Origin of the sequence: Synechococcus sp. PCC 7335, from assembly GCF_000155595.1 — a bacterium.
Taxonomy (GTDB): Bacteria; Cyanobacteriota; Cyanobacteriia; order Phormidesmidales; family Phormidesmidaceae; genus Phormidesmis.
Genome location: NZ_DS989904.1, coordinates 2,043,400 through 2,097,285, shown reverse-complemented (window position 1 = coordinate 2,097,285; position 53,886 = coordinate 2,043,400). Strand labels below are relative to the sequence as shown.

Below are 53,886 nucleotides of genomic sequence, written 5' to 3'. Positions count from 1 at the left end.
GCGGCTGCTGGCACGGAGTTAGCCGATGCTGATTCCTCAGGTACCGTCAGAATCTTCTTCCCTGAGAAAAGAGGTTTACAACCCACAGGCCTTCCTCCCTCACGCGGCGTTGCTCCGTCAGGCTTGCGCCCATTGCGGAAAATTCCCCACTGCTGCCTCCCGTAGGAGTCTGGGCCGTGTCTCAGTCCCAGTGTGGCTGATCGTCCTCTCAGACCAGCTACTGATCGTCGCCTTGGTAAGCCTTTACCCCACCAACTAGCTAATCAGACGCGAGCTCATCTACAGGCTATTAATATTTCACCTCTCGGCACATCGGGTGTTAGCAGGAATTTCTCCCTGTTGTCCCCATCCTATAGGCAGATCCTCACGCGTTACTCACCCGTCCGCCACTAACCTCCGAAAAGGTCCGTTCGACTTGCATGTGTTAAGCACGCCGCCAGCGTTCATCCTGAGCCAGGATCAAACTCTCCATTTTAGGTGAATTCTCTAAAAGAACTCAGTTTGTCTCAAACTCAAGCTATTTACTAGCTATCCTTACATTGCATTTCGAAAATAACTATGCTATCCTCGAAAACAATTTACTTCTTTAACGAGGGTCTCGTTAATTCATAATTCTCTAAACTATTCTCTTTTCTAGGTGCTACTTATCGCCTCCAGGGCGCCGCTCTCGCGTCGCTTCCTCCCTTCAGCGCCTAATGAATATAACGCTCTAATACAACGAGTGTCAACTAGTTTCTGTAGAAAAAGTCGAAAACGCCTGTATCCCTCTCTACGTATGGGATTTAAAACTACATAATCCTACAGGCGACGTAAGTCGGTCTTAAAGAGGAAGAAGCCAAAGGAAAAACCTTTGGCTTCTTCCTCTTTTGAGGTTACTTATCTAGGAGTCAGCTATATGCCTACATGTTTACTTGTTTTTTTGGCGTCTATACATTAGCGGCGAGTAGGTAGAGACTGTATAGGGTGTTGAAAGCACTTCTGGGAGAAGCTAAGTGAATTTTCAGTCCGTTATTGCTACTTTGAACGAGTTTTGGTCTGAGCAAGGATGTTTGGTCATGCAGCCTTACGACACTGAGAAAGGGGCTGGGACCAAAAGCCCACATACATTTCTAAGAGCAATTGGCCCAGAGCCTTGGTCGGTTGCTTACGTCGAGCCCTGTAGACGCCCTGCAGATGGTCGGTATGGAGAAAATCCTAACCGCTATCAGCATTACTTCCAGTATCAGGTGCTGATTAAGCCTTCTCCTAGCAATATTCAAGAACTGTATTTAGAGTCTTTGAGGGCGTTAGGGATTATGCCTGAGGACCACGATATTAGGTTTGTAGAAGACAACTGGGAAGATGCGGCTGTCGGAGCGTGGGGTGTGGGTTGGGAAGTTTGGCTAGATGGAATGGAAGTGACACAATTCACTTATTTTCAGCAGTGTGGGGGATTAGATTGTCGGCCGGTTTCTATTGAGATTACATATGGATTAGAGAGGCTGACGATGTATCTACAAGAAGTAGATGCGATGGCGAAGATTCAATGGAATGATGGGCTGACGTACGGAGATGTGTATATGCAGGCAGAGATTGAAAACTCTACGTACAACTTTGAGGCTTCCAGTTCAAAATTACTATTTAAGCTGTTTGAACTGTATCAGCAAGAAGCTGAACAACTAATGGAAAAAGGGTTGGTGCTACCGAGCTATGACTATGTTCTAAAGTGTTCGCACACCTTCAATTTGCTAGATGCGCGAGGCGTAATCTCGGTAACAGAAAGGACACGGTACATCCGCCAGGTAAGAGGACTTGCTAGACGAGTAGCTCAGCTGTATTACGAGCAGCGCGAAAAGCTGGGGTTTCCCCTGTTGAAGCAGACCTCTGATAGGACAGCAAGATAGATAAACCGAAAGCACTCTAGGCTTCGATTAGCCTGTGTCAAGAGGTATCAAGTATCTTTCGTATTGCTGAGGATCAAGATTGTGGATATAGCTTTGAAAGCCTATTTAGAGCCAATTGGGGCCTGGTTTGCCCAGTTCGGCTTGCCAGAGCCGATCGTGCATTGGGGTCATCCAGTTATGATGGCGATTGTGGTATTTGTGATGGGCGGAGCGGCGGCGTATGCCGGATGGCAGGGGCGTTTGGCAACTGACACGGGAGTTGCGGTTGAGCAAAAGCAGGCTCATGCGAAGATTGCACCCCTGATGTATCTGCTTATCGTGATAGGGGCAACAGGCGGGCTCTTATCGCTGGTAATGCAAGGTAAGCCAATTTTGGAAAGCTCACATTTTGTGACAGGAATGGGAGCGATCGCACTTCTAACGACCAATGCTTTGATCGCAGCAACTAAGTTTGGCAAAGGCAAGCGGGCTCTTCGATCAGCCCACGCCTACATTGGCAGTGCAGCCCTAGTAACATTGGTCATCCACGCATTTTTTGGTGCCCAGCTAGGACTATCTATCTAGGTCTATTTGAACCAAAAAGAAAAGCGCGCTTTATAAGAGGCTTTGGGGAACGTACTCCAGGGTCTCTTTTTTACAGATAGCGGATACATAGTTAGTAGATGGGCTCTCTATAGAAAGAAAAGCACGCTTGGAGCTAGGAACATGACGCCTTGGGGCGGTTTGGCCATTGCGGCGGCATACATTCTGGGCCTACTGGCAACCGGAATTACAGAGGTACGCATCTTAGGTTGGGTGTCTGTGGCTGGATGTAGCATTTTCTGTCTTGGTGTTCTTTGTAGTCTGATAGTTCCTCGTATCTGGCGAATGGGGCCGACTAGAAGGCAGTGGTGGATAGCAGGACTAGTTGGACTGATAGCAGCGAGCTATTGCATAGCGCGATCCCCTCAGCCAGCCGCTAACGATATTAGCCACTTTGCTTCCGATCATGAGCGACGAGTCCTCGGGAAAGTCTTACAAACACCGCAAACAAGCCGCAATCAAAAGGCTAAGTTTTTCTTAGAAGTGCAGTCTGTCAGAGGAGTAGGAACGAAGAATACGATTGAAGCGCCCCGGTCTGCTAGTGGCAAGCTATATGTGAGCGCAGCACTAGCACCAAGCAAAAGACTCTATCCTGGCAAGCTGATAGAGCTAAGAGGAAAAATTTCTGCGGTTGAAGAACTAAAGTCAGCGCAGGCTAGTGGCTTTGGGGACTATCTAGTTCGGCAGGGTTGTTTTGCTAGCTTCAGAACTTTTTGGATAGAGTTTCTACCCAATCAAGAGCCGCCACAGTCGGCCTTATGGAAGTTGAGAGCGCGGATTGTTTCGGCGCAGAATCGGTGGTTAGATGAGCCGGCTGGAAACTTGCTAAGTGCAATGACCCTAGGACGAAAGGCAGTAGATTTACCCTTTGAGGTTAGAGATAGTTTTATTTCAGCAGGATTGGCACATACGCTAGCAGCTTCTGGCTTCCACGTTTCTTTGATCCTGACTTTAGTACTATGCTGTGTGAAATCTCAAAGGGCGCAGACGCAGGCGATCGCGGGTGCAATAGCACTAATTGTATACATTGGTTTAACTGGACTACAGCCTAGCGTGGTTCGAGCGGCAGTAATGGGGGGTGGAATGCTGCTAGGACTAGCAACATCGCGCAAGGTCAATCCGCTAAGTGGACTGTTGTTGGCAGCGGTACTCATCTTGCTCTTCAACCCTCAGTGGATATGGGATATTGGATTTCAACTCAGTGTAGTAGCAACATTAGGGCTGATATTGACGGTACCTCGGCTTATACAGCTACTAGACTGGCTGCCGGTATCAGTAGCAATGGTTCTAGCTGTTCCGATCGCAGCCTATCTATGGACGATTCCGCTTCAGCTACTGTATTTTCAAGTACTGCCAACGTATAGCGTCTTATTAAACGGAATCACAACACCGTTGGTAACGTTGATTAGTATGGGTGGGTTTATCAGCGCGATCGCAGCAATTCCCGTTCCGCTCATCGGTAGCTTCATCGCTTCTACCCTCTACTATCCAATCCATATTTTGATTTGGGTAGTTGATCAATTTAATCAGCTTCCTGGCAGTTCACTTGAGTTCACTGGCATAGAAGGATGGCATGTAGTAGTTAGCTACCTCGTGTATATGGCCATTTGTATCTGGCTAAGGCGGCGGGAGCAATTCGCACCTGGCGATGACTACGCAGCTTTGTTCTAGGTCTGTTCTTAGAGCTAAGCACAGACTTCTCAAGAAATCAGTGTAAGATGTAGAACCATCTGGAGAGGTGGCAGAGTGGTTGAATGCGGCAGTCTCGAAAACTGTTTTAGGGTCAAACCTAACGGGGGTTCGAATCCCCCCCTCTCCGTTGACTACTCGTAGATAACTGTTCGTAGATGACTAGCAAGCGTCTTTATGGTCGAAGACGACAGCAATTGTCTTGAAGATAATTTGTATATCTAGCCAGTTAGACCAGTTGGCCTGATAGTCTAAATCCATCTCGACGATCTGTTCAAAATCCTTAATGCTAGAGCGGCCGCTAGTTTGCCACCGTCCAGTCATACCTGGCTTAACAGCGAGACGCCGCCAGTGATAGCGATTGTATTGTATAACCTCGTTAAGTACGGGTGGTCGCGTTCCGACCAGGCTCATATCGCCGGTTAGAACGTTGAAAAACTGGGGCAGCTCATCTAGGCTAGTGCGTCTAAGAAATCGTCCGATGCGGGTGATGCGTGGGTCTGCTTCATTTTTGAAGATCAGTCCTTTGGCTTCATTTTCGACAGTGTGCTTTTTGGCCTCAGCATCTGGGATCATGGAGCGAAATTTCCAGATGCGAAAAGGACGACCTCTATAGCCGTACCGAGTTTGGCTGAAGAAGATAGGACCAGGATGATCGATCTGGATGGCGATCGCAATCGGAATTAATAAAGCAGCAACGAGACCTAATCCAACCACGGCGCCAACAATATCAACTAACCTCTTGACTTTACTAGTGACAGCAGGTGAAGGCAGACCCCAATTAATATCTTGGACAGTGAGCTCGACCTGGCGCTGCTCAAATGAAAGTTCTCGCTGCCTGAAGCCAGTCAATATACTACCCAAAAGTCCGCTTGCCTGCCGATAGTCTCTACGCAAACTAATAACTGACTGGCCTTTTATCTTCGTGTGAACCATGCCAAAAACTCGGGATAACTACCGTCTAAGCTATGGCCATCATATAAACTGTGTTGAAAGAGTTGGTAATTTATACAAGCGACTTCTCACAATCTTAGAGATTGCTCCCTCTCGTATGAAGCTAGCAACATGAGCAATCAGTTATTGCGATGACTAGGTTTGCAGATATAGCAATGCGCGGACGCATTCGGGCAATTGCTATGTCCATTTCATACAACACAAAGCGCTGTAAGCTTTCGTGATGTAGTAAGCAAAGTACGCAAAGCTATAGATGTTCCTGGGGATTTATGAGGTTTGTCGTCAACTATACAGCTTGCTTGATAAGCTCTGTTTTGATTCAGTTGTCAGCTCTCTACTCGAGACTCTAGTTCAGTTCAGATTCATATCAGATTCAATATTAGAAAACGTCTAATAAGTAGTCATAGAGCTGATGAGCTAACGATAATTTGCTGCAATGAGCAACCTGTCTCTGCCGACCATCTGCTAAAAGAATCGTGGCCTGGTTGTTGGAACTGCCAAACCCACTATCTGATTTATCAATAGGATTTGCTACGATAGCGTCTAAGTTTTTCCTTTTGAGCTTGTCACGCGCTGGCGTGACGATGTCGCCTGTTTGAGCGGCAAAGCCGACAATTCGTTGGCTTTGCGATTTTTGGCTGGCGAGCTGGGCAACGATATCTGGAACGGTAGATAAAGGTAGATGGGTCGGTAGATCTTGCTTCAGCAGCTTGTGAGCAACAGTTTTCGTCGGACGAACATCGGCGATCGCGGCAGACATGATCGTCCAGTCGGCCGACGGCAGCGCTGAAAGCATTGCGCGCTCCATTTCCTCAGCGGTAGTGACAGCAATGGTGCGAATAGGAATCGGAATAGTGTTTGTGAGTTCTTCTGTAAGCGGCCCGTGGACTAAAGTAACCCCTGCCCCTCTATGGTGAGCAGCTTGGGCCAAAGCAATTCCCATGCGACCCGTCGCTGGATTACTTATGAACCTAACGGGATCTAAGTACTCTTGGGTAGTGCCACCGCTGATTAGCAAATGTTTCCCTAGTAAATCTCTTCGCCCTTTGGTGTGGCGCAAGGAGTAGATCGTGGTGACGATTTCGGTCGGCTCTGCCATCCGTCCGGTACCAATGCGATCGCACGCGAGTCGCCCTGAATTAGGCCCCACCGAGTGATATCGCGATGCTTGCTTGTTGGTCTCTAGCTGCTGCCAGTTGCGTTGAACGGCCACTTGCCGCCACATATCTGTATTCATAGCAGGTGCGAGCAGAACCGGACAGGTTGAGGCTAGCACTGTATTTGTCAACAGATTATCGGCCAGTCCATGAGCTAGCTTAGCTAGCGTATTCGCGCTTAAGGGAGCGATGATAAAAACATCAGCCCATTCACCTAACTCGATATGTAAGGGCCTCGCCTGCTTAGCAGACCAGAAATCGTCATCTGTATAGACCGGATGCCGAGACAGCGCCGCAAACGTAAGCGCGCTGACAAAGCTTTGAGCCTGCCGCGTCATCAGCACTCTAACCTCGACCCCAGCTTTTGCTAGCGTTGAGGTCACTTCGCACAGCTTGTACGCAGCAACGCCACCAGTTATACCTATCAAGATCTTCGAAGGCTCACTAGCTGGCTCACTAGTTACAGAGCTGCTCTCTATCGGGCTGACTTTTGCGGGCAGACTGATTGAAGCAGGGTCCTGCAACGACATAGGTAGCAATAGGTAGCAGTGCCTACGACTCGTCGAAAGCTTCGAGGTCGAGTAAGTGCATGTAGGGTTCTACCAGCTCTGAGCGTTGGAAAGCAACAGCTCGCAGGCGGTGCCAGTCTTGTAGCCCTTCAAACGGAGTGACATATTCGTCTTGCTCTAGTCTTTGAGCGAGCTGCGCCACATCTTCTGGTGTCATCTGGGCAATATCTTGAGACCAGATATGATTGTTGGCCTGGGGGGCTGAGTTGACAGCTGCCTCGTTGTGCGCGCTAGTGTGAAGTGATTCAGTGGATTGCATGGTGGCCCATTCCCTACAAGCTGGTATGAACAGAGTTGGCATGAAGCGACTAGCGAGCAGACAGATGTATCCACGGCTAGCTACAGAATGTGCTTCAAGTGTAGTCTTTCTCGCTGCGCCTTTACAGAGTCTATTAACTAAATAGAGTTAAACGTTAAAGAGATAAACAAAACTGACTGGCTACTTTAAGCGCATCCATAGAAACTTCGTGGCCCATATCAAATTCGTGATAGGTCACAGCGAGCCCCTGACTTTCTAGCTGAGATTTGGCCTCCAGTGCTCTAGCTAGCGGTACGACAGGATCTTGTCTGCCATGAACTAGCAAAATTGGACGCGGAGTAATGCACGGAGGAATAGGGGCATGACTGTAGCTACTGAGGATAAGCATGGCAGCTAAAGGTAGCTGAGGCGCGATATCTAAGGTCATTGCACCGCCTTGTGAAAAGCCGCCCATGATGGTTTTTTCGAGAGGGATACCAGTCTTTTCAGGCAATGAACGCATCCAGTACAAAAGCCGCTGGCGACTCTCGCGTAAATCAGCCTGTGCCTCAAAATTATGTGCCCTGCGAAAGTCATAGTTTGCTGGAAAGCTATACCAAGCAAGTCCTCCTGGTACCATCGGATGGGTAAACGGAGCATCTGGCAATAAGGCCCGAGTCGGCGAGCTTACCATATTGATTGCGTTGATCACTCCGGCCACGTCCTGAGCGTTTGCCCCCCAGCCGTGAAGCAAAACAATCAGCTGTTCGCCTGCGCCTTCTGGCGTAATTGCGATCGCATTCAAACTCAACTGCTCTACCATCGTTCCAATCTCTTAGGCACAAACTAGACACAAGCCCAATCAATCATAAAGTCCTCACAGTCGGCTTGTGCATAAATGTCTTGCTCCTGACTGGGCCCTCCCACTCGCTCCCCAAAGCCTGTACGCTTTAAACCTGTCCCGTAGCTCAAAAAAATCGCCCATGTCCCGCCTTGCCCTGCTAAGTGTTTCAGATAAAACTGGTCTGATTAAGTTAGCCAAGTCGCTCACCGAAGATCTTGATTTTGAAATTATTAGTAGCGGTGGCACTGCAAAGGCGATTAGCGACGCGGGTATTCCAGTCATTAAAGTAGCTGACTACACAGGCTCTCCCGAAATTCTAGGTGGGCGCGTCAAGACCCTACATCCAAAAGTTCATGGTGGTATATTAGCCAGACCAGATCAGCCAATGGACCGAGACGATCTGACGAACAATGACATTCGCGCCTTCGATTTAGTCGTCGTCAATCTTTATCCTTTCGAGCAAACAGTCGCTCAGCCTGATGTCACCTTGACAGCAGCAATTGAGAAAATCGATATCGGTGGCCCGACGATGATTCGAGCGGCAGCTAAGAATCATCAGTACGTCACTGTGCTGTGCAACCCAAACCAATATGATGACTATCTGACAGTAGCTAAAGCAAATCAGGGCAAGCCATCCCAAGAGTTTCGTGCTTCCTGCGCCCAGCAAGCATTCTGGCATACCGCGAACTATGACTGTGCGATCGCCCGATACCTTACTGAGCAGAAAACCCTAGCCAATCAACCAGACGCAGCGGCTGCTCTACCCGCTAGCTACGCCATCAACGGTCACTTGAAGCAGACCCTCCGCTATGGCGAGAACCCCCATCAGAGCGCCGGCTGGTATCAGACCGGGGCGATCGCTAGTGGCTGGGCAGCGGCCAAACAGCTACAGGGTAAAGCGCTCAGCTACAACAACCTAGTTGATCTAGAAGCGGCTCGCCGGATTATTGCCGAGTTTCCAGGAAATGAACGCCCTGCTGCTGCTGTTTTAAAGCACACGAATCCTTGTGGGGTATCTGTTGCCGACTCGCTATCAACGGCATATCAGCAAGCGTTTAACGCCGACAATGTGTCTGCCTTTGGCGGCATTGTTGCGCTCAATCAATCAATCGATGCCCAGACGGCACAGGCTCTAACAGAGACGTTCCTAGAATGCGTGGTCGCACCAGGGTGTAGTGAACAGGCTGAAGCAATCCTAGCGAAGAAGAAAAACTTACGAATATTAGTGCTGCCAAATTTAGCATCCGGACCAGCACAGACTGTAAAAGCGATCGCAGGCGGGTTTCTTATCCAAGCCGCTAACGATCTACCTGAAGATCCGGTTCGATGGAACATTGTCACTAAAAAGAAACCTAGCGAAGCTGAGCTTGCCCAACTACTTTTCTCTTGGCGAGTTGTCAAGCACGTGAAGTCCAATGCTATCTTGATTGCCCGTGACAATACTACCCTCGGCGTTGGCGCCGGGCAAATGAACCGAGTGGGCGCGGTTAAGATCGCTTTAGAGCAAGCAGGCAATCGAGCTGAAGGCGCGATTCTAGCGAGCGATGGCTTCTTTCCTTTTGATGATTCTGTCAGAACAGCGGCCGCTGCAGGGATTCGGGCAATCGTACAGCCTGGTGGCAGCATTCGCGATCAAGCGTCAATCACCGCTGCCAATGAGCTAGGGCTGATTATGGTCTTCACAGGAACGCGGCATTTTCTTCATTGATGGCTTTGAACCAGGAACACTAGCGAGAACTTGGGACAAGAGGACGTGAATACGATTCTCTATCTGAACGACGCCGTATACCCATTGGCACATATTAAAGATACTAAGCGCACTAAACGAGAGTTCGAGACGGTAGCTGTCAATAATATGCTCACCTACGTGCGCCCGAACTCTAAAAGTATCAAATACCACTAGTACTGGGCGCCTTCATACGTTAGCTAACCACTTTGCCTCGTCGAACGGTTTTACAAGCCCGTTTGACGGATAGAGCAAATTGGCAACCACCTAAAACTCGCTGGGGTATCTCAAATGGATAATACGCTAGGTTTTATCGCAACGCTGACCTATGTGGCTACGCTCTTACCAAGTAACTTGAAGGTCGCTTTTCCAGCCTTCAGGTATACCGCCTTCAGTAGAATTCTTCAAAAGAATCGCCGTGAGATTGGCATTTGGACATTCGTGCTATCGGTTCTACATGCATGTTTTGTCCTCTACCATCATGATCCGGACATCTCAAAAGTGGAGTTCTACCGCAAAAGTATCAGCGGTCTCTCACTCATGTTTATTTTCGCGCTACTAGCTGTCACCTCTAACAACTGGAGTATACGCAAGCTTCGAAAGAACTGGAAGCGACTGCATTCTCTAACATACGTTGCTCTCTTTATGCTTCCCTGGCATATCATCCACAAGATGGGTTACCAGTGGTCCGCAGTCACTAGTATCAGCATGACGCTGGTAATTAATATCATCTGCATATGGGTGTTTAGAAAGTATCAGGAGGAGCAAAGGCAAAAGAGTATTTAGTTGACATTCGTCGCTAGCTATAGTGTGAAAGAGCTGGCCCAAAGGCATGCCATGACCGCTCTTTAGTCACAGCCACTCTCTAGTTACAACCGCTCTTTGCTGTGGCTAATATGCACTATGGCGAACCTGCATATCACCAGAATTTAGCTGGCAAACTGGCTATAGAGTACCTCCGTTTTCCACTCACGCTCACCTGTGCCCTTGCAGAGACTTTGGGGTTGATAGCAGTATTCTCATTCTAGTGGTGATGATCTCTGCGACGGTGAGCTTAGACTGTCTGCGATCACCTCGCTACAAGAACCCTACTGAGCCTCAGGTTCATCCGACGGAGCAGTATTCTCAGCTTCTTCGCTAGCAGCTCTGATAGCATCGACCACTTGAGGAGATAGCATCCGTATCCGGCTAAGATCTTCGTTGTCGCTGGTATGGATTTCTTGCAAAATCACCTGAAGTGGAATTACCGCAACTTCGATGCCTAGCTCCTCTTGAGGCAAACGAGCTAAAGACTCATCCAAATCGGAGCGAGAAAAGTATAAAGGAAAGACCACTTCGCCATCAGGTTGCCAAAGCGGTGCGAAAGCGCCATTAGGCAGCTGGGCATAGAACAAAGGCACACCACCTTGATAGTCTGGGTCGATGTCACGAGCATTCTCTACTTCTGCTTCTTCAGGCACCAAGGTAATCCGTAAAGGTTCCCCCTCGATTTCCTCAGCGACCTGGTGGATACGCTCTAGGTTCGTCGGAATTACTTTGATGGTATCGGTGTCTTCTAGTCGATTTGCAGCGATATAGTCGCTGGCACTTTGCAAAGTTACAAAGACTAAAATGCCATCTGGTCCAGCAATAGGCCCTTCCTCATCTTCTAGAATGAAGGACAAGACTGCTTCGCGCTGCTGAACAATTTGCTCTTCTGATAAGGCTAAGACCGGAGCACTTAGCAATCCTATGGCCATTGGTCCTAGACCCAGAGTGCCGATAGCCAATACCTGCGCGAAAATGCGACGAATAGACAGCTTCATAAATTTCTATATATACCTATACCACCATGTTTTCACCCTTATCATGTCGAGCCGTCCGAAATTGCTCAAGCGACGGTAGACAATAAGAATAATTGGCACAGCTAGCTATCTAGTTTGAATCACTGCTTGAGTCGTGGCTATCGGGATGACAGGATTCGAACCTGCGACATCCTGCTCCCAAAGCAGGCGCGCTACCAAGCTGCGCTACATCCCGGCCTTCATACTAGCATGGGTTATTAGCCTTTTCGGCGCCTGGTGAAATGATAGAAGTAATTAGGCTATACGGAACAGAAAAGAACAAACCTTTGTATGGTGACCTCTATTAACCATCCTCTCGATCAACTGCCCGGACTGACGAAGGGACAGGTTCGGCAACTAAATGAGATAGGTATTTTGACAACGTTTGAGCTGTTGCGCAAAGGCAATAGCGTCGTTCAAAGACAGCAGCTATCCAAACAGCTTAGTACAAGTATTAAACACATCAACAAGTGGACAGCTTTGGCTAACCTAGCGAGAATCCCAAGCGTAGGCTGTCAGTACTGTGGCCTGTTGTTACACGCCGGGGTCAGTACTCCGCAACAACTGGCAACAATGACGGTTCAGCGTCTGCATCCACAGCTATTACGACTACAGGTACAACTTTTTCGGCGGGCTGATTTAGCTCCTGATGTGGGTATGGTTGCTAGCTGGATTCAGCAAGCTCAGCAGATGATAGATTGATGCTGATAGGTTTGAGTTAGCAGTAGCGCTGAACCCAACAACTGAACCCAACAAGTAGAGCTAAACCCATCCGGGGACTTCTACATTAGTAGGTTTTCACATAGCTAGCTTAACCGTGAAATCCATTCGTGGCATAGCATAGAATGTACCTTCAGATCTACAAAGTGATCATAGAGCCACTCTGCCTCTCTTAGAGTGCCTTCATAAGTCAACCCTAGCCTTTTAGCAACAGCTTCACTCCGATCGTTGTTCACGGCGCAGCAGATATCAATTCGATTAAGATTCAGCGTCGTGAAACCATAATCCATCATGGATTGACAGGCTAAGGTCATTATGCCTTTACCCTGATGAGCGGCATCTAGCCAATAGCCAATGCTGCCCGAACGGTTATTCCAACTGATATCGTGAAGCCCTATCAGCCCAACGATTATATGGTCGTAGCAAATGGCAGACACTAGCTCCTGACCTATATGCGCCTTTTCGATCTTCTGTTCGATAAAAGCACGAGTATCTTTCGAACTCAGGTTTGAATCTAACCAAGGTAACCATTGCTTCAGATAGCTGCGGTTGGCATCAGTTAGGGCAAAAAGCGCCTCTGTATCCGCTAGCGCTAGCGGGCGCAAGCTAAGCTGCTTGCTAAGGCAACAGGTCAAACCAAGAGGGGCGATGTCTTCATTTCTACTAGCCTGATTGAACTCAATTTGCCCTGAGAACACAATTCTTTTCTGGCCAAACGAATAAACTAATCTGGATACCAGAACATGCCTTTGATTCCTTCAGGATCGGGCATAAAGCCTAGCTGCTTGTAGAAATTAACCACGTCTGGATCGGCAAAAAGCGTTACATTGCTGATATCTTCACTACGTAGCTTTTTGATCAGCTGCTTCATCAAGGCTCTACCTAGCCCCTTACCTTGAAACTCAGGATGGACAACAACATCCCATATGGTGGCATTAAACGCATGATCTGAGGTTGCTCTTGAAAACCCAATTAGTCTTTTGCGGTTGCCTTTTTGCTCCCACATCGTAATCACAAGAAAGCTATTTTGAATTGCTTTACGGACCTTGCGAATAGGTCTGCGAGACCAGCCTACAGCGTCACATAGCTCTTCTAACTCATAGAGATCGATGGTGCGATCCGTGCTAAAGAAGATTCGGCTGTCGTCAATGCTCTTAGCTTCTGCGATATAACCGTCACCAGCAGTTTGCTTGGAGGCTGTAGCAACATCAGAGGTGGTGAACAGGCTTTTCCAGAACCCCATGCATAAAATTTAAGTAGAGTTAAGATCGAGTCAAGCAGCGCTTTATAAAAGTATATCGTTTGACTGCTCACTTATTGATCCCACTTTATCGATGATAAGTGTTAGCAGAGACATTTTTTTCGTTTCAACTGTTGAGCGTTTCACAACTATTGAGTGTTTCAACTGGAGGCGTTGCGAGACGCGCCTGGATTCGCGGTGCTAAGAATGCCTACTCAGGTAGACAACTGAAGCAACAGAATCACTTCTACACCAATGAAGCGTTAGCATATGGACATGCTCACAGAAAGTATCAGAGGCGTTCCCCATGCCTACGACTTCACCCAGGCGCGATCGCAAACAAATTCTTCGATCGTCCAGACTAGCGACAGATCTTATCCCCTCGTTTTTATCCACGGCTGGCTGCTTAGCAGGACCTATTGGCAGCCTTTAGTTCAAACTCTCTCGCTGAGCTATCGCTGCTTGACTTACGACATGCGTGGATTTGGGGAGTCAGTCCTGCCGAGTGATCTATCTCATGAACAATTAGATACTAGCTTCCAGGTAATCGAGCTACCAGCAGGGCGTTCTTTATTTGGGTTACACAGGAGCCAAAAAAGTGAGACATATCAGGCGTCTACCTACAGTCTGGCTGCCTATGCCAAAGATCTAGAATCTCTACTTGACCAGCTAGACATTGACCAGGTATGGCTACTAGGACATTCGTTAGGCGGCAGCATTGCGCTTTGGGCTGCCTATCTGCTACCGGAGCGAATCAAAGGCGTTATCTGCATTAATGCAGGAGGCGGCGTGTATATAGAGAACGAGTTCAAGAAATTTCGAGCAGCAGGTCAACAGATGCTCAAGTTTCGACCTAACTGGCTAGCTCAGCTGCCCTTGTTACCAAGACTATTTGCTCGCTTAATGGTTAAGCAACCTCTATCAGTTAGCTGGGGACAGCAGCGTATTCGTGATTTTGTTCGAGCCAATGCGCAAGCTGCCAGCGGCGCTTTATTAGAATCTACAACCGCAGCAGAAGTCTATCTATTGCCCCAAGTTATTAGCGCCCTTGCTCAGCCAGTCCACTTCATCACAGCTACCGAAGATACCGTAATGCCTCGGCGCTATGTTGATTATTTGGCTAGCTTTCATTCAGGCTTTGCTAGGGGTCAAATTGTCTCTGAGATAGCCAACTGCGGCCATATGGCTATGATCGAGCAGCCGGAGAAGGTAGCGCAAATCATTCACTCAGTCCTTCAGTCCAAAGCTTTTTGTTCGAACGCATAGAGTTTGTCGATATCTGTAAGGGATAGTTTTGACTGAGCGCCAAGGGTAAGGGGCGATCGCATGCCTCTATTAAACTGTGCCACTGCTGCACAAGCAATCATAGCTGCATTGTCCGTGCAGTATTTCATCGGTGGAAACAGCACTCTAATTCCGTACTCTGCCGCAGCTCTACTCAATGTTTCTCTAAGCTCGCTATTAGCCGCAACCCCACCGCCGACCACAATCGTGTCTAATCCATAATCGGTAGCACAGGCAATGGCTCGCTTTACCAGCGCTTTGACGACTGTAAATTGGAAGCTGGCTGCCACATCCGCTGTCGGTACCTCGCCTTTCCTGGCTGACGCCTCAGTCTGCAATTTCTCAATGAGCCGCCGCACTGCCGTCTTTAAGCCGCTAAAGCTAGCGTCATAGCGATGGAACCCACCGTTCGGCTGCGAAATTTTTCCTTCTGGCAACACAAAGGCTTTGGAATTCCCTTGCTTTGCGAGTCGATCGATCACCGGGCCACCAGGATACCCTAGCCCAAGCAGCCGAGCCACCTTGTCAAATGCCTCACCAGCCGCGTCATCCCGGGTCTTTCCTAGAATAGTATAGCTACCCGTATCCTGTACCTGGATCAAACTCGTATGTCCACCCGAAACCAATAGACATAAGAAAGGTGGCTGCAGGTCTTGATCACCTAGATAAGAAGCATGAATATGACCTTCTAGGTGATGAACCCCTAGAAAAGGTTTGTTGTGGACCATCGCCAGGGTTTTAGCGGCGGTGATTCCTACCATCAACGCACCAACTAGGCCGGGAGCACAGGTAGTGGCGATCGCATCCACCTGAGTCCAATCTAAGCCTGACTGAGACAGTGCCTGAGCGATCGCATTGCCAATCATCCCCACATGCTCCCGAGAGGCAACCTCAGGAACAACCCCACCGTAGCGCTGATGTGTCTCAATTTGTGAAGACACGATGCTGCTTAGTACTGTTCTACCTTGCACAATGGCTACTGCTGTCTCATCGCAACTTGTCTCGATAGCTAAGATAGTCGTCTGTGATTGACCCTGTGGCTGACTAGGGCCTTCTGCTGAGTACTCTATAACTTGTTCTTCAGTCCTTGCTATAGCGCGTGCTACGGCAGATTGTTTTTCAGAGGAAGAAGAGGATTGAGCCACCATAGTTCAGTCGTTGTTTAGTCGTTCAATCGTAAGTTATCTGTCTTTGGATAGACGGCTTTAAGGCGTTGTTCAGAGGTTCTTGACAGAATATGTCGAGGAATGTATCGGGATGTAAAGCGTTACGGTGCTTTCTTTACGGAGCTCTCATCCGAGGAGTATGATTGCCTACAAGCTGGGTTAGGCTTGTGGATTTTTGATGAAGTGCTGTTTGTGCAGTTTTATCAAACTATGGGCTTACTCAAAGCTTCTAGTAATGAGAGAGGAAACCTATATATGCGACGGTTGTTTGCTCTGGCTTTAGTTCTCTGTCTTTCCCTTGGTTTTGCTGCTCCAGCGACCGCCGGAATTGCAGGTGACGATGTAGCAGGTCTAGTTCCTTGCAACGAGTCAGCCGCCTTCCAAAAACGCGCTGCTGCTGCTCCCACAGATGAGGCAAAAGCCCGTTTTGAGTTCTATGGTAACACCAGCCTTCTGTGTGGCCCTGAAGGACTTCCCCACTTAGTTGTTGACGGCGATTTGGCTCACGCGGGTGAGTTTTTGATTCCGAGCCTACTGTTCTTACTGATTGCTGGTTGGATTGGCTGGGCCGGTCGGTCTTATGTCATTGCAGTCCGTAGCGAGAAGTCTCCTGAAGAAAAAGAGATCGTTATCGATGTGCCCTTGGCTATCAAGTGCTCTCTAAGTGGTGCCACTTGGCCACTTTTAGCATTTAAAGAGATCACATCTGGCGAGATGTTTGCCAAGAAAGAAGAGATTACAGTCTCTCCTCGCTAGATAATCCCAGCTAGATAACTCTAGCTAGATAACCTTTGCCAAGGTTTGTCTACAGTCTTTGTTTGGCAAACTTTGGTATGAATATAGCGCGTTGTCCAAAGGACTTTAAGCCAGAAATCGACAAGAAAACAGAGAACTGAACTCCAAGGAGGAGTATCTATGAGCAGTAATCTTTTGAAATATCTTTCGACCGCTCCTGTCATTGCCACCGTTTGGATGGTGATTACAGCGGGCATTTTGATTGAATTCAACCGGTTCTTTCCTGACCTACTTCTGCATCCTTAGGCTTTGGACAGCTTTTGATAGTTTGTTTTAGTGATTACGCAGTTGTGTTGAGTAAGTTTGGAGAACTAAGAAATTAGATATGCCAGCATCATCAAATTTTATCAAGCCCTATGAGGGCGATCCACAAATCGGTAATTTAGAAACCCCTTTAAACTCGTCTGGGTTGTCTAAAGCTTTTCTCGAAAACCTACCGGCCTATCGTACTGGGCTTTCCGCTCAGCGACGGGGTTTAGAAGTAGGTATGGCCCACGGCTATTTACTGTATGGTCCGTTTGCGCTACTAGGTCCGCTTAGAGACACGGATGTACTTGGGATCACGGGTTTGCTTAGCGCTATCGGTCTAGTGCTGATTTTGACCGTCTGTTTGTCTATCTACGGTGGTGCCGATGTCAGCTCCGAGATTTCTCGGAATACGCTGCCTTATCAACCACCCGAAGCTTTGAGCACTGATGAAGGCTGGAGCGAGTTCGCTGGCAGCTTCCTAATCGGTGGCATTGGGGGTGCTATTTTTGCATACTTTTTGAGCGCGAATCTGCCACTATTATTAGGCTCGATAGCAGGCGCTTAGTAAGTAATCTATTAGACAATTCTTGTATGCACTCAGTGTGTATGATTTCCCCTAATACATTTGGCTACCCCTCGCATCAAACGATCCGAGGGGTACTCAGTCTAAATATGTATAGAATGAAATCTTTTAAGGATTCACAGGAATTGAAATAATGGATATTGGCGTTCCGAAAGAAATTAAGGATCAAGAGTTTCGGGTGGGGCTAAGTCCAGCGAGTGTAAAAGAGCTATGCGATCGCGGTCATAGCGTCACAGTCGAAACCCAAGCAGGCGTTGGTGCTGGCTTCAGCGATGAGGACTATGTAGAAGCGGGAGGGAGGATCGCTGCCGATGCTCTAAAACCTTGGCAGCAAGAGATGGTCGTTAAGGTAAAAGAGCCTCTACCTGCAGAATATGAGCTGATTCAGGATAGACAGCTACTCTTTACCTATCTGCATTTGGCTGCCGGCAGGAATCTAACCGAACGGCTAATCGAAAGTGGCGTTAGTGCGATCGCGTATGAAAGCGTCGAAAAGGATGGCACACTTCCACTACTGATGCCTATGAGTGTAATTGCAGGCAGATTATCTGTACAGTTTGGAGCTCGGTTCCTAGAGAAACAACAAGGTGGACGCGGCGTTTTACTCGGTGGAATACCCGGTGTCAGTTCAGGTAAAGTAGCGATCCTCGGTGGCGGCGTAGTCGGTACGGAAGCTGCAAAAATGGCGGTCGGATTAGGCGCTCAAGTGACCATCATCGACATTAGCGTAGAGCGTCTTTCCTATCTAGAAACTTTGTTCGGCTCCAGAGTCAATCTGTTGTATAGCAATACGCCCAATATTTCCGCCACTGTCACTGATGCTGATTTGGTAGTGGGTTCAGTACTGGTCCCTAATCGGAAAGCCCCTACACTAGTGACCAAAGCGATGGTAAGCAAGATGCGGGCCGGATCTGTGATTGTAGATGTCGCCGTAGATCAAGGTGGCTGTATTGAGACTTTGAAGGTAACCTCCCATAGCGATCCGGTGTATACAGAGTTAGGGGTTGTGCACTATGGCGTACCTAACATGCCAGGAGCAGTGCCCTGGACCGCAACACAAGCGCTAAATAACAGCACGCTACCGTACGTTATCCAGCTAGCAGAGTTGGGGATGGGTGCGCTCAAGCATCCATCGGCGGTTGGAAAAGGATTGCAGAGCGCGCTGAACGTGGAAGAACATCGGTTAGTGCATCCAGCCGTGCGAAAGGTCTTTCCAGATCTCGCAGCCTGAGGACTCCGCGGCTACTTAGATTCTATTAAATGTGATCGCAAGAAAACCGCCGCGCTAAACAGTAGTAGCAGAAGGCGGCGGTAGTGTGAGGAAAGCTGATATATAGCAATGACCGGATGCATACTCTGCGAGAAGGCAAAGCCTACGGTCACTGCTGACCACTTAGCTATTTAGGCATCAAGGGTTTCAGCCCTAGAAAATGTGTAGAGCTAAGTAGCGAAAGCTATAGAAAAGCGACAAAGTGTATATTCTGTCGCGGAGCGCGACCTATCACCAATAACCTTGCTCTATCAAAAAGGCTTTAAGCGCAGTTGGAAAATCAGGGTGATGACCAATCACCTCACCACGTTGACTGCGAATGCTCATGCCCAAGTCCAGGGGTGGATCTTGGTTGTAGTGGGCGAGCATGTATGACCAGCCCGACTCATACTCACCCACTAAAGATTTATTCGCCACATAGGCAGCAAGTAAGCCGTGAGCGTTCATGTCCTGTTGGTTTCGCTGCTCGAGATCTGCAATTTTTGAGTAGATATAGTGCGGATAATTTCGAGTCGAGTTGACAAAGTTACCCTCAACTAGAGAAAAAACCATTGGCGGTGCCACTGAGCCGGCATAGCTAGAAAACTTTGCGAGAAAGTCACTATCAATCGTGACAAATTCAAACGAACCATCACCATCGATATCCTCAAATTCTCCACTGAGCGTCTCGTCTAGGCTGAGTTTGTTAAAGCCATCACCACGCCAGCTGTAAACAGTGGTCGATACGCAACAGTGTGCACCCCCAGTAAATCCTTGAATAGCGACTTCCATACCGCCGTCTTGGTCAAAATCTCCAATTGAGACATTGCCACTGCCAAGCGCGATCGCATAGTCCTTTACACTCAGCTCACCCTGATAAAAAATCTCATATCTTAACAGCGGACGATTCTTTGCGGTAATGTCTTCGCGAGCAGTATAAGAAACTTTGACCTCTATGGGACCGCTAGCAAGGGTAGCATTATCTAAGCTAGGTGTGTCGTATCGAATCTCCAGCTCAGTCAGTGACCCTATGCTATGAGCCGTTTCAGCTTTAGCTGCGCTAGAGACAGATAGAAAAGCGCCTTGCTGGGACTGAGGCTCATTCTGCTCAACGTCAGCGTCGCCTGGGGTGATTTCGGCGTCGCTTTCAGCGCCAGTCGGATCAACAGGTGGTGCCAAAATCAATGGGTTGCTAGTCTGTGGATCGCCACAGCTTATCGTTACTAAACCAAACGCACAGAGTGCCCAAAGCCAGTTTTTCACTATTTTTCCCTACCGTGCAAACGTCTTTGTGTGAACACTTAGATCTACTTCCACCACGTACTCTCTTATTCCGTGTGCTGGTGTACTTCGTTAGGTAACAAACGCGCTATAGAAAAGCCGCAACCCTGCTAGAGCAGGTCACGGCCATGGTGTGGGGATTAAGTTTGGTGTGAGGAAAGAAAGCTATTGCTCAATAGCCCGCTCAATAGCTGTTTCTGTTGATCAACAAAAAGGCTAACTCTGGGCAGGCAGCGGCTGCGGGCGCAACGATAGTGTCCTATTATCACCGTTGCGATCAATATTTAAGCGCAACTCTCTGTCTAGACCGTTATCTTCGACCGCTTGCTGAACCTCTTGGCCAGTCGAAATAGATTCGCCGTTCACTTGACTAACGACATCGCCAGATCTTACGCCTGCTCTAGCCGCGGGTGAACCAGGAACTACTTCGGCGACTAACACGCCGCTATCAGCAGCAACGCTAAAGCCATTATTAGGATCTTGATTAATCGAGTCACGCACCTCAGGAGTCAGGTTCACCATCCTAATCCCGATAAAGGGATGATCTACCTTGCCATCCGCAACTAGCTGGGTAGAGATGCGCTGTACTGCATCGATTGGAATCGCGAACCCAATGCCATTTGCCCCCTGAATGATAGCTGTGTTCATCCCAATTACTTCGCCACGAGCGTTGAGCAATGGCCCACCGGAGTTCCCAGGATTGATGGCTGCGTCTGTTTGGATAAAGTCTACGCGCTTATCAGGGATGCCTACTTGACCGCTGGTGCGTCCGGTGGCGCTGACGATGCCGACAGTTACTGTATTGTCTAGGCCAAGTGGATTACCAATGGCGATCGCAACTTCTCCAGGCAGCAGTTCTGCCTCACTGACAGCCAGCGTAGGCAAATCATTTGCATCAAGATCAATCACTGCCACATCTGTCACTGGATCGCTGCCTAGTACCGTGCCTTCAAACGTACGACCGTCCTTCAGCGTTACCTGCACAGTATCTGCACCTTCTACCACATGAGCGTTAGTCAAGATCTGACCATCTTCACTGACAATGAAACCAGAGCCAACGCCGTTTCGCGTTCTTTCTCGAGGCATCTGCGAGGGAAACTGGTCACCAAAGAAACGACGAAAACTCTCAGGGACATTAGGCGCATTCTGAGTAACTGTCCGAGAAGCATTGATTCGGACAACCGCTGGTCCTACAGCCTGAACAACCTCAGCAACTGAGGTGGCTTCGGCCGGTACTGTTAAGCTAACTGGCATAGGCTCGGGATGGTCAGATGACTCGACGATAGCGGCCTTATTTGCAGTTTGGTTCAGTGGACCCATCGCGGCATAGGTGCCTGCCGTAGCTGTGCCTGCACCTAATAGAACCAGTGCCAAAGAAGTTGCAATGCTACGTTTAGAAGAATGCTTGCTTGGAACGTGTTCAGAATGATTGGCTGTCATAGCTTACGGCTTGATTTTCTAGGGAACATTCTCAAGATATCTAGCGATTTTGACAACGGAGTGACAATGATGTGGCAATTGTATGAAGCTCGTAAATCTTGCCGACGACTGAGGGCAAAGAGCCAGAAGTGACACAAATTCACTTAGACATCACCGCTAAGATACCGAGCGAGAGTCAGGAGGCCTTTGAGAAAGCCGCAAGCGCAAAGGGAAATTGCCCTATCTCCTAGGCTGATGAATGCAGATATCTCACTGAAGACTCACATCGAGAGCTAATTTTCCCCGACTTTTCCTGTCACTGGCACAATAGAGGGGTTCCCTTACTCTAAATGCCTTCGTGTTAGCGCCTGAAACCCTATTTCCTTTTCGGTTAGACGACTTCCAAATAGATGCGATCGCAGCTTTAAACCAAGGTCAGTCTATTATCGTCTGCGCACCTACCGGTTCTGGCAAAACCCTTATAGGTGAATATGCTATTCACCGTGCCCTAGAGATGGGGCGTCGCGTCTTCTACACAACGCCTCTAAAGGCACTTTCTAATCAGAAACTACGAGATTTTCAGCAAGCGTTTGGTGAAGAAAGTGTGGGTCTGCTCACAGGCGATAGCTCTGTTAACCGAGAGGCGCCTGTAGTCGTCATGACTACGGAGATTTTTCGTAATATGCTCTACGGCACCACTATTGGTGAAGTAGGCACATCCCTGCGAGATGTGCAGGCAGTCATATTAGACGAGTGTCACTACATGAACGACCGCCAACGGGGCACTGTCTGGGAAGAATCGGTTATCTACTGTCCTCCAGAAATTCAGCTAGTAGGCCTCTCTGCCACCATCGAAAATGGCGGCCAGCTCACTGATTGGATCAACGAAGTCCATGGGCCTACCCGGCTAATCTATTCGGACTATCGTCCGGTTCCGCTAAACTTTCACTTTGCAGTAGAAAAGGGCATTTTCCCGCTCCTCAATAATCAGAAGACGAGCATTCATCCTCGGCTAAAGAACTATCGCAAACCCCCTCGCCGACAGCGTGGTCAAAAGAAAAAGGCGGGTGCGACGCTTCCAGGGGTGGTGAGTCAGCTCCAAGCCAAAGATATGCTACCTGCTATTTACTTTATCTTCAGCCGCAAGGGATGCGATAAGGCGGTACAGGCTGTAGCTAGTATGAACTTAGTGAGCGCCGCTGAAGCTGAGTTGTTGAAACGGCGAATTGATCGCTTTGTTGAACGCAACCCGGAAGCGATTCGCACCAATCAGCTAGAACCGTTGTATCGTGGCGTCGCCGCCCATCATGCTGGAATATTACCGGCTTGGAAGAGCCTGGTAGAAGAACTCTTTCAAGCAGGACTCATTAAGGTTGTCTTTGCAACTGAGACGCTAGCAGCAGGTATCAACATGCCGGCAAGGACAACTGTGATTGCGAGCCTCTCTAAGCGCACTGATAGCGGTCACCGATTGCTGCACGCATCCGAGTTTTTGCAAATGTCGGGGCGAGCAGGACGACGGGGCATGGATGTAGAAGGCCATGTGGTAACTGTAGAATCTCCTTTTGAAGGCGCAAAGGAAGCTGCGAGCCTAGCCCTAGCGCCACCAGATCCGCTAGTAAGTCAGTTCACACCAAGCTATGGCATGGTGCTAAATCTGCTGCAAGTTCACACAGCCGAAGAAGCTCAAGAGCTCATTGAAAGGAGTTTTGGGCAGTATCTAGCAACGCTACACTTAGCGCCTCAGAAAAAGGCGATCGCCAAGCTAGAACAAGATATTGCCGTCCTACAAGATCAGCTAGCTTATATCGATGAGGCAGCGCTGGCTGAGTATGAAAAACTACGAGGTTGGCTACGAGAAGAAGAAAGGTTGTTGAAAATTCTACAGCAGCAGGCAGAAGAAAGCATTGGTACTCTAGAGCCAGTCGCTATTTCCTTCGCGATGGCAGGTACAGTTCTTTCTTTAAAAGGCAAGAATATTAAAGTAGCGACGCCACTACCGGCTGTATTAGTGAGTAAAGTACCCGGGCCAGGGCAGTTTCCCTTCTTGGTCTGCTTAGGAGCGAATAACCGCTGGTATGTAGCGACCGTAAAAGATGTGGCGGCACTCCCTGAGAGGTCCGCTGGTACAGCAGGAAGTCGCCTTCGCGCAGCAGACGACCTCACTCCGCCTGTAGATCTAATCTATTCACCCGGAAAATCGCGTAAAGGGAACGAAGTATCCGCGGCTGTAGCCGCGAAAATACCTGAGATCACGGCAATAGAAACGCAGGCACCTGAAGTCAAAGAACAACAAGAGAAAGCTGCAGCTGTCGCTCAAAAGCTGGCGCAGAATCCGGTGGCACAATTAGAGAATCCAAAGGCAGTTGTCAAGCAACAGAAACGACTGCTCAAACTGGAAGAAGAAAGACGCGATCGTCTGCAAAAATACGAAAACTACACGCATCACTATTGGCTAGAATTCGTCAGCCTGATGCAGGTGCTCGAAGACTTTGAGTGTTTAGAAGAAAATACTCCGACTGAGATGGGTCAGCTATGCGCCGCCATTCGTGGCGATAACGAACTCTGGCTGGGCATGGCTCTTGCTTCTGGAGAGTTTGACGCCCTAGAGCCACAGCAGTTTGCTGCTGCTTGCGCTGGTATCTTGATGGAAAACAATAGATCTGACACTTGGATTCGCTATCACGCTACTCGGCCAGTATTAGAAGCGCTTGGCGGTTTACGCAGTCTTAGACGACGTATCTTTCAAGCACAAAGAAGACAAGATATTCAAATTCCAGTCTGGCTAGAAGAAGACTTAATTGCTCTTGTAGAACAGTGGGCGCTCGAAACAGAATGGCAAGTACTCTGTGACAATACCAGCCTCGACGAAGGCGATGTTGTCAGGCTATTGCGCCGGACCCTAGACTTTCTTTCCCAGATTCCTCATGTCCCCTATCTTTCTGAATCCGTTCGCAGTAATGCTAGGCAGGCTGCCTATCTAATCAACCGATTTCCAGTTAATGAAACGCCTGATTAACTATCTACTGAGCTACTCTTCAAAACGCACAGCCCTTGGGCCAAGGACTGGATTCAGCTAGTTCTGCCGCAAAATCAGCTGGGAGGGTGATTTGACGAAACGTTTCACCAACCGTGCCAGACATAGCGCGATCGCTATAGCCATCTGGATGCATATGAACTCGTACAATCACAGGCTGAGCGGTCACAAGATCAGATTCAATTGGCCCGCCTGATCGCGTAAAGGGCTGCTCTTCAATATGGCTGTGAGCGAGCGTGCGTCTGTAGATCAAGTCGCCCTCTTCAGTGATGACTTCCCACCAGTTTGCATAGCGGTCACATCCCGTATCAGGACTACGCACCGTCACCGAAAAAAGATAGCCTGAGGCTTCTTCTGTAGTTTCTACAGCGATAACGCTAGCAGGCGTCTCATCTACTGACGATTCTGTGACCGCTGAACTTCCTTTGGTCACAGATTGAGTGCCACAGCTCGCCAAACCCACTATCAGGAAAGTAAGACCTACCGAGGTGAGCTTGACCTTTAAGGAACTGTTCATTGTTATAGATACCTTGTTATAGATGCCTTCAGTGTGGGTATAAGTTGGATCAATTATCTTCGCGCCAATGGTTGGCAAGCTGCTTGATTTCAGATAGTTCTTCTGCTGTCATTCGATCTAGGTTCTTTAAGATAAAGTTCATTCGTCCCTGAGAACTCAGTTTCTCTCTATGACGATCTAAGAAATCCCAATAGAAGAAGTTGAATGGACAAGCGTTCTCGCCTATTCGAGCTTTGTTGTCATAGCTGCACCCTTTACAATAGTCGCTCATCTTATTCACGTAGTTTGCACTAGATGCATAGGGCTTCGTCGCTAGCATGCCCCCATCCGCAAAAAGGCCCATGCCAATCACGTTGGTTTGCATCACCCAGTCATAGCCGTCAATGAAGGCAGCATGAAACCAATCTTCTACTTGTTGAGGGGAAAGGCCCGAGATCAAAGAAAAGTTGGCAAGGATCATTAGCCGCTGAATATGGTGGGCATAGCCAGTGCGTTTGAGCGTGTTGATGGTCTGGTGGAGACAGTTTAGCTTGGTGTCACCAGTCCAAAAAAAATCGGGTAGAGAATGAATATGCTCAAAATAATTGCGCGAAGGATAGTCAGCATCTACGTGGTTGTAGATGCCGCGCATGTATTCGCGCCAGCCGAGAACCTGACGAATAAAGCCCTCCACGCTGTTAAGTGGAATAGGATGGTCTGAATTAGCAGCAGATTCGTAGGCAGCAATGACTGCATCAATTACCTCCATCGGCTGCAATAGTCCAATGTTTAGATAGGGTGATAGCATCGCATGCCACATTGTATCTTCGCCAGTGACCATCGCATCTTGATACGGTCCAAAGGTAGTAAGACGATCGCGCACAAAATTGTCTAGCACCTGCAACGCCTGCTCTCTTGTCACCGCCCAACCAAAACTATCAGACTCGCCGAACGTTGAATAGTCAGCCGTTTTCACCGTTTTCATCACGGTTTGCGTAATCTCATCTGGTTCAAACGTCAGTGGCTTTGGCGGTGAAATCGTTCCTTTCGGCGGTCTCCGATTTTCCTTATCGAAGTTCCACTGACCCCCTACTGGCTTTTTGCCATCCATCAAAATATCAAACCGCCTTCGCCCTTCTCGATAAAACGACTCCATTAAAAGGCTTTTACGAGATGTAGCCCACGATTCAAACTCTGCTGTAGACCATAGAAAATGATTGTTCTGTGTTTGAACAATCTCGCAGTCTAGCGACATCGCATCTAACCACTCTGCAAACGGACGATCTGCGGGTTCCATTACCCGCAATTCGTCGATGTTGTTTTGCTCGATCCATTCTTCGAGCGGTGCTTGAAAGGTCGTGGCTATCTTGTAGGTTACTTGCCAGCCTTCTGCCTTTAATTCCTCGGCAAAGTGGCGCATTGCTGACCAAATTAGCACTAGCTTCTGCTGATGGTATCGCCTCTTTATTACATAGTCGATTGATTCGATCAAGATAATTGGCGTATCAGATTTGTTTGCTTCACAGCTAGCGATCGCCGACTGAGCACACCAAAGCTGATCGCCTAACACCCAAATACCAACCGTCATAAAATCTCTATAATTTGAGTTCAGTTCTAGTGTAACGCGAGCTATCTATCAGCCTTACGCGCTTGGACTATCTGCCTTTGCCCACCGTAAAAGATGACGCTGAATCCAGCGAATTTCTTGATAGCTGCCAACCACACAAAGGCAGGGGCTAGGGGCATCGTGATTATAGAAAGTGAACGTTAGCTTGGCACCCAATAAGTTCCAGTCGTTGAGGAAGAAGAAAAAAGCAGGGGCGACTGTGACCGCTTTCACTGACAGACGAGAATAGTGAAGTTGACTCTCAAGTAGCGGTGCATTCTCCTTCCTCACTCCATTCAGCTTCGGCATCAAGGCAGTTGTGAGGCTCAAGAAGGTACGCCCGCTAGATTTGCGACTAAGTCTAATGATCGCCTGCCTCCGTACTGTTCTTTGCTTGTGCTCTAGAGTAATGATGCACTCAAACAAAAGCGGAAGTAGCACGGCGACAAAAACACCTATGGCAATAGAGCCAGTCATGGCAACGGCACCGCCAACAAAGGTAACAGTACCGACAACCGCCAATAGCCAATTTTTTAAGCTTTCGCCTGCGTCCTCAGCAACGATGCCTGTACAGATGCGAGACTCTAAACATCGAATAGATAGGCTATCTGAAACAGCGCTCACTTTAAAGTCTGCATAGGCTGTTTGTGGTACAGGAAATGCCTGATGCGAGGACAGGGCAGCTTTGCGGCGTTTTCTTGTAGATATAGATTGCTCCGTGGTCTGAACGTATGGTTTGACCAGTGGTTTGACTAAGGCTAATGCTGGCCCTAATGCTGTTTCTACTTCAAAGGATTCTATATAGGGAAGTGTTGCTGGTAACTGATAAGGCTGTAAACCCGCTTCTTGCAACTGTAATAACGTCTCTTCTATCTCCTTCTTTTGGGGGTCTGGGTAATATAAAAGCAGCTTGACAATCGTTTGTAAGTTTGAATGAATATCTGTTGCCAGAAAAGTTCTCTTACCGACTTCTTGGCTTAGGCATTTTTCTAGGCGGTAACAAGATGTTTTTTGGTTTAGTCGCGCTGTTAGCGATCGCTCAGTTGCCTGAAGCGATTCTGTCTTGAGACTTCTTGGCTTAATCAAGTGACCGATCATCTGGCTGCTTGTCTGATGAATGATGTCGTAGCGCTTCATAAAGACTAAGGGGTTCTATGGTGAATCTACCGTAGCTGTATGTATCCAGACTAGAATGAACACCTTCTTTTTTCGGGATAAACCCCATAGAAAATAGAAAACTACCAAACGAAGCGGTGAAACGTGAAGAGTTAGTATGTTTGGACTCACTCTTGGAACTCAACAACAACTTTTGAAATGCGTTGGCCAAACACGGATTGCTGACTACAAAGAATCAACTGTGCAGCTTAGCTAATAGCAATGTGCGGATGCATTCGTATATTGCGAGTCACTTAGCCTGTTGAAACACAGGGGCTGTAGCCAATGACTATGCTGTAAGCTAAGTGACCAAAGCGATAAGTACTCAATTCAACCAACACTCAATCAGTCGAGTCGTAATTGTACTGTTTTCCGTCAAGTTGATTTACGTCAAGTTGAACAGCTAGGGTATGAAGCTTATTTGCCTAGCTTTCTTTGCCTGCTCAACCATCGCCAGGACTAGGGCGGTTGTTGCTAAGAAGGGACTAAAGACAACAGTCTCTAGGTAAGGCTATGTAGAAAGACTCATTTGTCTGCTTTGGCGAAACCAAGCAGCGCTTCTCCAGCAAGCCGACATCCTGTCCATTCTTCCATAAGTACTGCGCCTATCTTTTTGTAGAAACTAATTGCGTCTTCATTCCAGTCTAAAACGCTCCACTCCAGGCGGCCGCATCCCTGTTCTACCGCGTGGTTGGCTAGATAGTTTAACAGTCCTGTTGCAATTCCTTGACGGCGATAGTCGGGCGATACAAAAAGATCTTCTAGATAGATTCCTGGCTTCATTAAGAAGGTAGAAAAGTTGTAGAAGTAAAGCGCAAATCCTACCGTCTTTCCATCGGACTCGGCAACAATAGCTTCGGCAACAGGCTTTTTCCCGAACAACCCTTGATGCAAATCTTCTGGCGTCCCGACCATTTCATGAGCTAGCTTTTCATACTCGCTAAGCGCAGTGACCAGCTCAAAAATAGCCATGACATCCCTGGGCGTAGCTAGTCTAATTTTGTATGCCGACATCATCTTCTCCCTAAATTAATCGACTAGTCACTCTGCCGATAACTAACTCACGAGCAACTACGCCAAAAGAGCGACTGTCGCTACCTTCAGATTTATTGTCACTAAGCACATAGCAGCTGCCATCATAGAAAGCTTCCGTTACCCGCTTTACCAACCTAATGCTAGGCCTTTGTGGATGACGACAGATAATGATGTCTCCTGGGAAGAGCCTAACCGTTCTAGAAAGAGGATGTACCAGTACGTCTTCACCAGAATGGAGAGTGGGTAACATCGAATTTCCTGTGACTCGAAACCGCCACCGCTTGCCCAATGTCCAAAATCCAATCTCCTTCCAATCGCGCCTAAGTTTCATGAGCGTAAAACTTTATGACTACAAAATTCCATAGCCGCGAACTATAGAAGCTATCGCTATTGAAGCAGTTATTGACTGAATTATCCTACCTGAGAGATCGAACAACCTGTTGTATGTTGTTTAGAACCCTTACAAAAAAAGTTCTGCAACATCGTTTAATCGATTGCAGAACCTCTTTGTCTATTGTTACAGATGTATGCTTACTGACTCACTAACTAGCGGTATACCAAGATACATCACGGCTCTTAGTCTCCCAAAAGATGTTATGGATCTTCTGAACCGCGTCCATGAGTTCTTGACAGTGCTGAGTGCTAACTTCCACTTTGCATGCAGAGCAGAGCTTCGCAGCTTTCCAGAAAGTATCATGTAGATCAGGATATTTCTCTAAATGAACGGGCTTAAAATAGTCAGTCCATAGAATCAACAGCTCATCTTTGGTAATTTGAGCCTGTTCTTCTTTGATAGCGATAAACCGAGACATGGTGTTTTGGTAAGATGCCATGGCTTGAGTATCACCACCTTCAGGGTGCTCTAGGTCTAATATCTTCTTTGTCATAGAAACGACTGCTTCTGCAGCAATGCGAGCAGAAGACGGATCGTACACACCGCAGGGGCCATCGCAATGAGCTTGAACTTCAGGGGCCGGGAACAAAGCCTTTAGCGCGGAAATAACTGTACTGAGCATAGGTGAAATCTAAAAAACTGTACGGATTTAGTATACCGCTCAAGCTTTTGCGTGGATGAACTATTAAGGAAGCCGTTAAGCCTTTTGATTAATTACTGTTTGTGATCGGGCATTGTTTGGTAGAGCCAGTCATAATCACCGAATGCGCTTGTAGTACAAAAGAAAAATGGTTCAAATATACTGTTTTCGGTTGTGGGTTAGTGGTGGATAAGGCTGTTATATCGAGGGGTTGATTGGGTGAAGAGATTACTAAAAAGCGCATTCATACTGCTTGCCATTAGTTTATCTAGCTGCGACCAGTTTGATAAACCAGACATTTACGCTAGCTTGCCCCCTTGTGTTGATAGCTACTGTGATTGTGGAGATTTCAAAAATCAACAGCTTGCTCAAACCGTTCTATCATCTTTTCCATCTGATTACTATGGCCTAGATAGAGACGGAAATGGACTAGCTTGCGAACAGCTACCTCAAACCGATGTAAGCTTGGGTCCAGCGACTTATTTCTCAAACAATGAGCATTTAAGTCTCGGTAATCCAAGTAACGCTGGACAAGAAGATCCTAACAACTTGTTGATTGAGCGAGATCAGTATGTGCTCTCTTACAGTCGCGATCGCAATCTCTTGAATTGGGCTAGCTGGTGGGTCGCCCCCCGCTGGTTAGGCAAAAGCAGCCGGCAAGATGATTTTCGCGTGGATGGTGGGTTGCCTCAAGGATTCTATCAGGTGACCCCTACCGAGTATAAACGTAGCGGCTACGATCGGGGCCATATGGTCGCATCAGGCGATCGCACCTCAACATCAAAAGACAACTCAATCACTTTCTTGATGAGCAATATTTTTCCGCAGGCCCAGGAAAACAATCGGGGACCATGGCGCGCCTTAGAAGAATATGGACGCGACCTAGTTCATCAACAAGGCAAGTCGCTATACGTGATTGGTGGAGTCTATGGTGATAAAGGATCGGTCGGTAAAGCAACTATTCCAGGTCGGCTATGGAAGGTAATGGTAGTGATGGATTCCACCGAAGATGAGGTGACCCGGCGCACGCAGGTGATCGCTGTCGACATGCCAAATAGCGATCGCATCGAAGATAATTGGCTGCCCTATCGTACTACGGTTGATCGCATTGAAATTGCCACTGGCTATGATCTCCTTTCGGATATTCCTACGACTATTCAAGCCAAGATTGAATCCAAGATGAACGAGGTAACGCTGCGCTAAAACACTGCACTAGAAGATGGTTAATGGTTGCGCTTTATGCCTAAGTAGAGAGGGTTAGCAGATAGCACTGTCGTACTATGAGATCCAGCATATCGCTGATGTATTAGCGGCTTGCTATGGGCTTAGCGCTTTACGGGATAAGGGTTACCGCTTCTAGTAATGGGTTGAGCTAAGTTGCAGATTGCTATAGCTACAAAACTCGTCTATTTCACTTCAAATGCGCATCCTTCTCTGGCTTCGTAACGATCTTCGGCTTCACGATCACGAGCCTCTTCATCGGGCTACAGAGCAAGGCGCAGATATTATCCCTGTCTACTGTTTCGATCCTAGACAGTTTCAAGCAACCTCGTTTGGTTTTCCGAAGACAGGCTCTTATCGGGCTCAGTTTTTGATTGAGACAGTGGCGGCTTTGAAAGCAGAATTGCGATCGCGTGGTAGTAACCTAGTTATTCTTCAAGGGAAGCCAGAAGAAGAGATTCCAGCTTTAGTTAAAGCTTTTGACATCGCCGCTGTCTATTGGCACGAAGAAGTCACTCCAGAAGAAATAGAAGTAGAACAGCGCCTCGAAACTGTTCTAAACCAGCTCAAAGTCACTTCAGAGGTCTATTGGGGTGCAACGCTATATCATCCTGATGACCTGCCGTTTGAAGTGAGTCAGCTACCTGAGGTGTTCACGCAGTTTCGCAAAGCCATAGAAAAGAACACTCAGGTTTTCCCAACCTTTCCAACCCCAGAAAAACTACCCTCTCTTCCTAATGAAATAGAACCTGGAGAGCTTCCTAGCCTGTCCGATCTCGGATTAGAACGGACTCCGATTGACGAGAAAGGCGTTCTTCCGTTCAAAGGAGGAGAGAGTAAAGGACTTGATAGACTACAGCACTACTTCTGGAACGCTGATAGACTTCAGCGGTACAAAGAGACTCGTAACGGGATGTTGGGCGCGGATTACTCTTCCAAATTTTCTCCTTGGCTCGCTAATGGAAGTCTTTCTCCTCGCAGAGTTTACGAAGAAGTCCAGCGCTACGAAAGAGAGAGAAAGAAAAACAATTCAACTTACTGGATGATATTTGAGCTAATGTGGCGAGACTACTTCCGGTTTGTCTGTGTGAAGTATGGTCGCAAGATATTTCGTAAGGGAGGAATTCGTGGATTACCGATCGAATGGCAGCAAGATTGGAAGCGATTTGATCTATGGCGCGAAGGAAAAACTGGCTATCCGCTGATCGACGCTAATATGAGAGAACTAGCGGCAACTGGATTTATGTCTAATCGCGGGCGTCAGAATGTAGCTAGCTTTCTAACTAAGAATCTAGGAATCGATTGGCGCATGGGTGCAGAGTGGTTTGAGTCTCTACTAATCGACTACGATGTCTGCAGCAACTGGGGAAACTGGAACTATACAGCCGGCGTTGGGAACGATGCGCGTGGTTTCCGCTACTTCAACATTCCCAAACAGTCTAAAGACTATGATTCAGAAGGCAAATACGTTAAGCATTGGTTACCAGAATTAAAAACGCTGCCAGCGAAAAAGGTACATACGCCTTGGACACTACAGACAGTCGAGCAAAAGCAATTCAATGTCAGACTAGGGGTAGACTATCCAAACCCAGTAGTAGATTTGCAGAAATCAGTTAGTGTAAACGAACGTCGATACGAAGATGCCTGGCAACAGAAAAAACATAGACGGTAGGGGCAGTTAGAGAAAGTTCAGTCAACGCTCATAGTCTGTTCACTTCTGATCTTTTGTAGCTTAAGCCTCACTTGTTGAAGCCTCACTTGGGCTGGAGGGACCATCATCCCCCAAATATAAGTACCTACTACTCAACTTATCCCTTCCGTTATGATTCTGATAGCGGCAAAGGCATAGGTATCCTAACAAAGCTCCCTATCAAAGCTCATAGAACCCGTTGATATCAGGTCGATAGGACTTAGTTTCGAGTCAACCACTTCTGACCGTTTAGTCGCTGTAGCGTATACAGCACCATCAGATCTAATGTGATTCGCCGCTCATCTCCCATAAATTGCTCAACCGTGCTAGGGACTGCGCCATTAGAAGTCAGTGTGAATACTTTTTGGCCTGAAATATCTTCATCAATAAAAGCGATATTGAATTGGCGATCGCCTTCACCCGCTTCTGTCCACTGCCCTTGAACCTGCCAATAGGGATCACCACCACTTTGGCCCATCACCTCTAGCTTACGCTTAGCAAATTCTAGGTTCAGCTCTTCAATGCCTTCCTTCGCCATGGCTTCTTTCAAGCTAGGCAAGTAGTGCTGCTCCATAAATTCATTAAATGGCTTATCTTCCAGTTTGGGAGGTTTTTTCTTCTTCGCTGCTGGCTTTTTATCTCCAGACTTTGCCTCAGATTTAGCCGCTGGCTTCTTCGCTGAACCACCGGAGCCAACTGTCTTGCCGGCTGGCTGGTTACCAGCCTTAGCAGTCTCTCCAGAATCTTCTTTTACCTTAGCAACCGGTTCACCTGACTTCTTATCGTCCGACTGCTCTAAGTTCTTCGCATCGGCATCAGGCTTTGCAGTCTCTGCAACCGTATCTTTAGGTTTCGCACCCTCCACAATGTTCTCAGCGTTCTGGTTCTCAGCGTTCTGGTTCGATGGGGTTTGCTCTTCTGCCATACTATTTTGCGGCTAATTCGCTAGGGGCACTGCGCCATAATTATAGAAGTTTTCAAAGACTTGTTTCTATTTTTTATGAACTTAAGCGAGCTGAAGTGTTTGTGCATGCTGACGATACCACTCGACCGTTTTTCTCAATCCTTCACGGAAATCGGTTTGTGCTTCGAATCCAAAGGCTTGCTTAGCCCGCTCTACATCTAAGCAGCGACGAGGCTGACCATTCGGTTTGTCAGTTTGCCAAATAAGTTTACCTTCAAAATCCATCACCTCGCAGATCAACTCTGCAAGATCTTTGATAGAGATTTCGCTGTTAGTACCTAAGTTAACTGCCGCTGCATCAGAATAGTGCTGAGTCGCCATTACAATGCCACGAGCGGCATCTGTAGAATAGAGAAATTCGCGTGTAGGACTGCCATCACCCCAAACAGGCAGCGTTTTGTCTCCGTTGATCTGAGCTTCGTGAATTTTATGAATAAGCGCTGGAATAACGTGCGAGCTGCGCGGGTCAAAGTTATCTTCGGGGCCATAAAGGTTAACAGGAAGTAGATAAATACCGTCGAAGCCGTACTGCTGACGATAGGCTTCAAGCTGTACAAGCAGAGCTTTTTTAGCGATGCCATAAGGGGCATTTGTCTCTTCAGGGTAACCGGCCCAAAGATCGTCCTCTTTGAAAGGAACAGGGGTAAATTTTGGATAGGCGCAGATGGTGCCAACGCAGACAAATTTTTCTACCCCCGCCTGATAAGCTGCGTGAATTAGCTGAGCACCCATCATCAGATTGTCGTAAAAAAGCTCTGCAGGCTTTTCTCGATTGAGACCAATACCGCCTACATGAGCAGCTAGGTGAATGACCACATCTTGACCAATGACGGCGCGTTTACAAGCATCCATCTCAGTCAGATCATAATCGCGCGAACGAATGACCAGAATATCGTCGGGGTTAGCCCCAGCTTGCTGCAGTTGGTCTACTACCTGTTTTCCTAAAAAACCGGCTCCACCTGTGACGAGTATCTTCTTATTGGCTAGTTCCATCTATCCCTACCGCTATTAAACGAACAAAATACTATTTTTCTATATCTGCAGCCTATGCTATGAGTAGACCCAGCGAGGTTCGCCACATCACCTAATGTACCGTTATGTATCTGCTATGTCTGCAAGCTCAGTTTGCTCACATCAGTGTGATCACATTAGTCTACTTTTCCACAAGTCCCGTTAGTCTTTTAAGAACTAAGACCCTACTAGCTTTGCGGAAACTACGAGGCGGAGACTAAGATATAGAGCCGAGAATTTGACGACGGATAGTAGCGTTTAAGCTACCGTTAGTGCTAGTGACTGGCTGTTCGCTCACAACTTCCAAATCGGCGTCTACCATTAGTTTTACCAGCTCTTCAAAACTAACTTCCGGTTGCCAGCCTAAGATCCTTTTTGCCTTGCTTGGATCACCGATGAGCAAATCTACCTCAGCTGGTCTGAGGTAGCGCTCGTCAAAAGCGACAAAATCGGTCCAATCAAGATTGACGTGCTGAAAGGCAATATCTAGAAACTGACGAATGGAGTAGGTCTCACCTGTGGCTATGACAAAGTCGTCTGGCTGGTCGTGCTGGAGCATCAACCACATCGCCTTGACATAATCTTTGGCATAGCCCCAGTCTCGCTTAGCATCCAAATTGCCAAGGTAGAGCTTCTTTTGCTGTCCGGTAACGATACGAGCGATCGCGCGGGTAATCTTGCGAGTGACAAACGTTTCACCACGACGAGGAGACTCATGGTTAAACAAGATGCCGTTGGTGGCAAACATGTCGTAAGATTCGCGGTAATTGATGGTTTGCCAATGGGCGTAGACTTTGGCGCAGGAGTAAGGACTACGGGGATAGAAAGGGGTTTCTTCTGACTGGGGAACATGCTGGACTTTGCCATACATTTCGGAAGAACCAGCTTGGTAGAAACGGACTTCGCTGCGGGTTCGCTGTTGGTAGTCGCGAATGGCCTCTAACAGTCTCAGCGCACCCATTGCTACGGTATCTACCGTATATTCAGGCGAGTCGAAGCTAACCCGAACGTGAGACTGTGCTCCAAGGTTGTAGACTTCGTTTGGCTGGACTTGCTCTAAAATGCGGCGGAGCATGGTGCCATCATTAAGATCACCATAGTGCAAGAAGAGTTTGGCGTCTTCTTTATGAGGATCTTCATAGATATGATCGATCCGGTCAGTATTAAAAGTAGAAGTGCGGCGGATGATGCCGTGGACTTCGTATCCCTTACTCAGCAACAGTTCGGCCAGATAAGAACCGTCTTGCCCGGTGATGCCGGTAATTAGTGCTCGCTTCGGTTGCGTCATCGTTAGGATATTCCTCTATTTTCTATTTTCAGATAAACAGTAGACATATAGCAAGGCGCGGATGCATTCGTGCCTTGCGAGTCACTTAGCCTGTTGAAACACAAGGGTTATAGCCAGTAACTATGCCGTAAGCTAAGTGACCAAAGCTATAGTACTAAGTTTCGGACACTGCGAAGTTTCCGACGCTATTTAGAATCTACAAGTTAGGATCTACAAACGCTTTGCTGTAAGTATGCCCAACAGAAGAGTGAATAAAGAAAACCTGATAATATGGGCTTTCTTGTTCTTAAGACTACCCGAGTTCGTCGTCGAGATTAGGTGCTTTCTATTAAGAGAACATGAATTAAAAGGACATCGCTTATAGGCTACCTGCAATAGCTTTATGAAACTAGTTCTAAGCTCTGCGATCGCGCTCAATATCGTAGATAGCTTTCTCCCAGCACCATTGTTCCGGCCGACCGGGATTGCGATCTCTAACGTCGCGCACTAGACGCTGTGCGACTGAGGCATTCCCGCCAACCAGTCTTAATAGCTGCTTACGGGTACTTCTAGAGACACCTCTTTCTCGAGGAATACTATTAGTGCGGTGACCACTAGCACTGCGCCCCTGGATAGGGAGTCGATAGCCTGTCAACCAGCAATAGATAGCTAGCAGTAGGACAACTGCAATCACAATGGAAAGAATAGACATACAACGTGAGTTGAAATATATGGCTTAGGGTAAGTCAAAAAACGTACAACTGACATCGTTTTTCACACGGACGTGATTTTCTGTGATGTTTCTTTCCTAGTACAACCCAGTTCCTAGTACCACCTAAGTAGGAAAGCTTTCTTGACCTGGTCAAACTTTCGCGTAACCATGTTACCGATTGTTTAATCAGGCTTTTAACGAAATGTCAGTGGCTTGCAATCTGTCAGAAGCTATTGTTTCTAAAATGAGATCTAGAATCGTCGAGACGATTATCACTTAGGAGGCTGGCATCTAAAATGGTTGGGTTTGATGGGTCTCAATCGCGGGTTGAAGCTATTCTTTCTTTTTGGTTTGGTGATTCTACCGCCTCAGACTACGGCCACTATCGCAAGGCCTGGTTTATCAAAGATCTGACCTTTGATGAACAGATCCGTAATCAATTTCTAACTGATACCCAAAAAGCCGCCGAAGGTGTCTACGAGAATTGGAAAGCACTGCCATCCTCAGCAGTGGCGCTGATACTACTGCTCGATCAGTTCCCACGAAATATATATAGAGGTCAACCACGCAGTTTTGCAACTGATGCTCAGGCGCTAGAAGTGGCTCAGTATCTAGTTGATACTGGCCTTGATCGAAACCTGATACCCGCATACCGCTTCTTTGTGTACTTACCCTTCGAGCACAGCGAAGACATGAACTACCAAGATCACTGCGTCGAACTCATGCAGCGCTTGATCGAAGATGTTCCCGACTTAGATAAGGGACTCAAAGGCGGATTAGACTATGCAAAGCGGCACCGAGACGTGATTAAACAATTCGGACGATTTCCCCATCGCAATGAAATTCTAGGTCGCGAGAGCACGCCAGCAGAACTGGCCTTTCTACAGCAGCCTGGATCGCGCTTTTAGCACTTCGTAACATCAGCTACACATCATATAGCTATTGATAGCTACTGACGGTTGGTGACATACTCTAGCCAGATCGAAGCGCACAGACCGACGTAGTGCGCGAAAATAGCATTAATCACTGAGAAGACGACGGCGATATCGGCGGCATTGATAAAAGCTGACGAATCCTGACTAAGCGCACCAAAAGTAGCCACCTGCCGCAGCGATCGGGTCCACAGATCGGCAATGACAACTTCAGCCCCAAAGATAGTAATCAACATCCCAATCAGGCTGATAGAAATACCAATACGAATTGCTCTGATGGCATCCTTCGGCTTGGGTCGTAAGTCGGGGTTAGTAGTGCTGAGTTTACGGCCCAAAAGAACGTAGCGAAAACCCCAAAATGCACTGACAAAGATAGTTAATAGTCCGATCGTAGTAAACAGATCAGCAGAGGCGCTAGAAAAACCAGTGTTAGGCTCTAACGCGTTGAATACGAACAAGATGCTGGCAATCACGCCGATGACAGTCTGCACCCACACACTTGCCCAACCAACTCGCTTGAAGTTCGCAGCGATGCGCCGAATAGCGGGAGGTAGGGAGTAGCCAAGTTCACCAGTCATAGGTGCATTCCTCTCGTAAGAAGGGGATAAGCTTTATGTTAATACGAATAATGAGTGGTAGGGGAGATAGAGAGGTGCAGAAGAATGCTGCGGTAAATATCGGCAACAGATAAAGTTAATCGACATCCGATTCAGTATAAGAGGGTTGAGTATGGAGAGCTTTAAGGATCAAGTGAGTGATTTGATTGCTCGACATCGGCACCGGGTGGACTACTTGGCGGTGCGTTTGGAAAAGTCACAGGGTTGCGAGATTCGGCTACGAGCAGAGGCATTGGAGGCGCTAAGTGAGGGAGTTGCTGTCGGCGGACAGGTTCGCGCTTGCTATAGAGGCGGTTGGGGATTTGCGAGCTTTAACCGACTGAGTGATTTATCAGCCCGGATGGAAGATGCGATCGCAGCTGCCCGATTGGTTGGAGGAGATACCACTCAGCTAGCCCCTATCGATATCATTCAGACCACCTGCAGGCTGCCGCTAACAGGAACAGATCCAAGAGATATTTCACTAGCTGATAAAAAAACACTATGCCATCACTATATTGACGTCCTACAGGGAGAGCATCCTGAGATTATTTCAACGGCCGTACGCTACGAAGACAGCTATCAGCAGGTTTTAATCGCCACTTCAGAAGGCACGTTAATCGAACAAAGCTGGACCGATCTAGAGATGCGGTTTTCAGCAACGGCTAGACAGGGTGAGAAAGTACAAACTGGTCGGGAAACGGTAGGATCTCGGCGTGCCTATGAAGATGTATTAGGGCTAGAGGACCAGGTAAAAGCAGCAGGTGATCGCGCCGTCAATGCCCTGACGCTGCCTCCAGCTAAAGGGGGCATCTACACCATCGTCATTGACCCTATACTTAGCGGGTTATTCGTCCATGAAGCCTTTGGCCATCTGTCTGAAGCCGACATGATCTATGAGAATCCAGAGCTACTAGAAACGATGTCTCTCGGACGAAGATTTGGTCCGCAGAACCTACAAATTTTTGATGGTGCGGCCCCTTTAGGGCATCGCGGGAGCTACTTATACGATGACGAAGGCACACCCGCTACAACCACTCAGCTAATCAAAGACGGTGTGTTAACCGGTCGACTACATTCTCGCGAAACTGCCGGGGAGCTAGGTGAAGCACCAACAGGAAATGCTCGCTGCTTAAGCTATCACTATTCACCGCTAGTCCGGATGACAAATACCTGGATTGAGCGCGGCGAAACACCTGTCACCGATCTATTCTCTGGAATCGACGAAGGGATCTACGCGCGTAACTGGATTGGCGGACAGACCAACGGTGAGCTATTTACCTTTACTGCTGGTGAAGCCTGGATGATTCGCAAAGGCGAAGTCGCTGAACCTATACAGGACGTGACGCTATCAGGCAATGTTTTTAGCACACTGGCTAACATTGAGGCGATCGGCGATGACTTTTACTGGGATGAGTCAGGCGGCTGTGGTAAAGGCGGACAGAGTGGGTTGGCCGTCGGCTGCGGAGGTCCGAGCTTGAGGATAAAAGACGTTGTCATTGGAGGAGAGAGTGAATGAGGCCTTTAAATACTTCAGAAATGAGCCCTTCAAAAACCAACACTTCAAGTGCAAGCACTTTAGGAGCAAGCACTTTAGAAAATGGTGAGATAGATAGCTTACCTAATCTGCGTCTTTATCTAGATACCGCCGATACAGCGGCGTGGGAGAGGTGGCTGCCAACCGGAATGTTCTATGGAGTGACTTGTAATCCACTGCTTTTAGAAAGAGCAGGCGTTGACTGTACGCCTAGCACATTAAAATCGCTAGCCCAGCGGGCCTTCGATTTAGGTATGCAAGAAGTTCATCTGCAAGCCTGGGGCGAGTCTACGGCGACGCTGCTGAATATTGGTAATTTACTTAGCAGCTTCGATCAGCGAATCGTGGTTAAGCTGCCTGCTACTCGAGAGGGCACTATAGCGGCCAAGCTGCTAGTTCGTTCCGGTATCCCGGTCACGCTGACGGCTGTCTACTCCATTCGTCAGGTCTTGATCGCAGCAGCGATCGGAGCTAGCTATGTGGCGCCGTATTTAGGACGGATTGACGACAGTGGTCGAGATGGCTTTGCTGAAGTAGCGACGATGCAGCAGGTGCTAAAGGGCGTGAAGTCTACCACTCGGGTGTTGACTGCAAGTATTCGCAATATAGAAGATATCCCTGAGCTGGCAGAACATGGCCTAGATACGTTCACTTTCTCCGATGCGATCGCCCAGGCTTTCTTCGACGTACCTGAGACAATTGAGGCGACTGCTGAGTTTGAAAGAGCTGCTAACAGCGCTGTGATTATTACTGCCGATGATACTGGGTAATTATCTGTCAGCTTTGTCTTCGGAGAGCTGCTATGTTTTTGGAGGGGCGATCGCTGTGACTGTCTACGAGCAATCTATCTTTATCCGAGCGAATTCCACAACTGTGGAACGTTGTTTTACAGAGCAACGCCTGATGCATCAGTGGCTAAATCCAGCCTTGGTCTGTGAGCCAGTGGGTGAGTGGCAAATGACCCTAGGTAGCGAATTTGAATTCAAGCTGAAGATTCCAGTGCTAACACCCTCACTGCATAGCACCGTAATCGAACGTCAACCGGGACTAGTCGTGTGGGGATTTGACGGATTTTTTGAAGGATGCGATCGTTGGGAGTGCCAGCCCGAAGCCAATGGAACAACGCTGCTAAATCGATTTGAATTTACGATTCCTAATCCACTAGTAAGCTTTGGATTCAACCAGTTTGCAGCTACCTGGACCAAGCAGGATATGGAAGCTCAGCTACAGCGGTTGAAGCAGATTGCCGAGCGCCTATAAGCAGCCACCAAGCGAGAATTAGCTATACAGATTCCCTTATACAGAAGCTAGGCCGAAGCCAACGCCGAGCTATCAGACGGCTGGCCTTCGCTCTTATCAATCATCTTGGAAGGAGAAGGTGGAATCTTTTGATCTTCAAAGATGCTTTTGATCGAGCTAGCGACTGGCACAGCCACAATCAGCCCTAGCACGCCTGCAATTTTAGTCCCTAGCAAAAGTGAGACAAGAATCCAGACAGGATTGAGACCGACAAAGCCGCCGATGAGCTGAGGGGCGATCGCATTTTCCACCACTTGATCGATCACCGCCGCTACCGTTACCACCCGTACCCCCAGCCAAATACTCTTCAAGGCAGTTAAGAAGCTAATAATCGTAATGCTCAGCGCCGGGCCAAAGGGGAAGATTGCCATCACACCAACGGCAATCCCAAAAAGCAGACCGAACGGCACCTGAATCACCACAAAGGCGATCGTCATCGCGGTGCCCATCAGCATCGCAACCGTAAATTGTCCCAAAAAATAATTCTGAAAGTTCTGTTTGATCAGAGGCCGAGCCCTAGCATTCCAGGAATCTGGTAGCCATTGATAGAGCCCATCCCAAAGCCTTTCACCGTGCAGCAGCAAGTAGAAAGTGAGCACCACCGTCAAACCCAAATCGACAACGCTACTGATGGCATCTGGCAACAGCCCCAAAATGCTGGCACTGATGGTCTGAACCTGGGTAGTGATTCTGGTTTGAAGCTGGGTCGATAGCCGAGAAAGATCAATTGGCAGGTTGAGGCTAACTGCCCAATTCTGAAAAGCAGTCACTTGGGACGTACTAGAGTCTATCCAAGACGGTAACCGTCCAGACAGCTCATTGAGTTGCTCAACTAGCGGTGGTGCCAGAATAACCCCTAGCACCCCCAGCACAGAGACAGTAATTAGCAATACTAGCAAAATAGCTAGCGATCGCCTCAGTCGAAATCGTGATAGCCACTGAACAGGATAGTTCAGCACAAAAGAGAGCAGCGTTGCTGTCAAGAAGATAGTGAACTGAGTTCGAAAATAGGCAAAGATCTGTAGTGCTACCCATCCATTTAGCGTCAAGAGCGGCAAGGCTAAACCCCAGACCATCCAGCGCGGCAGTCGATTGAACCAGTCCATTAATAATGTATGACCTATTTTGCGGTGACTTGCGGCAGATCCGTGTCGCTACGCAACTTCGCTATGCAACAGCGCACTGAAACTTTAACTAGGATAGCGGATTGCCTATAGCGATTTCTTCTCTCTAAGGTAACCCTATCTAGGTCAGCCCTAGATAGGGTTACCCAAAGCCACCCTTGCTAAACGTAGCGCCTAAGGTAGCTAAACTATCTATCCGCTAGCCGCCTACCGACATATACCAGTAGTAAGTAGCCATAGGAATGACCGTAGCTGCAATCAATAATACAATCACGACTGTCGTTGAAGAACCTCGAGTTGCCTCTGTTTCCTCAGCAGTAGCATAGGTTCGATCGACATCAACGGTATCGTCATACGCTTCAGGAGGTCCCGGATCAGGCTCTCCTGAGAGCACAGCCACGAGCCGATCGGTTGCACCTAAAAAAGATTGATTGTACTGGTTTCCTTTGAGCAAAGGTATTTTCATCGTCTCGCCAACAATGCTCTGCGCTAGATCTTCATCTACAATCTTCGCCGCACTTTCACCAACGCTAATGCCAATGTTATTAGTGACATCGTCTAATACAATCACAGTCTGATTACTCCGCGCTTCGGGCGTAGGAAACCAGCGCTCAGCTAAACCGTCGGCAAAATCCTGAACCGTTTCGCCATAGTCAAGCCGGTGAATCGTAACAAAACGAACCTCATTACCCGTTTCCTCAGCTAGCTGCTTGAGTGAACTTTCAATCTTGCCCTCATTCAACCGTGAGACCTGTGAGGCTTCATCGATGAACCACTTCCCATCAGGGCTTTGCGGCATACTGTACAAGCTAGTCGCTAAGGCAGGGGCACTGAGCAGTTGGAAAGCGAGCAAGACGGTTGCGCTAAAGCACACAAACTGACGGAACCAGCAGAGGAGTCGTCTAGACATGGGTATGTAGGGTTAGGCTGCGTTAATCTCTTTCGGTGTTTCTCAATAATAGATGAAATTGGGATAGAGGAAGTTGGTATGGCAAACATCAACTTCCAAGGGTGATCTCAAGATTGATAGCTAAAGCCCTTTGCGTTAGGAAGAAACTGATGAGTCTGTAAGATTTCTGCTAAATCAGTTTTGCTCTCGATCAAACAGGCGTGGCCGCTTTCTGGCAGCAGGGTCTTTTTTGCATTGGGAAATCGTGCCACTAAGCTATTCGCTTCGCGCTTAGAAGGGAGTAGTCGATCGTTGCCGCCTGCAATTATCAAGACCGGATGAGTCATCCGCTCCAACGGCAGCCGCTCTATATCGAATTTACCTAGCAAACTCATGCGCCATGCAGCGGTTTTGGCTGGGACCGAGCCCATTGCATTGACAAGCGCGGTGCGATCGCGGTTACTCACTCGAAAAGGTTCTATCAAAAAAGGAATTAGACCCTGCGCGCCATAGCGATAGATCAGATTAGGCATCTGATGAGTGATTAGCGATCCTAGCTGCATCCAGGGCAATCGCCGAAAAGAAGACGCTGGATTAACCAGCACCACCTTCTCGAACAGGTACGGCGAGTCCGTCAGCACCTGCATTGCTAGACAGCCTCCGAAGGATTCACCACACAAATAAACCGCTCTTCTCCTGCCTGAAGGAGTGCTATCTTTTCCTAGCTCATTATCAATTAGTTGACTAACCTGGCGAGTTAATGTCGGCCAGTCGGCTAGCTCGCTAGGTGGCAGTGATAGGCAACGTAGGTCAAACCAATGGGATAGTTTATCGGCTTGGGAGTGAAATAGCTTTCCTGTACCATCCATCCCCGGTAAGTAGATAAAGAGGGGCTGTAAGGGCGATCGCGCCGACTCTTTTTCTAGTCCTACGTGAGGTTTTATAAATTTAATGGTATCCAATCTTCCTTGTCTAATCGAGCTTTGAACCCGATCTCTCTACAGATATCTTTTTAATCTACCTGCTGCTAGCGGCTCTTCAGTAGCGTTTGGATCTCATCTTGACAGGTATTGGTTAACGTAGTGGCCACTTGCGAGGCTTGCTTTCCGTGGTAGTGCGCTTGTAGATTTGTGGTTGAGATTGGCTTTCCTATCACGACAGCTACATCCTGATAGATCACAGCCGGGTGGCGTCCTGCTTGCTGAAACAAAGGCTCACTAGGATCAAACCAACTTAGCAAACGCAAGGGAACGGTATCTTGTTGCTTTTCCTTTAGAGCAATAATAGCAGCCGGGACAATCATTAAGTCCTCAACGGGTGCGCGCAAAGCGAGGTGAGCAAAGCCCCGATGAAAGTCGCTGATTCGATCAGGTGGGGGGATTTCAACCATAGGGTTGGTGCCTTCAGGGAAGACCCCAATAGATTGATGTGAGCGTAAAAAATGAGTAGCCTGCTTAAAAAAAGTTCGTCCTCGTTGCTTAGGACCATCGAGCGGAAAACAGCCTAGCGCATCGACGATATCACTCATCACCGGGACCTGAGACATGTAGTGATGACAAGCGAAATGGACTGGCTGAGCAGTCGCAGCCATCAGGAGTGGTGCATCCAAAAAGCTGCGATGATTGGAAATCACCAAAAAAGGCGATCGCGGCAAGGAAAATAGCTGATGTACACGAATACGGATGCCCATAGAAAAAAGCATCCATCTAGAAAGTTCAAGAGAATTAGTCAAGGGCATTGTGCGTAGCGCACTAAGATGTTGGACAAGGACTTAGCTTAGAAGGACCTAGCTTAGTTAGAAGGACTTAGCTTAGATAGAAAACAGTTAGTCGAGAACCGTTGAGCAAAAGCTCGAACACAAAAGCGAAGATAGTAGAACCAAGATATGGAAAAGTCAGCTCAAAAGACGAAAGGCTAGCGGAATCTTTTTGAGGTCACTAGCCAGTTATCCTATACAAGTTCAATCTTTAGCATCACCGAAAGGGATGAACTAGTTTTTTTGGTACTAGTTCGCTAGGTAAAGAATCCTACAAGATGAAACTACCCTTGAGGGCAGTTCACTTCTAGAGTGATTCTTACATCTCAATTCCAGCAAACTAGCTTGCAACGTGACTCTTCGTATGACGTGACACCAACCCTATGTCAGTCAAGAGGCCAGTCAAAAGGTCAATCAAAAGTTGTGTCATCAACGCTACTATCACTTAGCTTCTCTCAGCCAATTGATTTAGGTTAACCAGGCTCAGTTTATCAAAGGTACCTAGTCAAAGGAACCTCTAGTCAAAGGGACCTATAAGTTAATCGTTATGAGTCCATTGACCAGACTGCCCAGCGGCAAGCGCAATTGCGCGCGGAAAGATTAGGTGCTCTTGAACTTGAATTCGAGCTTGCAACGTTTCTACGGTGTCATCAGCGAGTACGGGCACAGCAGCTTGCATGATAATCGGTCCGCTATCGACCACAAGCTCCACATAGTGAACAGTGCAGCCCGCGATCTTAACATTAGCCTTGAGCGCCTGCTCTACAGCATGGGCCCCTGGAAAACTAGGCAGCAGGCTAGGGTGAATATTTAGAATCTGGCCTGGGAAGGCAGAAATTAGTCGCTGTGTAACCCGGCGCATCCAGCCTGCCATCACTACCCAGTTCACATCGAACTGACTAAAAGTGTTAATAATCGCCTCATCCAATTGCTCTCGACTCTCGAAAGTACGATGGTCAAGCAGCTTGGCGGGGATGCCCAGGCGCTGAGCCCTTTCAACAACTTTGGCGGTCGGATTGTTGTAAATGACAACTTCAATAGTGGCGCTGAGCGTACCAGCAGTGATAGCAGCGGCGATCGCTTCAAAGTTGCTACCGCTACCAGAAGCCATAATACCCAGTCTAAGTGGCGCCGACTCAACAGCAAGATCGGCCGTCGTCTCAGGGGAAATCAATGCTGAACCATAGGGCTGAGTTGAAGGCTGGAGAAGCGGCATAGCTTTAGAGCAGTAGAGATAATACGAAGACAATAGGGGCTATGTGAATACACTGAAATATGCTAAGGCAGCATTCAACAAATCAAGAATGATTTATATTTTGAGAGTTCAATCGGACAATCCTATCAGTACTTGACACCTGTCAAATTGCGTAATGAACTTATCAACTGGTCCGTCTGAATCGATAGCTGTGTGGAAACTGTTGGATGCGATCGCTCAGCCTGTCTATGTAAAAACGGCTAACCACAAATGGCTCTATGTGAACGAACCTGGCGCAGCGCTAATCGGTCTGCCCGCGGAGGCGATCATCGGTCGCAGTGAAGCCGACTTTTTGCCCCAGCAGCTAGCAAGGCAGCTCACTCAGCAAGATAAGCTATTCTTCGACAGCGCTCGGCAGAGCGAAACACCGCTGTTGTTCGAGACCACCGATGGTACGCAGCATCTGGTGGGACATCGCCGACTGTTCAGTACAGCCGACTTGGGCATTCAGTCTGGAGGCGAAACCACTGTTGCATTGGTTAATACGCTACAAGATATGACAGCGCTAGCCTGTATACGTGAAAATAACAATCTTCTTCATAAACGGCTAGAGTCGAATCAAGCCAAGCTACGTAAGGCTCAACAGCTAGAATCTACGCTGAAGCGAATTACTGATCGCGTTCGAGAAAGCCTTGATGAGCAGCAGATTCTGCAAACAGCAGTTAATGAACTAGTAGAAGTGCTGAATGCAAAAGCTGCTAACACAGCGCTTTACGATTTAGAGCAGGGCACCTCAACGGTATTACATGAATGCGCAGCAGGATTAGCACCCATGCGCGGTCGAGTATCGTCTCTAGAGGCTTACCCCGAGGTTTATCAACTATTACTAGCAGGTCAGTATTTGCAGTTTTGCTCTATTTTTCCTAACCCGGAGCGGGGGCGAGTGTCGATGTTTGCCGCGCCGATTGAGGATGATAGAGTTGTGCTAGGTGACCTGTGGTTGATTAACGATAAGGACAGATGGTTCTCTGAATCAGAGATTCGGTTGGTGCAGCAGGTGACCAACCAGTGCGGAATAGCCATTCGCCAAGCCAGACTCTACCAAGAATCTCAATCGCAAGTCCGCGAGCTAGAACACGTCAATACGCTAAAAGATGACTTTCTAAGCACCGTTTCTCATGAGCTACGTACGCCTGTGACCAGTATGAGAGTCGCCATACAAATGCTGGGTATCACCTTGAAGCAGGAATACGGCATGGACGAAGAAGAGCTAAAAAAACCGTTGGCTAAGAGGGGACGACTAGCCCGCTATTACAGCGTTTTGAACGAAGAATGCGAACGTGAAATTAGCCTCGTCAATGACCTGCTCGACCTTCAGCGTTTAGATGTTGGTAATCATCCCATGATGATCCAGCCTATCAAAATCTCTAGTTGGTTGCCCGGCATAGTTAACGGCTTCAAACCTAGAACGAATAGCCGCAAACAGGAACTTACCCTCACAATCAAAGAAGATCTGCCCGAGCTGATTTCTGATTTGGCCAGCGTTGAACGAATTATCACAGAGCTCATCAACAATGCCTGCAAATATACGCCGCCTGAGCATTCTATTCAAGTTGAGATAACCGGTGAGCCCCATTCGATGAAAATCTGCGTGACCAACACGGGAGTAGAGATTGCAGAGGAGGAGCGCGATCTCATTTTTGACAAATTTTATCGAGTCCCTAGCGCCGATCCTTGGAAGCAAGGCGGTACAGGACTAGGGTTAGCTTTGATCGAGAAGCTAGTAGAGCATCTAGAAGGTACTATCACTGTCGATAGCGGTATGAATCAGACAGTTTTCATCGTTGAGCTGCCTCTGCTTCATTCAGCGGCTTGAATTTAGAAGCTTCGAACAACTTCAATATCGTTCACTTTGCTACTCATGCAGCACTGGTGCCCGAAGATGCAATCGACACTGACACTGGTGAGCCCCAGAGATGAATGGGTTGTAACCGATCAGCTATCGTCAGCTATCAGAGTTAGTTAAATCTAATAGGTTGGGTAAGTCTAATAGGCGAGTGGCCTCGTCAATAGCACGCATGGTATCTTCTAAGGCTGGCGGGTTGCTGAGCTGATCTACCTCGACGCCTGTTCCAGGATTTGTCTCGGGGTCTGTTTCTACTGAATCTTGATTCGTAGGAACGGCTTCTGTACCGAAGCTGCTGCATAGCGCAGTGAGATCATGTTGCCGACCGTCAGCCCCGTGAAGGTAGCAAACAGGATCGGCAGTATAGACTTGGGCTAGGGCGGCGGGCTCAGTGATTAGCCAGCTAGCTACGCTTGTGGATACGCCTACTGATAGACCAAGCGCACCGAGCCGAAACCCAGATATGCAAGTTTGGGCAGCATGAAGGTTCATAATCTCTCAAAGTGAAGATGCTGGTATTTAGGACGATTGAAACGCTTAGGTGCAGCTATCAGATGAGTTAGGACAATAGAGACCGTAACCGCCAGCGAGCGTAAACCCGCCTGACGAACCCACCTAACTGACAGAATAGGCATACAGCCCCACTTGACTATGCGCTCAACTTTGTCTCGGTAGGCTTACTATGCCCGCTTTTTGTGAGCTGATTTCAACAGATGCTTAGCAGATCGTCAAAAGATCGCTGTAGGTCCCTTCGCGAGAAATCTCACATATTCAAGCGATAGGGATATACTTTCTTAATCAAACGTGCTACTCAAAGAGCACACTTGTAGAGTCTTCACTCATGGTTTCGTCAATTCTGGCCATTCTTTCTTTTCTGATCGCTGGATACACTGTTAGTTCAGTACGAATCATTAAAGAAGGCAATGCAGCCCTAGTAGAACGATTGGGCAAATACAATCGTAAGCTTGGCCCTGGGGTGAATATAATTGTGCCGGTAGTAGAATCTGTGGTGCTAGAAGATTCTCTGCGAGAACAGACCCTTGATATTGAGCCACAAAGGGCCATCACTAAAGACAGCGTAAACCTAGAAGTCGATGCCATTATCTACTGGCGAATCTATGACCTAGAGCGGACTTACTATGCGATCGAGGATGTCGAGTTCGCGATGAGCGAGCTAGTCACCACAACGCTGCGCTCTGAAGTCGGTAAGATGGATTTTCAAAGCCTATTCTCATCTCGCGATAGGATCAACCGTGCCTTGCTAAGGGAACTCGATCAAGCAACCGAGCCTTGGGGTTTGAAAGTCAATCGGGTCGAGATTCAAAAGCTAGATCCGCCGCAGAACGTGCTCGATGCCATGCAAAAAGAGCGAGCAGCTATCTACGAGAAGAATGCCAAGATCTCTGAAGCACAGGCGGACGTTGAGTCGATGCGTTTGCTCTCTGAGGCGATCGCCAACACTGGTAACGGTAAAGAAGTCTTGCACTATCTATTAGCTCAACGCTACGTCGCAGCTAACCAAAAGATTGGGGAAAGTGACAATTCCAAAGTGCTATTTATGGACCCCAGGGCGCTGACTGAAGGGCTAGTCGATCTAATGAATGACGGCGACGTTAGAATCAAAGAATAAAAGCAAGATAGGAACCCAATGTTAGCAGCGACTACAGAGCCTCAGCTTGAATCAAAATCTGATAATGCAAGATCGGATGATGACTCGCCCCAAGAGATAGCCGTAGTACCGCTGTTGGGCCGCTCTATTGAAGCTTTAACTGAATGGGTGATACAGCATGGGCAGCCTGCATACCGGGGCAAACAGTTACATCAGTGGATTTATCAGAAGGGAATTCGCTCATTAGACGAGGTAACGGTCTTTTCAAAAAAATGGCGCGCTGAGGTAAGCGGCTTTCCAGTAGGGCGATCACATATTCACCACCGCTCCGAATCGCCTGATGGCACTATCAAATACCTGCTTAGGCTTAGAGATGGGCTGATTATAGAAGCGGTCGGCATCCCGTCTGATAAGCGTCTGACTGTCTGCGTCTCTTCGCAGATCGGCTGTCCGATGGGCTGTGACTTTTGCGCGACGGGAAAAGGTGGCTTTACACGCAACCTAGAAACCTATGAGATTGTCGATCAGGTACTAACGGTTCAAGAAGACTTCCAGCGGCGGGTGAGCAACATTGTCTTTATGGGCATGGGTGAGCCTTTGCTGAATACGGAGGCGGTGATCGGTGCGGTGCGATCACTCAACCAAGATATCGGCATCGGTCAGCGGATGATGACTGTATCGACGGTAGGCATTCCAGGCCATATTCGCAGGTTAGCCGAACAGCAAATGCAGATTACCCTCGCCGTCAGTTTGCACGCTAGCAACCAGGCACTACGCACTCGGCTAATTCCTAGCGCTAAGCAGTATCCCCTTTCAGCGCTGCTAGACGAGTGCCGAGACTATGTCAAGATGACGGGTCGCCGAGTCACGTTTGAGTATATTTTGCTAGCTGATTTGAACGATCGCTCAGAACACGCCGCAGAGCTGGCCTCAGAACTACGCGGCTTTCAAAGTCATGTGAATCTGATTCCGTACAACCCAATCAGCGAAGTGGACTACCAGCGCCCTAGCAGAGCAAGAGTCGAAGGCTTTACCCAGCAGCTCAAAGATAAAGGAATTGCCGTTAGCGTTCGCTATTCTCGTGGCTTAGAAAAAGACGCCGCTTGTGGTCAGTTGCGAGCATCAAAAGCCGCAGAGACGATTTCGACTGCTTCTTAGTCTCTAGCTCTATTTCCTAGTCCTGACCGCCAGCGCTATCTAGGGCGTGATCCAAACGAAATCGGTAAAGTTAGGCGTCGTGGGTTGATCAACCGTACTTAGCCGAACGCTAGCCTGATCAATCTCGGGAAGGCGACGCTCTACGCGGCTAGGAATGCCGTAATCAAAGGCGATATGGCCTTCACCTGCTAAGACAACCATCTGCCGCTCAGGCTCTTTTTCTAGCTGCATGACGACACTCTCAGCCATTGTTTCATCCCACAGTACTTGCGCTGCAAAAAAATTCTCAAAGTTGAGACTGCTGCCATGACCATGAGCGCCAAAGACCTGGGCAACAGAAGCTCGATACGCTTCATTAGTGGTATCGAGCTCAGCAATCGGTGGAACGTACTTCAGCAGATTTTCATCTAAACTTTCTAACCCTTCGCGGGCAACTTGTCTAGTCGCTTCTGTCGGTGTGTTTAATGCAATCACCGGAATTTGGTTATCTTTGGCATAGCGAACAATCGGCGCATAGAACTCCCAATCAAAGCCCCAACGGGTTTCGTATTCGCTCTGCTCTACTAGCTCTGCTTCAGTAATGTCGCCAGCTAGGTAGTCATCTAGAGCGGACTGGAAAGGGCGCTGAAACATTTCTAGACCGATAGCGATCGCATTCGTTTGATCTAGCGCTTGGATGATGTTGAGTTGAGCGATGTGATCGGCCCTGCTATCGTGGGTTTCTGCAAGGTAGATGACTTGGGAAGAGGCGATCGCCTCTAATACATCAGCGTTAGCAGAGTCTGTCTCAATACCCGGTTCATTTTGAGTGATCGCCTCTTCCTGTGAAAGCGGTGAAGCATTCTCTTCCATTCCACTTCCCAGCGCAGTAGCGTTCTGCCCATTCGTACAGGCTAAAGACAAAGCTGCTAGCGTCAGCCCCAACCGCAGGCAGACTTTGGAGGGCCAGTGTGCAGAGAGATTGGAAAGAGTGGAATTCTTTGATGCGGAATTCTTTGATACAGATGACATAGAAGGCTACAAGCAGACTGCTCTAAAGAGCAACTTTCTGAAATTACACATGTGCTTTTTGAGGTATATCCATCCTATATCAAGCAATTAGGTGTGGTGTGTGAAGCCTCTAATAGAAAATGCGTGCCCGGCAATAAGAAACTATAGCCATCCTAGATGATTTGTGAAAACGAGCCGTACATGTGCATCTTGGGAAAGTCGAAGACTTCCAGCGACAAGAATTGCTCGAACAAGAACTTGACGCCTTTGAATGATGGCTTCAGTCCTGCCAATCGTCGCACACTGTTCTTTGCCTGTAGCCAAACATCTTCAATCGGATTCTGAGTCGGGTCGTTGGGCGCAAACTGAATGCAGTGAATCGGCCACTGCGACGCTGGTAGGCCGTCGTTGGTCCGTGCTAGGAAGTCTCGAATCTCATGAGCTCTATGGTAGCTCGCCCCATCCCATAGCAACAGTAGTCTTTGCTGTGGGAACTGCACTTGTAAGTACCGCAAGTAGGCGATGGTGTTAGCCGTGTTGCCAGCGCCGTAAGCCCCAAACAACACGCGCTTGCTCAGCAAGTCGAGCGCACCGTAGTAAGTTTGCCGGTCGCGTTCGTTCACAATCGGCACCTCGACGCGCTGACCTCTAGTACCCCAAACGTAGCCTTCCAGGTCAGCACTCATCAGGTGACATTCATCCATGAACAGCACTCTGAGCTGCCCACGCCCTATCTCGTCTCGGTAGTGCGCCAAGCAGCGCTCGATGTCGGCTTTTTTGCCGCCACCGCCTCAGCATCGCCCTTCGGGTTGACTTTGCTTGTCTTCTTCCAGGTGATACCCGCTGACTCGAACAGGTCGTAGTAGCTCTGTTTCGAGGCATAGACCACATCGTAGTCTTCTGCCAGATGACTCTCTAGCTCGCCGAGCGTCCAGATACGTTTGCTACCTAGCCAAGCCAGCACCGCTGCTTTCTCAGCACCACTTAGAAAGCTCTTCTTGCCCTTGTGCTGGGGAACAAACCCAGCTAGCCCGGACGCTTCGTACAACTGCTTCCATTCGCTGATAGCGCCGAGCGATACATTCAGAACATCGACGACGCCTTGATAGCCGTGCCCTTCGTACAACAGTTTGACCGCCAGCGCCTTCTTCACCTGACGCGCATCTCGTTCCTTACGGATGAACGCTTTGAGCTCGGCTATCTGCTCAACTTTATCAACAGCCGCAGTCTCTCGAACAAACGCCTTATCCATCGCTGTAACCACGCATTAGAGCATTGCTAACCCTATTCTATTTCTCCTTGTTCGGGTTAGTTCGACCGCTAGTGCAGCTTTTCGCTTTTTATACCGGATGGCTATATCAATCTAAATCGTCAAGCTAACCAAACTATCTCTTACCAGCGATTCCGCAAGGGCCAGTTGAGCATCTCTCTGAGTAGTGAGCATGCCGTCAAGTAGCAGCATGGCAATGCCATGAACTAACGACCACTTTCCCAAGGCCAGAAACTCAGCGTCTTGATCCATGCGGATAATTTGCGCACTCTGTCCAGCCGCGATGATATCTACCAGAATTTGAAAGGTGCTAGTAGATACCTCATACAGCGAACTATCGATCGGTTGGTTAGGCGGGTAATGACTGAACATTATCCGAAAATGAATCGGATGATCTAGCGCGTAGCGGACATAGGCTACGCCTGTTGCCAGCAAGCTTTCAACAGGTTGATTAGGGGTCTGGTCAACTGCATTTTGTAGATACTCACCAAATTTGGTAAAGCCTTCCGCTGCGATCGCCGCCAACAGCGCCGCCTTATCTTCAAAGTGTCGATATGGCGCCGCATGCGAGACCCCGGCTTCACGAGCGACCTCACGCAGCGAAAGACTTTGCACATCCTTTTTTTGCAAAAGTGCCAAGGCAGCGCTCACCAATGCCTGCCGCAAGTCTCCGTGATGATAGGACTGCTTCTTTGCCATGGCATCTCTAACTCCCATCGTAGGCTCATTATCATACAGATGTTGACATCATAAACATAGGTGCGCTAATCTTGGATCAATTCAATGTTGACGATGTAAACAAAGTTATCAAACATGACGTTCCTTGGCTTGAAGTAACTTTATAGAGCCAGGATCAAAATCAAACAAAAACGGCTAAACAAAGGTAGGTAAATATGGACCACATCTTTCCCGGTCGCTACACGGCAAACGTTTCAGAGCCTTGTGT

At 48.2% G+C, this 53,886-nt stretch carries 51 protein-coding genes, 2 tRNA genes and 1 other annotated feature; of the genes, 22 read left to right on the top strand and 31 right to left on the bottom strand.

The window, feature by feature from the left end:
* Positions 1-467 (bottom strand) — a sequence feature (16S ribosomal RNA rRNA prediction is too short).
* A 525-nt stretch (positions 468-992) separates the two neighbouring features.
* From glyQ to S7335_RS09195, 4 genes are all read left to right on the top strand, one after another.
* Positions 993-1,883 (top strand): glycine--tRNA ligase subunit alpha, encoded by an 891-nt coding sequence (glyQ, locus tag S7335_RS09210; RefSeq protein WP_006456970.1) that lies wholly within the window; start codon positions 993-995, stop codon positions 1,881-1,883.
* A gap of 81 nt (positions 1,884-1,964) precedes the next feature.
* Entirely contained in the window at positions 1,965-2,447 is a 483-nt protein-coding gene (locus tag S7335_RS09205) for a DUF4079 domain-containing protein (protein WP_006457526.1), read from the top strand.
* Between the two features lie 141 nt (positions 2,448-2,588).
* Positions 2,589-4,136, top strand: coding sequence for a ComEC/Rec2 family competence protein (locus S7335_RS09200; RefSeq protein WP_006456340.1), 1,548 nt, complete (start codon positions 2,589-2,591; stop codon positions 4,134-4,136).
* A gap of 61 nt (positions 4,137-4,197) precedes the next feature.
* Positions 4,198-4,284: transfer RNA gene (locus S7335_RS09195), tRNA-Ser, on the top strand.
* 32 nt (positions 4,285-4,316) lie between these two features.
* Here the strand turns inward: S7335_RS09195 and S7335_RS09190 are convergent.
* The 4 genes from S7335_RS09190 to S7335_RS09175 all read right to left on the bottom strand — a co-directional run bounded on the left by S7335_RS09190 (position 4,317) and on the right by S7335_RS09175 (position 7,895).
* Positions 4,317-5,090 carry a sugar transferase gene (locus tag S7335_RS09190; protein WP_006455089.1) on the bottom strand — a complete coding sequence of 258 codons (774 nt, stop codon included), beginning with the start codon at positions 5,088-5,090 and terminating at the stop codon, positions 4,317-4,319.
* Between the two features lie 397 nt (positions 5,091-5,487).
* Positions 5,488-6,804, bottom strand: coding sequence for a bifunctional phosphopantothenoylcysteine decarboxylase/phosphopantothenate--cysteine ligase CoaBC (gene coaBC / locus S7335_RS09185; protein WP_006454422.1), 1,317 nt, complete (start codon positions 6,802-6,804; stop codon positions 5,488-5,490).
* Between the two features lie 13 nt (positions 6,805-6,817).
* On the bottom strand, positions 6,818-7,015 hold the full coding sequence (locus S7335_RS28795) for a DUF2555 domain-containing protein (protein ID WP_038017729.1): 198 nt from the start codon (positions 7,013-7,015) through the stop codon (positions 6,818-6,820).
* Between the two features lie 232 nt (positions 7,016-7,247).
* Positions 7,248-7,895, bottom strand: coding sequence for an alpha/beta hydrolase (locus S7335_RS09175; RefSeq protein ID WP_006456906.1), 648 nt, complete (start codon positions 7,893-7,895; stop codon positions 7,248-7,250).
* 160 nt (positions 7,896-8,055) lie between these two features.
* Between S7335_RS09175 and purH the strand changes: the two genes are divergently transcribed.
* Both purH and S7335_RS29460 read left to right on the top strand, forming a co-directional pair.
* Positions 8,056-9,624, top strand: a complete 1,569-nt coding sequence (gene purH / locus S7335_RS09170; RefSeq protein WP_006454620.1) for a bifunctional phosphoribosylaminoimidazolecarboxamide formyltransferase/IMP cyclohydrolase — start codon at positions 8,056-8,058, stop codon at positions 9,622-9,624.
* Between the two features lie 309 nt (positions 9,625-9,933).
* Complete coding sequence (locus S7335_RS29460; RefSeq protein ID WP_006454010.1) at positions 9,934-10,428, top strand: ferric reductase-like transmembrane domain-containing protein; 495 nt, start codon at positions 9,934-9,936, stop codon at positions 10,426-10,428.
* Positions 10,429-10,730: 302 nt separating this feature from the next.
* On the opposite strand, the gene S7335_RS09160 is transcribed toward S7335_RS29460, so the two are convergent.
* Together S7335_RS09160 and S7335_RS09155 are read right to left on the bottom strand one after the other, a co-directional pair.
* Positions 10,731-11,447: a Tic22 family protein gene (locus S7335_RS09160; protein ID WP_006455953.1), complete on the bottom strand. Its 717-nt coding sequence runs from the start codon at positions 11,445-11,447 to the stop codon at positions 10,731-10,733.
* Between the two features lie 140 nt (positions 11,448-11,587).
* Positions 11,588-11,661 (bottom strand) — tRNA-Pro (locus tag S7335_RS09155).
* Between the two features lie 95 nt (positions 11,662-11,756).
* On the opposite strand from S7335_RS09155, the gene S7335_RS09150 reads away from it, so the two are divergent.
* Entirely contained in the window at positions 11,757-12,167 is a 411-nt protein-coding gene (locus tag S7335_RS09150) for a DUF4332 domain-containing protein (protein WP_006456064.1), read from the top strand.
* A 104-nt stretch (positions 12,168-12,271) separates the two neighbouring features.
* Here S7335_RS09150 and S7335_RS09145 read toward each other — a convergent pair whose 3' ends face one another.
* The gene (locus tag S7335_RS09145) at positions 12,272-12,883 is read right to left on the bottom strand and encodes a GNAT family N-acetyltransferase (protein ID WP_006454093.1); all 612 of its coding nucleotides are present in this window, start codon (positions 12,881-12,883) and stop codon (positions 12,272-12,274) included.
* Between the two features lie 26 nt (positions 12,884-12,909).
* On the bottom strand, positions 12,910-13,428 hold the full coding sequence (locus tag S7335_RS09140) for a GNAT family N-acetyltransferase (RefSeq protein ID WP_006454532.1): 519 nt from the start codon (positions 13,426-13,428) through the stop codon (positions 12,910-12,912).
* 267 nt (positions 13,429-13,695) lie between these two features.
* Between S7335_RS09140 and S7335_RS09135 the strand changes: the two genes are divergently transcribed.
* A complete protein-coding gene (locus S7335_RS09135) occupies positions 13,696-14,691 on the top strand; it encodes an alpha/beta fold hydrolase (RefSeq protein WP_006454567.1) in 996 nt (331 codons plus the stop codon).
* On the opposite strand, the gene tsaD is transcribed toward S7335_RS09135, so the two are convergent.
* Complete coding sequence (tsaD, locus tag S7335_RS09130) at positions 14,661-15,857, bottom strand: tRNA (adenosine(37)-N6)-threonylcarbamoyltransferase complex transferase subunit TsaD (protein WP_006456468.1); 1,197 nt, start codon at positions 15,855-15,857, stop codon at positions 14,661-14,663. The two genes, S7335_RS09135 and tsaD, sit on opposite strands and share 31 nt — an antisense overlap.
* A 273-nt stretch (positions 15,858-16,130) precedes the next feature.
* On the opposite strand from tsaD, the gene S7335_RS09125 reads away from it, so the two are divergent.
* The 4 genes from S7335_RS09125 (at position 16,131) to ald (ending at position 18,733) form a co-directional block, all read left to right on the top strand.
* A complete protein-coding gene (locus tag S7335_RS09125; RefSeq protein WP_038017714.1) occupies positions 16,131-16,631 on the top strand; it encodes a photosystem I reaction center subunit III in 501 nt (166 codons plus the stop codon).
* A gap of 159 nt (positions 16,632-16,790) precedes the next feature.
* Positions 16,791-16,916: a photosystem I reaction center subunit IX gene (gene psaJ, locus S7335_RS09120; protein WP_006456081.1), complete on the top strand. Its 126-nt coding sequence runs from the start codon at positions 16,791-16,793 to the stop codon at positions 16,914-16,916.
* A gap of 79 nt (positions 16,917-16,995) precedes the next feature.
* Positions 16,996-17,484 (top strand): photosystem I reaction center subunit XI, encoded by a 489-nt coding sequence (locus S7335_RS09115; protein ID WP_006454456.1) that lies wholly within the window; start codon positions 16,996-16,998, stop codon positions 17,482-17,484.
* A 151-nt stretch (positions 17,485-17,635) separates the two neighbouring features.
* Positions 17,636-18,733 carry an alanine dehydrogenase gene (gene ald / locus S7335_RS09110; protein ID WP_006455896.1) on the top strand — a complete coding sequence of 366 codons (1,098 nt, stop codon included), beginning with the start codon at positions 17,636-17,638 and terminating at the stop codon, positions 18,731-18,733.
* Positions 18,734-19,003: 270 nt separating this feature from the next.
* On the opposite strand, the gene S7335_RS09105 is transcribed toward ald, so the two are convergent.
* Together S7335_RS09105 and S7335_RS09100 are read right to left on the bottom strand one after the other, a co-directional pair.
* Positions 19,004-20,014, bottom strand: a complete 1,011-nt coding sequence (locus S7335_RS09105; RefSeq protein ID WP_006457527.1) for a hypothetical protein — start codon at positions 20,012-20,014, stop codon at positions 19,004-19,006.
* A 234-nt stretch (positions 20,015-20,248) separates the two neighbouring features.
* Positions 20,249-21,472 carry an HhoA/HhoB/HtrA family serine endopeptidase gene (locus S7335_RS09100; RefSeq protein ID WP_006454321.1) on the bottom strand — a complete coding sequence of 408 codons (1,224 nt, stop codon included), beginning with the start codon at positions 21,470-21,472 and terminating at the stop codon, positions 20,249-20,251.
* Between the two features lie 337 nt (positions 21,473-21,809).
* Here S7335_RS09100 and S7335_RS09095 point away from each other — a divergent pair, with 337 nt between their 5' ends.
* Complete coding sequence (locus tag S7335_RS09095; RefSeq protein ID WP_006455900.1) at positions 21,810-24,470, top strand: RNA helicase; 2,661 nt, start codon at positions 21,810-21,812, stop codon at positions 24,468-24,470.
* Between the two features lie 19 nt (positions 24,471-24,489).
* Here the strand turns inward: S7335_RS09095 and S7335_RS09090 are convergent, their stop codons facing one another.
* From S7335_RS09090 to sodN, 6 genes are all read right to left on the bottom strand, one after another.
* Positions 24,490-25,005, bottom strand: coding sequence for a hypothetical protein (locus S7335_RS09090; protein WP_006455676.1), 516 nt, complete (start codon positions 25,003-25,005; stop codon positions 24,490-24,492).
* A gap of 49 nt (positions 25,006-25,054) precedes the next feature.
* Positions 25,055-26,572, bottom strand: a complete 1,518-nt coding sequence (locus tag S7335_RS09085) for a cryptochrome/photolyase family protein (protein WP_006457129.1) — start codon at positions 26,570-26,572, stop codon at positions 25,055-25,057.
* A gap of 54 nt (positions 26,573-26,626) precedes the next feature.
* Entirely contained in the window at positions 26,627-27,727 is a 1,101-nt protein-coding gene (locus S7335_RS09080; RefSeq protein WP_006453959.1) for a hypothetical protein, read from the bottom strand.
* Between the two features lie 543 nt (positions 27,728-28,270).
* Positions 28,271-28,759: a GNAT family N-acetyltransferase gene (locus S7335_RS09075; RefSeq protein WP_006453714.1), complete on the bottom strand. Its 489-nt coding sequence runs from the start codon at positions 28,757-28,759 to the stop codon at positions 28,271-28,273.
* A 10-nt stretch (positions 28,760-28,769) separates the two neighbouring features.
* Positions 28,770-29,111, bottom strand: coding sequence for a nickel-type superoxide dismutase maturation protease (gene sodX, locus S7335_RS09070; RefSeq protein ID WP_038015960.1), 342 nt, complete (start codon positions 29,109-29,111; stop codon positions 28,770-28,772).
* 211 nt (positions 29,112-29,322) lie between these two features.
* A complete protein-coding gene (gene sodN, locus S7335_RS09065) occupies positions 29,323-29,796 on the bottom strand; it encodes a superoxide dismutase, Ni (RefSeq protein WP_006455901.1) in 474 nt (157 codons plus the stop codon).
* A 237-nt stretch (positions 29,797-30,033) separates the two neighbouring features.
* On the opposite strand from sodN, the gene S7335_RS09060 reads away from it, so the two are divergent.
* The gene (locus S7335_RS09060) at positions 30,034-31,017 is read left to right on the top strand and encodes a DNA/RNA non-specific endonuclease (protein WP_006454360.1); all 984 of its coding nucleotides are present in this window, start codon (positions 30,034-30,036) and stop codon (positions 31,015-31,017) included.
* A gap of 217 nt (positions 31,018-31,234) precedes the next feature.
* Positions 31,235-32,707, top strand: coding sequence for a DASH family cryptochrome (locus tag S7335_RS09055; RefSeq protein ID WP_006456663.1), 1,473 nt, complete (start codon positions 31,235-31,237; stop codon positions 32,705-32,707).
* Positions 32,708-32,945: 238 nt separating this feature from the next.
* Here S7335_RS09055 and S7335_RS27265 read toward each other — a convergent pair whose 3' ends face one another.
* The 4 genes from S7335_RS27265 to S7335_RS09035 all read right to left on the bottom strand — a co-directional run bounded on the left by S7335_RS27265 (position 32,946) and on the right by S7335_RS09035 (position 36,679).
* The gene (locus S7335_RS27265; RefSeq protein WP_006455979.1) at positions 32,946-33,650 is read right to left on the bottom strand and encodes a DUF2996 domain-containing protein; all 705 of its coding nucleotides are present in this window, start codon (positions 33,648-33,650) and stop codon (positions 32,946-32,948) included.
* Positions 33,651-33,731: 81 nt separating this feature from the next.
* The gene (locus S7335_RS09045; RefSeq protein ID WP_006457305.1) at positions 33,732-34,682 is read right to left on the bottom strand and encodes a GDP-L-fucose synthase; all 951 of its coding nucleotides are present in this window, start codon (positions 34,680-34,682) and stop codon (positions 33,732-33,734) included.
* A 235-nt stretch (positions 34,683-34,917) separates the two neighbouring features.
* Positions 34,918-35,988, bottom strand: coding sequence for a GDP-mannose 4,6-dehydratase (gene gmd / locus S7335_RS09040; RefSeq protein ID WP_006456902.1), 1,071 nt, complete (start codon positions 35,986-35,988; stop codon positions 34,918-34,920).
* Between the two features lie 394 nt (positions 35,989-36,382).
* The gene (locus S7335_RS09035; RefSeq protein WP_006454829.1) at positions 36,383-36,679 is read right to left on the bottom strand and encodes a hypothetical protein; all 297 of its coding nucleotides are present in this window, start codon (positions 36,677-36,679) and stop codon (positions 36,383-36,385) included.
* A 296-nt stretch (positions 36,680-36,975) separates the two neighbouring features.
* Between S7335_RS09035 and S7335_RS09030 the strand changes: the two genes are divergently transcribed.
* A complete protein-coding gene (locus S7335_RS09030; protein WP_006457357.1) occupies positions 36,976-37,587 on the top strand; it encodes a DUF924 family protein in 612 nt (203 codons plus the stop codon).
* 41 nt (positions 37,588-37,628) lie between these two features.
* Here the strand turns inward: S7335_RS09030 and S7335_RS09025 are convergent, their stop codons facing one another.
* The gene (locus S7335_RS09025; RefSeq protein ID WP_006457130.1) at positions 37,629-38,189 is read right to left on the bottom strand and encodes a DUF3611 family protein; all 561 of its coding nucleotides are present in this window, start codon (positions 38,187-38,189) and stop codon (positions 37,629-37,631) included.
* 151 nt (positions 38,190-38,340) lie between these two features.
* Between S7335_RS09025 and S7335_RS09020 the strand changes: the two genes are divergently transcribed.
* From S7335_RS09020 to S7335_RS09010, 3 genes are read left to right on the top strand one after another with little or no spacing between them, the layout of a single operon-like run.
* A complete protein-coding gene (locus S7335_RS09020; RefSeq protein ID WP_006457640.1) occupies positions 38,341-39,726 on the top strand; it encodes a TldD/PmbA family protein in 1,386 nt (461 codons plus the stop codon).
* Between the two features lie 20 nt (positions 39,727-39,746).
* Positions 39,747-40,514 carry a transaldolase family protein gene (locus S7335_RS09015; RefSeq protein WP_006456380.1) on the top strand — a complete coding sequence of 256 codons (768 nt, stop codon included), beginning with the start codon at positions 39,747-39,749 and terminating at the stop codon, positions 40,512-40,514.
* The gene (locus S7335_RS09010; RefSeq protein WP_006453740.1) at positions 40,501-41,004 is read left to right on the top strand and encodes an SRPBCC family protein; all 504 of its coding nucleotides are present in this window, start codon (positions 40,501-40,503) and stop codon (positions 41,002-41,004) included. Before S7335_RS09015 ends, S7335_RS09010 begins: the two co-directional genes overlap by 14 nt.
* Positions 41,005-41,051: 47 nt before the next feature.
* On the opposite strand, the gene S7335_RS09005 is transcribed toward S7335_RS09010, so the two are convergent.
* The 5 genes from S7335_RS09005 to purN form a co-directional block, all read right to left on the bottom strand.
* Positions 41,052-42,149: an AI-2E family transporter gene (locus S7335_RS09005; RefSeq protein WP_006454833.1), complete on the bottom strand. Its 1,098-nt coding sequence runs from the start codon at positions 42,147-42,149 to the stop codon at positions 41,052-41,054.
* Positions 42,150-42,366: 217 nt separating this feature from the next.
* Positions 42,367-43,077 carry a photosystem II repair protein Psb32 gene (gene psb32 / locus S7335_RS09000; RefSeq protein ID WP_006455833.1) on the bottom strand — a complete coding sequence of 237 codons (711 nt, stop codon included), beginning with the start codon at positions 43,075-43,077 and terminating at the stop codon, positions 42,367-42,369.
* Between the two features lie 107 nt (positions 43,078-43,184).
* Positions 43,185-44,018 carry an alpha/beta fold hydrolase gene (locus S7335_RS08995; RefSeq protein WP_006455248.1) on the bottom strand — a complete coding sequence of 278 codons (834 nt, stop codon included), beginning with the start codon at positions 44,016-44,018 and terminating at the stop codon, positions 43,185-43,187.
* A 65-nt stretch (positions 44,019-44,083) separates the two neighbouring features.
* Positions 44,084-44,794, bottom strand: a complete 711-nt coding sequence (locus S7335_RS08990) for a 1-acyl-sn-glycerol-3-phosphate acyltransferase (RefSeq protein WP_038015956.1) — start codon at positions 44,792-44,794, stop codon at positions 44,084-44,086.
* A gap of 556 nt (positions 44,795-45,350) precedes the next feature.
* On the bottom strand, positions 45,351-46,028 hold the full coding sequence (gene purN, locus S7335_RS08985) for a phosphoribosylglycinamide formyltransferase (protein WP_006457183.1): 678 nt from the start codon (positions 46,026-46,028) through the stop codon (positions 45,351-45,353).
* 154 nt (positions 46,029-46,182) lie between these two features.
* Between purN and S7335_RS08980 the strand changes: the two genes are divergently transcribed.
* A complete protein-coding gene (locus S7335_RS08980; RefSeq protein ID WP_006455312.1) occupies positions 46,183-47,883 on the top strand; it encodes an ATP-binding protein in 1,701 nt (566 codons plus the stop codon).
* Positions 47,884-48,012: 129 nt separating this feature from the next.
* Here S7335_RS08980 and S7335_RS08975 read toward each other — a convergent pair whose 3' ends face one another.
* The gene (locus S7335_RS08975; RefSeq protein ID WP_006457478.1) at positions 48,013-48,405 is read right to left on the bottom strand and encodes a hypothetical protein; all 393 of its coding nucleotides are present in this window, start codon (positions 48,403-48,405) and stop codon (positions 48,013-48,015) included.
* A gap of 349 nt (positions 48,406-48,754) precedes the next feature.
* Between S7335_RS08975 and S7335_RS08970 the strand changes: the two genes are divergently transcribed.
* The gene (locus tag S7335_RS08970; protein ID WP_006455335.1) at positions 48,755-49,543 is read left to right on the top strand and encodes an SPFH domain-containing protein; all 789 of its coding nucleotides are present in this window, start codon (positions 48,755-48,757) and stop codon (positions 49,541-49,543) included.
* Positions 49,544-49,561: 18 nt separating this feature from the next.
* Positions 49,562-50,680 carry a 23S rRNA (adenine(2503)-C(2))-methyltransferase RlmN gene (gene rlmN / locus S7335_RS08965; protein ID WP_006454160.1) on the top strand — a complete coding sequence of 373 codons (1,119 nt, stop codon included), beginning with the start codon at positions 49,562-49,564 and terminating at the stop codon, positions 50,678-50,680.
* A 39-nt stretch (positions 50,681-50,719) separates the two neighbouring features.
* Here rlmN and S7335_RS08960 read toward each other — a convergent pair whose 3' ends face one another.
* The 3 genes from S7335_RS08960 to S7335_RS08945 all read right to left on the bottom strand — a co-directional run bounded on the left by S7335_RS08960 (position 50,720) and on the right by S7335_RS08945 (position 53,639).
* On the bottom strand, positions 50,720-51,691 hold the full coding sequence (locus tag S7335_RS08960) for a ChaN family lipoprotein (RefSeq protein ID WP_227499975.1): 972 nt from the start codon (positions 51,689-51,691) through the stop codon (positions 50,720-50,722).
* A gap of 152 nt (positions 51,692-51,843) precedes the next feature.
* Positions 51,844-52,922 (bottom strand): IS630 family transposase gene (locus S7335_RS29455; protein WP_369791677.1). Its coding sequence is split into 2 segments (ribosomal slippage): positions 51,844-52,451 and positions 52,451-52,922, totalling 1,080 coding nucleotides; the frame shifts between segments, so codons are not numbered across the junction.
* Positions 52,923-53,033: 111 nt separating this feature from the next.
* Positions 53,034-53,639, bottom strand: coding sequence for a TetR-like C-terminal domain-containing protein (locus S7335_RS08945; protein ID WP_038015953.1), 606 nt, complete (start codon positions 53,637-53,639; stop codon positions 53,034-53,036).
* Between the last annotated feature and the right edge of the window lie 247 nt (positions 53,640-53,886).

What these genes read in the sequence shown, in the direction of transcription:
- S7335_RS09125 (WP_038017714.1), top strand. Translation starts at nt 16,131, where the DNA reads ATGCGACGGTTGTTTGCTCTGGCTTTAGTTCTCTGTCTTTCCCTTGGT.
- S7335_RS09085 (WP_006457129.1), bottom strand. Translation starts at nt 26,572, where the DNA reads ATGACGGTTGGTATTTGGGTGTTAGGCGATCAGCTTTGGTGTGCTCAG.
- S7335_RS09190 (WP_006455089.1), bottom strand. Translation starts at nt 5,090, where the DNA reads ATGGTTCACACGAAGATAAAAGGCCAGTCAGTTATTAGTTTGCGTAGA.
- gmd (WP_006456902.1), bottom strand. Translation starts at nt 35,988, where the DNA reads ATGACGCAACCGAAGCGAGCACTAATTACCGGCATCACCGGGCAAGAC.
- S7335_RS09200 (WP_006456340.1), top strand. Translation starts at nt 2,589, where the DNA reads ATGACGCCTTGGGGCGGTTTGGCCATTGCGGCGGCATACATTCTGGGC.
- S7335_RS09150 (WP_006456064.1), top strand. Translation starts at nt 11,757, where the DNA reads ATGGTGACCTCTATTAACCATCCTCTCGATCAACTGCCCGGACTGACG.
- S7335_RS09135 (WP_006454567.1), top strand. Translation starts at nt 13,696, where the DNA reads ATGGACATGCTCACAGAAAGTATCAGAGGCGTTCCCCATGCCTACGAC.
- tsaD (WP_006456468.1), bottom strand. Translation starts at nt 15,857, where the DNA reads ATGGTGGCTCAATCCTCTTCTTCCTCTGAAAAACAATCTGCCGTAGCA.
- S7335_RS08970 (WP_006455335.1), top strand. Translation starts at nt 48,755, where the DNA reads ATGGTTTCGTCAATTCTGGCCATTCTTTCTTTTCTGATCGCTGGATAC.
- S7335_RS09030 (WP_006457357.1), top strand. Translation starts at nt 36,976, where the DNA reads ATGGTTGGGTTTGATGGGTCTCAATCGCGGGTTGAAGCTATTCTTTCT.
- S7335_RS09015 (WP_006456380.1), top strand. Translation starts at nt 39,747, where the DNA reads ATGAGCCCTTCAAAAACCAACACTTCAAGTGCAAGCACTTTAGGAGCA.
- S7335_RS09160 (WP_006455953.1), bottom strand. Translation starts at nt 11,447, where the DNA reads ATGAAGCTGTCTATTCGTCGCATTTTCGCGCAGGTATTGGCTATCGGC.
- S7335_RS08945 (WP_038015953.1), bottom strand. Translation starts at nt 53,639, where the DNA reads ATGGCAAAGAAGCAGTCCTATCATCACGGAGACTTGCGGCAGGCATTG.
- S7335_RS09090 (WP_006455676.1), bottom strand. Translation starts at nt 25,005, where the DNA reads ATGAACAGTTCCTTAAAGGTCAAGCTCACCTCGGTAGGTCTTACTTTC.
- S7335_RS09055 (WP_006456663.1), top strand. Translation starts at nt 31,235, where the DNA reads ATGCGCATCCTTCTCTGGCTTCGTAACGATCTTCGGCTTCACGATCAC.
- sodN (WP_006455901.1), bottom strand. Translation starts at nt 29,796, where the DNA reads ATGCTCAGTACAGTTATTTCCGCGCTAAAGGCTTTGTTCCCGGCCCCT.
- S7335_RS09035 (WP_006454829.1), bottom strand. Translation starts at nt 36,679, where the DNA reads ATGTCTATTCTTTCCATTGTGATTGCAGTTGTCCTACTGCTAGCTATC.
- S7335_RS09115 (WP_006454456.1), top strand. Translation starts at nt 16,996, where the DNA reads ATGCCAGCATCATCAAATTTTATCAAGCCCTATGAGGGCGATCCACAA.
- S7335_RS09005 (WP_006454833.1), bottom strand. Translation starts at nt 42,149, where the DNA reads ATGGACTGGTTCAATCGACTGCCGCGCTGGATGGTCTGGGGTTTAGCC.
- S7335_RS09175 (WP_006456906.1), bottom strand. Translation starts at nt 7,895, where the DNA reads ATGGTAGAGCAGTTGAGTTTGAATGCGATCGCAATTACGCCAGAAGGC.
- S7335_RS09100 (WP_006454321.1), bottom strand. Translation starts at nt 21,472, where the DNA reads ATGACAGCCAATCATTCTGAACACGTTCCAAGCAAGCATTCTTCTAAA.
- S7335_RS09025 (WP_006457130.1), bottom strand. Translation starts at nt 38,189, where the DNA reads ATGACTGGTGAACTTGGCTACTCCCTACCTCCCGCTATTCGGCGCATC.
- purH (WP_006454620.1), top strand. Translation starts at nt 8,056, where the DNA reads ATGTCCCGCCTTGCCCTGCTAAGTGTTTCAGATAAAACTGGTCTGATT.
- S7335_RS08975 (WP_006457478.1), bottom strand. Translation starts at nt 48,405, where the DNA reads ATGAACCTTCATGCTGCCCAAACTTGCATATCTGGGTTTCGGCTCGGT.
- S7335_RS09140 (WP_006454532.1), bottom strand. Translation starts at nt 13,428, where the DNA reads ATGGGGTTCTGGAAAAGCCTGTTCACCACCTCTGATGTTGCTACAGCC.
- purN (WP_006457183.1), bottom strand. Translation starts at nt 46,028, where the DNA reads ATGCCGCTTCTCCAGCCTTCAACTCAGCCCTATGGTTCAGCATTGATT.
- S7335_RS09010 (WP_006453740.1), top strand. Translation starts at nt 40,501, where the DNA reads ATGATACTGGGTAATTATCTGTCAGCTTTGTCTTCGGAGAGCTGCTAT.
- S7335_RS09020 (WP_006457640.1), top strand. Translation starts at nt 38,341, where the DNA reads ATGGAGAGCTTTAAGGATCAAGTGAGTGATTTGATTGCTCGACATCGG.
- S7335_RS08960 (WP_227499975.1), bottom strand. Translation starts at nt 51,691, where the DNA reads ATGTCATCTGTATCAAAGAATTCCGCATCAAAGAATTCCACTCTTTCC.
- ald (WP_006455896.1), top strand. Translation starts at nt 17,636, where the DNA reads ATGGATATTGGCGTTCCGAAAGAAATTAAGGATCAAGAGTTTCGGGTG.
- S7335_RS09045 (WP_006457305.1), bottom strand. Translation starts at nt 34,682, where the DNA reads ATGGAACTAGCCAATAAGAAGATACTCGTCACAGGTGGAGCCGGTTTT.
- S7335_RS09080 (WP_006453959.1), bottom strand. Translation starts at nt 27,727, where the DNA reads ATGAAGCGCTACGACATCATTCATCAGACAAGCAGCCAGATGATCGGT.
- psaJ (WP_006456081.1), top strand. Translation starts at nt 16,791, where the DNA reads ATGAGCAGTAATCTTTTGAAATATCTTTCGACCGCTCCTGTCATTGCC.
- S7335_RS08980 (WP_006455312.1), top strand. Translation starts at nt 46,183, where the DNA reads ATGAACTTATCAACTGGTCCGTCTGAATCGATAGCTGTGTGGAAACTG.
- S7335_RS29460 (WP_006454010.1), top strand. Translation starts at nt 9,934, where the DNA reads ATGGATAATACGCTAGGTTTTATCGCAACGCTGACCTATGTGGCTACG.
- sodX (WP_038015960.1), bottom strand. Translation starts at nt 29,111, where the DNA reads ATGAAACTTAGGCGCGATTGGAAGGAGATTGGATTTTGGACATTGGGC.
- rlmN (WP_006454160.1), top strand. Translation starts at nt 49,562, where the DNA reads ATGTTAGCAGCGACTACAGAGCCTCAGCTTGAATCAAAATCTGATAAT.
- S7335_RS08990 (WP_038015956.1), bottom strand. Translation starts at nt 44,794, where the DNA reads ATGCCCTTGACTAATTCTCTTGAACTTTCTAGATGGATGCTTTTTTCT.
- S7335_RS27265 (WP_006455979.1), bottom strand. Translation starts at nt 33,650, where the DNA reads ATGGCAGAAGAGCAAACCCCATCGAACCAGAACGCTGAGAACCAGAAC.
- S7335_RS09075 (WP_006453714.1), bottom strand. Translation starts at nt 28,759, where the DNA reads ATGTCGGCATACAAAATTAGACTAGCTACGCCCAGGGATGTCATGGCT.
- psb32 (WP_006455833.1), bottom strand. Translation starts at nt 43,077, where the DNA reads ATGTCTAGACGACTCCTCTGCTGGTTCCGTCAGTTTGTGTGCTTTAGC.